Origin of the sequence: Actinopolymorpha rutila (assembly GCF_013407855.1) — a bacterium.
Classification (GTDB): domain Bacteria; phylum Actinomycetota; class Actinomycetes; order Propionibacteriales; family Actinopolymorphaceae; genus Actinopolymorpha; species Actinopolymorpha rutila.
Window position 1 is genome coordinate 4244807 of record NZ_JACBZH010000001.1, and the last position, 57671, is coordinate 4302477.

General features: G+C 66.6%; 50 protein-coding genes and 3 pseudogenes (2 of these 53 running past the window's edge). 18 read left to right on the forward strand and 35 right to left on the reverse strand.

The window, feature by feature from the left end; all coding sequences use genetic code 11:
* On the forward strand, positions 1 to 893 hold the end of the coding sequence (locus F4554_RS18935; RefSeq protein WP_202889359.1) for an MGDG synthase family glycosyltransferase. It extends 1009 nt beyond the left edge of the window; the window shows 893 of its 1902 coding nt (coding positions 1010-1902); the start codon falls outside the window, past its left edge; it ends in the stop codon at positions 891 to 893.
* 46 nt (positions 894 to 939) lie between these two features.
* Positions 940 to 1800 carry a DMT family transporter gene (locus F4554_RS18940; RefSeq protein ID WP_179788796.1) on the forward strand — a complete coding sequence of 287 codons (861 nt, stop codon included), beginning with the start codon at positions 940 to 942 and terminating at the stop codon, positions 1798 to 1800.
* Between the two features lie 125 nt (positions 1801 to 1925).
* On the opposite strand, the gene F4554_RS18945 is transcribed toward F4554_RS18940, so the two are convergent.
* The 8 genes and pseudogenes from F4554_RS18945 to F4554_RS18975 all read right to left on the reverse strand — a co-directional run bounded on the left by F4554_RS18945 (position 1926) and on the right by F4554_RS18975 (position 11180).
* Complete coding sequence (locus tag F4554_RS18945; RefSeq protein WP_179788797.1) at positions 1926 to 4418, reverse strand: excinuclease ABC subunit UvrA; 2493 nt, start codon at positions 4416 to 4418, stop codon at positions 1926 to 1928.
* 87 nt (positions 4419 to 4505) lie between these two features.
* The gene (locus F4554_RS18950; RefSeq protein ID WP_179788798.1) at positions 4506 to 5087 is read right to left on the reverse strand and encodes a TetR/AcrR family transcriptional regulator; all 582 of its coding nucleotides are present in this window, start codon (positions 5085 to 5087) and stop codon (positions 4506 to 4508) included.
* Complete coding sequence (locus F4554_RS18955; RefSeq protein ID WP_238341343.1) at positions 5087 to 6022, reverse strand: SDR family oxidoreductase; 936 nt, start codon at positions 6020 to 6022, stop codon at positions 5087 to 5089. Before F4554_RS18955 ends, F4554_RS18950 begins: the two co-directional genes overlap by 1 nt.
* 71 nt (positions 6023 to 6093) lie before the next feature.
* Positions 6094 to 6702, reverse strand: a complete 609-nt coding sequence (locus F4554_RS18960; protein ID WP_179788799.1) for a TetR/AcrR family transcriptional regulator C-terminal ligand-binding domain-containing protein — start codon at positions 6700 to 6702, stop codon at positions 6094 to 6096.
* Positions 6699 to 7181 carry an aromatic-ring hydroxylase C-terminal domain-containing protein gene (locus F4554_RS33685; RefSeq protein ID WP_337796305.1) on the reverse strand — a complete coding sequence of 161 codons (483 nt, stop codon included), beginning with the start codon at positions 7179 to 7181 and terminating at the stop codon, positions 6699 to 6701. Before F4554_RS33685 ends, F4554_RS18960 begins: the two co-directional genes overlap by 4 nt.
* Before the next feature lie 3 nt (positions 7182 to 7184).
* Positions 7185 to 8204: pseudogene (locus tag F4554_RS18965) on the reverse strand (FAD-dependent monooxygenase); the annotation flags it as partial.
* Positions 8205 to 8491: 287 nt separating this feature from the next.
* Positions 8492 to 10321 carry a glycoside hydrolase family 15 protein gene (locus tag F4554_RS18970; protein WP_179788800.1) on the reverse strand — a complete coding sequence of 610 codons (1830 nt, stop codon included), beginning with the start codon at positions 10319 to 10321 and terminating at the stop codon, positions 8492 to 8494.
* A gap of 472 nt (positions 10322 to 10793) precedes the next feature.
* Positions 10794 to 11180: a VOC family protein gene (locus tag F4554_RS18975; RefSeq protein WP_179788801.1), complete on the reverse strand. Its 387-nt coding sequence runs from the start codon at positions 11178 to 11180 to the stop codon at positions 10794 to 10796.
* A gap of 438 nt (positions 11181 to 11618) precedes the next feature.
* Between F4554_RS18975 and F4554_RS18980 the strand changes: the two genes are divergently transcribed.
* Both F4554_RS18980 and F4554_RS18985 read left to right on the forward strand, forming a co-directional pair.
* Positions 11619 to 12320 (forward strand): NADPH-dependent FMN reductase, encoded by a 702-nt coding sequence (locus F4554_RS18980; protein ID WP_202889362.1) that lies wholly within the window; start codon positions 11619 to 11621, stop codon positions 12318 to 12320.
* A 962-nt stretch (positions 12321 to 13282) separates the two neighbouring features.
* Positions 13283 to 14590 (forward strand): serine hydrolase domain-containing protein, encoded by a 1308-nt coding sequence (locus F4554_RS18985; protein WP_179788802.1) that lies wholly within the window; start codon positions 13283 to 13285, stop codon positions 14588 to 14590.
* 67 nt (positions 14591 to 14657) lie between these two features.
* Here the strand turns inward: F4554_RS18985 and F4554_RS34075 are convergent, their stop codons facing one another.
* Positions 14658 to 14951 carry an integrase core domain-containing protein gene (locus F4554_RS34075; RefSeq protein ID WP_420360756.1) on the reverse strand — a complete coding sequence of 98 codons (294 nt, stop codon included), beginning with the start codon at positions 14949 to 14951 and terminating at the stop codon, positions 14658 to 14660.
* Positions 14885 to 15481: pseudogene (locus F4554_RS18990) on the reverse strand (IS3 family transposase); the annotation flags it as partial. The pseudogene F4554_RS18990 and the gene F4554_RS34075, both read right to left, overlap by 67 nt.
* Positions 15482 to 15537: 56 nt before the next feature.
* Here F4554_RS18990 and F4554_RS18995 point away from each other — a divergent pair.
* Positions 15538 to 16413: an AAA family ATPase gene (locus F4554_RS18995; protein ID WP_179788804.1), complete on the forward strand. Its 876-nt coding sequence runs from the start codon at positions 15538 to 15540 to the stop codon at positions 16411 to 16413.
* Here F4554_RS18995 and F4554_RS34080 read toward each other — a convergent pair.
* Positions 16342 to 16590 carry a hypothetical protein gene (locus F4554_RS34080; RefSeq protein ID WP_420360728.1) on the reverse strand — a complete coding sequence of 83 codons (249 nt, stop codon included), beginning with the start codon at positions 16588 to 16590 and terminating at the stop codon, positions 16342 to 16344. The two genes, F4554_RS18995 and F4554_RS34080, sit on opposite strands and share 72 nt — an antisense overlap.
* A 152-nt stretch (positions 16591 to 16742) precedes the next feature.
* On the opposite strand from F4554_RS34080, the pseudogene F4554_RS34085 reads away from it, so the two are divergent.
* Both F4554_RS34085 and F4554_RS33145 read left to right on the forward strand, forming a co-directional pair.
* Positions 16743 to 16873: pseudogene (locus F4554_RS34085) on the forward strand (FAD binding domain-containing protein); the annotation flags it as partial.
* Entirely contained in the window at positions 16874 to 17002 is a 129-nt protein-coding gene (locus F4554_RS33145; protein ID WP_272955891.1) for a hypothetical protein, read from the forward strand. It abuts the pseudogene before it with no gap.
* Between the two features lie 224 nt (positions 17003 to 17226).
* On the opposite strand, the gene F4554_RS19000 is transcribed toward F4554_RS33145, so the two are convergent.
* From F4554_RS19000 to lanKC, 7 genes are all read right to left on the reverse strand, one after another.
* The gene (locus tag F4554_RS19000; RefSeq protein ID WP_179788805.1) at positions 17227 to 18057 is read right to left on the reverse strand and encodes a hypothetical protein; all 831 of its coding nucleotides are present in this window, start codon (positions 18055 to 18057) and stop codon (positions 17227 to 17229) included.
* Between the two features lie 267 nt (positions 18058 to 18324).
* On the reverse strand, positions 18325 to 18714 hold the full coding sequence (locus tag F4554_RS19005; protein ID WP_179788806.1) for a VOC family protein: 390 nt from the start codon (positions 18712 to 18714) through the stop codon (positions 18325 to 18327).
* Positions 18715 to 18856: 142 nt separating this feature from the next.
* Positions 18857 to 19012, reverse strand: coding sequence for a hypothetical protein (locus F4554_RS19010; protein WP_179788807.1), 156 nt, complete (start codon positions 19010 to 19012; stop codon positions 18857 to 18859).
* 268 nt (positions 19013 to 19280) lie between these two features.
* Positions 19281 to 21044 (reverse strand): ATP-binding cassette domain-containing protein, encoded by a 1764-nt coding sequence (locus F4554_RS19015; protein WP_179788808.1) that lies wholly within the window; start codon positions 21042 to 21044, stop codon positions 19281 to 19283.
* Complete coding sequence (locus tag F4554_RS19020; RefSeq protein WP_179788809.1) at positions 21041 to 22696, reverse strand: ABC transporter ATP-binding protein; 1656 nt, start codon at positions 22694 to 22696, stop codon at positions 21041 to 21043. The genes F4554_RS19015 and F4554_RS19020 overlap by 4 nt, the downstream gene beginning before the upstream one ends.
* Before the next feature lie 160 nt (positions 22697 to 22856).
* On the reverse strand, positions 22857 to 23009 hold the full coding sequence (locus F4554_RS19025) for a SapB/AmfS family lanthipeptide (RefSeq protein ID WP_179788810.1): 153 nt from the start codon (positions 23007 to 23009) through the stop codon (positions 22857 to 22859).
* A 24-nt stretch (positions 23010 to 23033) separates the two neighbouring features.
* Positions 23034 to 25640, reverse strand: coding sequence for a class III lanthionine synthetase LanKC (gene lanKC, locus F4554_RS19030; protein WP_179788811.1), 2607 nt, complete (start codon positions 25638 to 25640; stop codon positions 23034 to 23036).
* 687 nt (positions 25641 to 26327) lie between these two features.
* On the opposite strand from lanKC, the gene F4554_RS33690 reads away from it, so the two are divergent.
* Positions 26328 to 26936, forward strand: a complete 609-nt coding sequence (locus F4554_RS33690) for a LuxR C-terminal-related transcriptional regulator (protein ID WP_179788812.1) — start codon at positions 26328 to 26330, stop codon at positions 26934 to 26936.
* 22 nt (positions 26937 to 26958) lie between these two features.
* Positions 26959 to 28848 carry a S9 family peptidase gene (locus F4554_RS19040; protein ID WP_179788813.1) on the forward strand — a complete coding sequence of 630 codons (1890 nt, stop codon included), beginning with the start codon at positions 26959 to 26961 and terminating at the stop codon, positions 28846 to 28848.
* Between the two features lie 435 nt (positions 28849 to 29283).
* Here the strand turns inward: F4554_RS19040 and F4554_RS19045 are convergent, their stop codons facing one another.
* The 5 genes from F4554_RS19045 to F4554_RS19065 form a co-directional block, all read right to left on the reverse strand.
* Positions 29284 to 31305 carry an NHL repeat-containing protein gene (locus F4554_RS19045; RefSeq protein ID WP_179788814.1) on the reverse strand — a complete coding sequence of 674 codons (2022 nt, stop codon included), beginning with the start codon at positions 31303 to 31305 and terminating at the stop codon, positions 29284 to 29286.
* A gap of 252 nt (positions 31306 to 31557) precedes the next feature.
* Positions 31558 to 32982 (reverse strand): sulfatase, encoded by a 1425-nt coding sequence (locus F4554_RS19050; RefSeq protein ID WP_179788815.1) that lies wholly within the window; start codon positions 32980 to 32982, stop codon positions 31558 to 31560.
* Between the two features lie 4 nt (positions 32983 to 32986).
* Positions 32987 to 33778 (reverse strand): ABC transporter permease subunit, encoded by a 792-nt coding sequence (locus F4554_RS19055; RefSeq protein WP_202889363.1) that lies wholly within the window; start codon positions 33776 to 33778, stop codon positions 32987 to 32989.
* Positions 33779 to 33849: 71 nt separating this feature from the next.
* Complete coding sequence (locus F4554_RS19060) at positions 33850 to 34620, reverse strand: carbohydrate ABC transporter permease (protein ID WP_202889364.1); 771 nt, start codon at positions 34618 to 34620, stop codon at positions 33850 to 33852.
* A 145-nt stretch (positions 34621 to 34765) separates the two neighbouring features.
* On the reverse strand, positions 34766 to 36097 hold the full coding sequence (locus tag F4554_RS19065; RefSeq protein WP_179788818.1) for an ABC transporter substrate-binding protein: 1332 nt from the start codon (positions 36095 to 36097) through the stop codon (positions 34766 to 34768).
* A 125-nt stretch (positions 36098 to 36222) separates the two neighbouring features.
* Between F4554_RS19065 and F4554_RS19070 the strand changes: the two genes are divergently transcribed.
* Entirely contained in the window at positions 36223 to 37479 is a 1257-nt protein-coding gene (locus F4554_RS19070) for an ROK family transcriptional regulator (protein WP_179788819.1), read from the forward strand.
* Between the two features lie 27 nt (positions 37480 to 37506).
* On the opposite strand, the gene F4554_RS19075 is transcribed toward F4554_RS19070, so the two are convergent.
* The 3 genes from F4554_RS19075 to F4554_RS19085 form a co-directional block, all read right to left on the reverse strand.
* On the reverse strand, positions 37507 to 37851 hold the full coding sequence (locus F4554_RS19075) for an HIT family protein (protein ID WP_179788820.1): 345 nt from the start codon (positions 37849 to 37851) through the stop codon (positions 37507 to 37509).
* Positions 37852 to 37977: 126 nt separating this feature from the next.
* A complete protein-coding gene (locus F4554_RS19080; protein ID WP_179788821.1) occupies positions 37978 to 39201 on the reverse strand; it encodes a GNAT family N-acetyltransferase in 1224 nt (407 codons plus the stop codon).
* A 76-nt stretch (positions 39202 to 39277) separates the two neighbouring features.
* Positions 39278 to 39850 carry a DinB family protein gene (locus F4554_RS19085; RefSeq protein WP_179788822.1) on the reverse strand — a complete coding sequence of 191 codons (573 nt, stop codon included), beginning with the start codon at positions 39848 to 39850 and terminating at the stop codon, positions 39278 to 39280.
* A 195-nt stretch (positions 39851 to 40045) separates the two neighbouring features.
* Between F4554_RS19085 and F4554_RS19090 the strand changes: the two genes are divergently transcribed.
* A complete protein-coding gene (locus F4554_RS19090) occupies positions 40046 to 40681 on the forward strand; it encodes a maleylpyruvate isomerase N-terminal domain-containing protein (RefSeq protein ID WP_179788823.1) in 636 nt (211 codons plus the stop codon).
* Between the two features lie 257 nt (positions 40682 to 40938).
* Positions 40939 to 41619: a phosphotransferase family protein gene (locus F4554_RS19095; RefSeq protein ID WP_238341345.1), complete on the forward strand. Its 681-nt coding sequence runs from the start codon at positions 40939 to 40941 to the stop codon at positions 41617 to 41619.
* Positions 41620 to 41660: 41 nt separating this feature from the next.
* On the opposite strand, the gene F4554_RS19100 is transcribed toward F4554_RS19095, so the two are convergent.
* Both F4554_RS19100 and F4554_RS19105 read right to left on the reverse strand, forming a co-directional pair.
* Positions 41661 to 42791: a winged helix DNA-binding domain-containing protein gene (locus F4554_RS19100; RefSeq protein WP_337796102.1), complete on the reverse strand. Its 1131-nt coding sequence runs from the start codon at positions 42789 to 42791 to the stop codon at positions 41661 to 41663.
* Positions 42792 to 42932: 141 nt separating this feature from the next.
* A complete protein-coding gene (locus F4554_RS19105) occupies positions 42933 to 43469 on the reverse strand; it encodes a GNAT family N-acetyltransferase (protein WP_179788826.1) in 537 nt (178 codons plus the stop codon).
* Positions 43470 to 43663: 194 nt separating this feature from the next.
* Between F4554_RS19105 and F4554_RS19110 the strand changes: the two genes are divergently transcribed.
* Positions 43664 to 44374, forward strand: a complete 711-nt coding sequence (locus F4554_RS19110; RefSeq protein WP_179788827.1) for a VOC family protein — start codon at positions 43664 to 43666, stop codon at positions 44372 to 44374.
* Positions 44375 to 44625: 251 nt separating this feature from the next.
* Here the strand turns inward: F4554_RS19110 and F4554_RS19115 are convergent, their stop codons facing one another.
* The 3 genes from F4554_RS19115 to F4554_RS19125 all read right to left on the reverse strand — a co-directional run bounded on the left by F4554_RS19115 (position 44626) and on the right by F4554_RS19125 (position 48783).
* Positions 44626 to 45114, reverse strand: coding sequence for a GNAT family N-acetyltransferase (locus F4554_RS19115; RefSeq protein WP_179788828.1), 489 nt, complete (start codon positions 45112 to 45114; stop codon positions 44626 to 44628).
* Positions 45115 to 45253: 139 nt separating this feature from the next.
* The gene (locus F4554_RS19120; protein WP_179788829.1) at positions 45254 to 47005 is read right to left on the reverse strand and encodes an ABC transporter ATP-binding protein; all 1752 of its coding nucleotides are present in this window, start codon (positions 47003 to 47005) and stop codon (positions 45254 to 45256) included.
* A complete protein-coding gene (locus tag F4554_RS19125) occupies positions 47002 to 48783 on the reverse strand; it encodes an ABC transporter transmembrane domain-containing protein (RefSeq protein ID WP_179788830.1) in 1782 nt (593 codons plus the stop codon). The genes F4554_RS19120 and F4554_RS19125 overlap by 4 nt, the downstream gene beginning before the upstream one ends.
* 135 nt (positions 48784 to 48918) lie before the next feature.
* Between F4554_RS19125 and F4554_RS19130 the strand changes: the two genes are divergently transcribed.
* Positions 48919 to 49827 (forward strand): phosphotransferase family protein, encoded by a 909-nt coding sequence (locus F4554_RS19130; RefSeq protein ID WP_272956089.1) that lies wholly within the window; start codon positions 48919 to 48921, stop codon positions 49825 to 49827.
* 46 nt (positions 49828 to 49873) lie between these two features.
* Complete coding sequence (locus tag F4554_RS19135) at positions 49874 to 50455, forward strand: GNAT family N-acetyltransferase (RefSeq protein ID WP_179788832.1); 582 nt, start codon at positions 49874 to 49876, stop codon at positions 50453 to 50455.
* Between the two features lie 163 nt (positions 50456 to 50618).
* On the opposite strand, the gene F4554_RS19140 is transcribed toward F4554_RS19135, so the two are convergent.
* Entirely contained in the window at positions 50619 to 51038 is a 420-nt protein-coding gene (locus F4554_RS19140) for an NUDIX hydrolase (RefSeq protein WP_179788833.1), read from the reverse strand.
* 196 nt (positions 51039 to 51234) lie between these two features.
* Here F4554_RS19140 and F4554_RS19145 point away from each other — a divergent pair, with 196 nt between their 5' ends.
* Together F4554_RS19145 and F4554_RS19150 are read left to right on the forward strand one after the other, a co-directional pair.
* Positions 51235 to 52101, forward strand: coding sequence for a 23S rRNA (adenine(2030)-N(6))-methyltransferase RlmJ (locus F4554_RS19145; protein ID WP_179788834.1), 867 nt, complete (start codon positions 51235 to 51237; stop codon positions 52099 to 52101).
* Between the two features lie 302 nt (positions 52102 to 52403).
* On the forward strand, positions 52404 to 53081 hold the full coding sequence (locus F4554_RS19150; protein WP_238341348.1) for an AAC(3) family N-acetyltransferase: 678 nt from the start codon (positions 52404 to 52406) through the stop codon (positions 53079 to 53081).
* Positions 53082 to 53235: 154 nt separating this feature from the next.
* Here F4554_RS19150 and F4554_RS19155 read toward each other — a convergent pair whose 3' ends face one another.
* Positions 53236 to 53592: a hypothetical protein gene (locus F4554_RS19155; RefSeq protein ID WP_179788835.1), complete on the reverse strand. Its 357-nt coding sequence runs from the start codon at positions 53590 to 53592 to the stop codon at positions 53236 to 53238.
* A 484-nt stretch (positions 53593 to 54076) separates the two neighbouring features.
* Between F4554_RS19155 and F4554_RS19160 the strand changes: the two genes are divergently transcribed.
* Positions 54077 to 55144, forward strand: coding sequence for an MASE1 domain-containing protein (locus F4554_RS19160; RefSeq protein WP_179788836.1), 1068 nt, complete (start codon positions 54077 to 54079; stop codon positions 55142 to 55144).
* A gap of 21 nt (positions 55145 to 55165) precedes the next feature.
* Here the strand turns inward: F4554_RS19160 and F4554_RS19165 are convergent, their stop codons facing one another.
* Together F4554_RS19165 and F4554_RS19170 are read right to left on the reverse strand one after the other, a co-directional pair.
* Positions 55166 to 56290 carry a CapA family protein gene (locus F4554_RS19165; protein ID WP_179788837.1) on the reverse strand — a complete coding sequence of 375 codons (1125 nt, stop codon included), beginning with the start codon at positions 56288 to 56290 and terminating at the stop codon, positions 55166 to 55168.
* Positions 56291 to 56373: 83 nt separating this feature from the next.
* Positions 56374 to 57671 carry the 3' portion of a nicotinate phosphoribosyltransferase gene (locus F4554_RS19170; protein WP_179788838.1) on the reverse strand. The gene runs 37 nt beyond the window's last position, so only the last 1298 of its 1335 coding nucleotides appear in the window; the start codon falls outside the window, past its right edge; its stop codon occupies positions 56374 to 56376.

A 57671-nucleotide genomic window follows, 5' to 3' on the forward strand; every position in this document is an offset into this window, starting at 1 on the left:
GTGCAGAGACGTTCGAGGACCTGTGCGCGGCTCTGGACCGTCAGCTGAGCCCAGGCGCATCCACTCGACTGCGGGAAAGCCTGGCTGACTCAGGCGATGATGCGGCGTCGGTGGTCGTCACCGACCTACATGAGGGACGACTGCGAGCCGGCCGCATGCCCGCTACCGAGCCCTCGGCGGCGAGCGCCACACGCCGCCCCAAGGTGCCCCGGCGCTCGCGCCGATGGCGGGTAGCGGCCGTCGCACTCATGACCACCGCCATGGTCACCCTGGGAACGACCAGGGGTGTGGATGCGGCCACCCGCCACGGTTTCGCCGTGGCCACGCTGGCCCCGGGCAGCGTCGCGATAGCGGTGGAGGGTGTGGCGCCGCACAGGCTCACCTCCTTCACCTCCGCCCTGCGCAACGCTGCGGCAGCCGTCGTCGTCCCGACCAAAGGGTGGACACCGGCTGACGTCCGGGCGGCACGTGAGCTCACTGCCGCAGGCGTGACCCTGGTGACCGAGCCCTGCGACGAGGTCGCAATGCTCAGCCAACCCAGCAGCTGTGACGCCGGGCGCATCCGCCGCGAACTGTCGCACCGACACATCGCAGTGGCGCCACTGATGCTCTCGGTCGGCAGCATCGACCCGGACGACCTGGTGCTGGCCGCGGTGAACGCCACAAAACTGCTCCGCGTCACCCGCGTCGTACCTCTTCGCGCCGCCGCCGCAACGCCTACCAGCCCGGTTGGTTCGGCACACTCGGCCGCCGGGCCGGGGAGCGTCGTACTCATCGACGACCGCGCCGCTCCTCCGCACGCACTCCCGGCCGAGTTGGCCACGCTGCGTCGTGCCTGTACCGCTCGCGGACTACGTGTCGTGTCTGTCGCGACCGCTCGAGCCGAGCGGTGACCTTGCGCTCATCCGCTCTGCACCCGATGCCGCCAGGTAGGCGGCCGTGACTGGCCTGGCGATCGCCCTGGCCCTGGGCGCGTCGATACTGTTCGGCGTCGGGACCGCGCTCCAGTCCAGCGTCGCCAAAGCCGGCGGGAGCACGCTGCAGTGGGGACTGGTCCGGCGCCTCGCCACGAATCGCCGATGGCTGACCGGAACGGTCTGCGTCGACGTCGGCGTGTTCGCCCACATCGCCGCCCTGCGCTTCGGGCCTCTGGCCCTGGTTCAGCCACTCGCGTTGGCAGGGCTTCTTTTCGCCCTCCCACTTGAGGCGCTGATGGGTGAGCGCCGGCTTTCAGCGGCACAGCTGGTCGCAGCCGCCGAGGTGGTCGCCGGACTCGCCGTCATCGTCGTCGCCGACCATGCCTCGAGGTCACGTCCAGAAGCCCCGCCGTGGCTGACCATGGTGGTCGTCGCTCCAATAGTCACTGCCTGCGCCTGCGTGGGGATCTATCTCCGCGACGGTGGTGTCCATGACCCGCGCTGGCGCGCGCTCACACTGGGCATCACCGCCGGAACGTGTCTGGGTGTCAGTTCTGTCTTCGTCCGTCAGACTCTGCTCGAGGTCGATGCGACAGGTGCCACCGCCCTGTGGTCACCCAGCGCCGCCACCTTCGCCATCACTGGCCTGATGGGGGTCCTGCTGTCGCAGGCGGCACTGGCCAGCGGCCGACTTTCCTGGTCCCTCCCAGCCCAGGACCTGACCGCCCTGCTGTCCAGCATCACCCTCGGCGCCGTACTCCTCGGCGAGATGCCACATTTCGGTGCGGGGGTCGCTGCCGTTGACGCCCTGGCGCTGATCGCGCTTGGCCACGGTTTGGGCACCCTCGCCCAGCGGGCCGTGGATCCCGATTCGCACACCTGACAACGCCTCCACGGGCCCTGGGCAGAAGCTCCCCTCACCCAGCCGTGCGGGACCCGCGTCGCTCGGCTACGTGCGCGCCAGGTGGAAGGGCGCACGCAGGGACCTGGCGTTCCGGGCACACTCCCTCATCCGTCGCCGGGTTCGCCCAGCAGCGGCAGGCCCGCCGCGTACCGGCGGAAGAAGCCCGCGGTCGGGGTGTCGGCGCCGGCGACCTCCTCCGGTGTGCCCGCCGCGACCACTGCCCCGCCGTCCGGGCCCGCGCCCGGCCCCAGGTCGATCACCCAGTCCGCGGAGGCGGCGACGGGGATGTTGTGCTCGGCAACGACCACGGTGTTACCTGAGTCCAGCAGCAGGTCGAAGGCGTCCACCATCCGCTGGATGTCAGAGGGGTGCAGGCCGGAGACAGGCTCGTCGAGAACGACCAGTCCGGCCTTTCGGCCAGCCGCACCACGCTGGATAGCCGAGGCCAGCTTCAGCCGCTGCGCTTCGCCGCCGGACAGTTCAGTGGCGTTCTGGCCGAGTTGCAGATAGCCGAGGCCGACCCGGTCCAGGGCCTCCAGCGCTCCCGCCAACTGTCCTTGTTCCGTGAGACGTTCCACGGCTTCGGCGACCGTCAGTTCCAACACCCCGTCGATGGTCATCCCTTCGTAGGTGATCTCCAGGGCCTCCTCCATGTAGCGACGGCCCTCACAGGCGTCACAGACCACCCACACATCCGGCAGGAAGTGCATGTTCACCAGCTTGCGGCCGTAGCCGGTGCAGGGCTCGCAGCGTCCGCCGTTCGCCGTGTTGAAGGAGAACCAGGAGGCGTTGATGCCACGTTTGCGTGCCTCGTCGGTCTCCGCGAACAGCTTGCGTACGACGTCGAACGCCTTGCTGTACGTGGCAGGGGTGGACCGGGGGGTCCGGCCGATCGGCTCCTGATCGACCACTGCGACCCAGCTGAAGCCCTCGCCTCCGGTGACCCGGCGGACGGTGTCGGCCGTCGTTCCGTGCAAGGACGCCTCCATCCCGGCACCGATCGCGCCGAGCAGGCTGCTCTTGCCGCTGCCGCTGATCCCGGTCAGGCAGGTCAGCCGACCGATGGGGAAGCGGACCAGGCCCGCACTCACGTTGTGCGCGGACAACCCGTACAGCTCCACCCATTCGGTGCGGTCCCCGACCTGTCGGCGGGCACGGCGTAGTCGCGGCCCCTTCCCCGCCAGGAAGTGTCCGGTCAGCGACCGCGGATGCGCGGCGACGTCGGAAGGTCTGCCGGAGACGAGCACTTCGCCGCCGAGCCGCCCGGCATCCGGTCCCATGTCGATCACCCAGTCGGCGCGGCCGATCAGTTCCGGGTCATGCTCGACCAGTAGCACAGTGTTTCCGGCTGCCCGTAGTTCCAGCGCAATGTCGAGCAGGTGCGCCTTGTCCGCCGGATGCAGGCCGGTGCCCGGCTCGTCCAGGACGAAGGTGATGTCGCTGAGCTCGGTGCTGAGCTGGGCCGCGAGCCGGGTTCGCTGGAGTTCACCTCCGGACAGGGTGGCCGCGCTGCGGGACAACTGGACGTGGTTCAGGCCCAACCGGTCGAGCACTCTCAGCCTGCGTACCAGGTCCTGGAGCAGTGGCTCGCCCACTGCGCGCTGTCCGGTGCCAAGGTCGGCGGTGACCCGGTTCCCCCAGCCGCGAACCTCGCGGACATCGACTTCCAGCAGTTCGGGGTAAGTGAGCCCGCCGAGCCGCACCGACCGGGCCACGTCGTCGTAGCCGCTGCCGCCGCAGGTGGCGCAGGGCATCTTGCGCATGTACGGCAGATAGCGCTGCTTGGCGCTGGGCGTCGCAGCGTTTGCGAAGACCCTTTCCACCTCAGCGAGCGCTCCGCGCAACGGGTGGCTGGAGGTGTACGTCCAGCTCGACGCCTCGTTCTTGTTCGGCATGTCGACGGTGGCCTCGAGCTTCTCCTCCCCCGTGCCGTAGAGCACGTTGTGCCGGAATGCCTCGGGTAGCGACTGCCAGGGCCGCGCGAGGTCCACGCCGCGCTTGTCGGCCAGAGCGGGAATGAAGGCGTGTTCCCCGGAACGCCACTTCGCGTACCAAGGGGAGGCTCCCTCGAAGAGGGGCAGCTCCGGATGGGTGATGATCAGCTCTTCCCGTGCCCGCCACCGACCACCGACGCCGTGGCAGACACAGCAGCCCCCCTCCGGAGTGTGCCGGTCGAAGTGGGCCGTGGTGAGGTGGCCGTCGCCTGGCACCGCGTCCGGGCCTGTGCCTGGCAGCCGGGAGTAGAGCAGTCCGAGGTGGCCGTCGATGCCCGTGATGGTGGCAACGGTGGACCGGGGGTTGCGGTTGAGCCGGCGCTGATCGACGGCGAGGGTCGCGCCGAGGCCGACGACGCGGTCCACCTTCGGGCGGTTCTGCTGAGCGATGTACTGCCGGACGAACGGCGAGAGGCCTTCCAGGTAACGGAGTTGCGCCTCGCTGTGAATGGTGTCGATCGCCAACGAGGTCTTGCCGCTGCCGCTGACCCCGGTAAAAGCGACCACCTGCCTCTTGGGGATACTTACGGTCACATCGCGGAGGTTGTTGGTACGCGCCCCCACCACCTCGATGGTCTCGATGTCGTGCGCGAACGCTCTCATTCGTTCGGTCCTCTCCCGACGACGGCAGGAAGGAACTCCGCAGTTCGTCGTGCAGCAGTCCCCATCTATGTCGCTTCTGGTCATCGGTCAGACGCGGTAAGGCTGTAGGAGTTGGGCGAATCTCGCTCTCAACGAGGTGACCAGTCGGCCGTCGCGGTGAATGGCCCAGCTGATCATCGCCCCGTGATAGGTGATCTCGACCAACTCGGCCAAGGCATCGATGTCGGTCCCGGGCCGAAGTTCCTTGTTCGTTGTGGCCTCACGCAACCGTTCGACGATCTTGGCGCGCAGTCGGACAGCCCCGTCCCTGGTGGATGCATGGAACTCGCTGTCGGCAAGAGCGATCTGGAGCAGGGAAACCGAGTTGGCCATCTCCTCTGCCCTCGTCTCCGGCTCCACCGTATGCACCAGGCCGGCGATCAGCCGGTCGAGCGCCGGTCCGCCGGACGGAACTTCGTCCATGCCGCCCACCCAGCGCTCGAGCGCCCATCGGTCGGCGGCCAGCAAGAGTGCCCGCTTGGATCCGAATCGCTGTACCAGAGTCGAGGCCGACAACCCGACCTCGGCCCCTGCCGCGGCGAGGGTGAAACCTTCCGGGCCAATGCGCTGCACCAACCGGAGGACCCCGGCCAACACGGCCTCATCGCTCAGGTTCTTGACCCGAGGCATCAGGCACCCACGTCCGGGAAGCCGTCGTCGACGATCGACCGGCGGGCCTCGGCGTCGACGCTTCCCCAGTCCGGTGATCTCCCGTCGAGGTCCACCACCCCGTACTCGCGCATCAGGTCCCAGGAGCCGAGGCTGTCGCCCGCGAATCGGGAACGACCCGGATCCGCGGCCAGTGCCGCCAGTCCCCGCCCCAGCAGGTGCGGCGTCTCCGAATGCACAAAGAACCCGCCGCCGAAGTCCGCGGCGTCGTGCCAGTTCTGTTCCGTGACCCCGATGCGTTCGAGCATCGCCTCGGACCTGAGGAACCCCGGTGTCACGCTGAGCGCCATCGCGCCGCTGGGCGACAACTCGGCGTTGAGGGACCCGGCCAGCCTCACGACGGTGGACTTCACGATGTCGTAGGCGATGTTGCCGCGGTAGGGCACCTCACCCTTTCCGTCACCGACCTCGACAACCAGACCCCCATCGCTCTTCAACACCAGCGGGAGCAGGTGGTGGGAGGTGATGACATGGGTTTCCACCCCATTGCGGATCACGGCGAGGGTGTCATCGAGAGGATGCTCCCAGAGCTTCTTCTCCCAGTCGACCAGATGGTCCCCTCCCCAGACGTCGTTGACCAGAATGTCGACCCGGCCGTACTCGGCGCCAATCCGATCCGCAAGGGCGGCGACCTCTCCCGGCATACTGTGATCGCAGCGGACCGCTATGCCGGTCCCGCCGGCCGCGGTGACCCTCTCGGCGGTGCCCTCGATCGTCTCCGGCCGGTCCATGACGGATCGGCCTTCTCTCGTGCTCCGACCCGTGCCATACACCGTTGCACCCAGCGCGCCAAGCTCGATGGCGATCGCGCGCCCGGCCCCTCTTGTCGCCCCAGCCACCACAGCGATGCGATCGGACAAGTCATGTGTGATCATAACGGGATAATAAACGAACATCCATTTATATTCAACTCGACGGCCTGCCGACCAGGCCGATGCGATCGGGCCGCATGACCTGTGTTCGGCAGTCAGTTGTCGGGGAGCAGGCCGATCTGACGGTATAGCTGCCGGAGGTAGCGTCGCATCTCCGCACGATCGGGTGGGTCCGGCTGGAGTACCCGGTAGATGACGGCGCCGGCCATCATGTCGATCAGCACGTCCAGGTCGGTATCCGGTGGCAGCCTGCCCGCCTGTCTCGCCTGGTCGAGCATCGCGGTCGCGGCTTCCCGACGGGGCAGGATGTAGTGCTTCCAGTACGTCGCCATCAGCGCGGGGTGGCTCACACTCGATCCGAGGATGCGCGCGACCAAGGCACGGAACTCATGGCTCGCGGCAAGTTCGGCCGACTCGTCCAGCGTGTTCTCCAGGAGATGCTCGGGCTCCGACCGTTCCACTTCGGCGTTTGAGGGCCAGTCGCGACGGCTTTCGACCATCCACTCGATGGCGTGGGCGGCGAGCTCCTCCTTCGACGCCCACCGCCGGTACACGGTCACCTTGCCGACCCCGGCTAGCTTGGCGACCTGTTCGATGCTCATCCCCTCCATACCTCGTTCGATGAACAACTCCAACGCGGCCTGCAGGATCGCGCGGTCGACCTCCGGATCGCGTGGGCGGCCGCGACCACGCTGCTGCGTCACCGGGAGACCTGCCCGCGCTCCAGCGCGCCGTCCAGCCACCGCTCCAGTCCGGCGGTATCACTGCCGCGCCAGGCCAGGTGGGCATCCGGGCGTACGAGCATCGTCTGCTCGTCCTGGTGTCGAAGTATCCCGAGACGGTCGCCGAGTCGTTGTCGGGCGACGGTTTCGAGTTCGTTCGCACCGGCATGCGGTGCCAGAAGTGCCCAGTGCCCGCCGAGCTCGGCATGCAGACGTGTGGTGCCGCCGTCGGCACGTACGACCGTGCGGTCGGACAGGCGATCGCCCGGGCGGGGCTTGGCGCCGCGGCCACCCAGCGGTCCCTTGCGGTAGCTCACCCACAGCTGCGAGGTGGTGTAGGTCGTCCAGCGTTGAATACCCGCCAGGTTGAAGAGCCGCACGAGCACGCGGTCGCGTATGAACCGCCCGATCGGACTGCTGGCGATGTTGACCTTCGTGACGTTCGCGGTGCCGCGCAGCACCTCGGTCGCGAGTGGGCGGCGTTCGGCCTCGTAGGTGTCGAGCAGGGCCTCATTCGCCTTGCCCTGAACGACGAGCGCGAGCTTCCAGCCAAGGTTCTCCGCGTCGCCGACGCCGGTGAGCATACCCTGGCCACCGAACGGTGCGTGGGCATGCGCAGCGTCGCCGGCGAGGACGATGCGGCCGTTTCGGTAGCGGTCGGCCAGCCGACGATGGATGGTGAACTGCGAGACCCATTCGGCTTCGCCGATGCGTACCTGCCTACCGCTGCGCTCCGGCAGGATCTGCCGGAGCCGGTCCAGGATCTCCTGCTCTCCGGGTTTGTCGTCGCTGTGCCCCGGGTCGTACGCGATCAGCCGCCACAAGTTGTCGCCACCGCTCACGGGGTCGGGCATCGGCATCGCACCGAGCATGCCGGTCGGGTGAATCCAGCCGCTGGTTCCGCTGCGATCGAGGTCCCAGTCCAGGCGCAGGTCGGCCAACAGGAAACGCTCGCTGAGCTTGACGCCCGGGAAGCCGACTCCGGCCAGTTTGCGGGTCGTGCTTCCGGTGCCGTCACAGCCGATCACCCAGCCGGCGCGCATCACCTGTCCGTCGCCCAACGAGACGGTAACGCCGCCGGCGTCCTAGTTAATGTCGACGAGCGCGGTGTTCCACTCAGGTGCGCCACCGAGCTCGGCCAGACGGTCCCGCAGGGCGGCTTCGACCTTCGCCTGGGACACCACCATCGGCGGTGCTGCCGTCTTGCCACCAGGGTCACCGAACCTCAGCCTCATCACCGGACGATCACCCAGATATGTGGTGATCCGCATTGCCCGCAAGGACTCCTCGGGCAAGGTGCCAAGTGCGCCCAACCGGTGCAGTACCTCCGAGCCGCGAGCATGCAGGAAGTTCGCCCGGGAGGTGGTGGCGGGTCCGGGTGCCCGGTCGACAACGCGGACAGCGACTCCGTGCAGCCGTAGCCCGCATGCCAGCGTCAGTCCGGTCGGCCCAGCACCAACTACCAGAACCTCGGTGGTGTCCATCGCTGCTCATTTCATTTACGAAACCGTATCGATATTTAAAGATACTTCCTCAGTTTGGTTGTCATCCAGCGGGCGCCACCGCGGTGAGAGATGCACAACGTCAAGCCGGTCAAGCCGGTCAGGCGGCGACGGTCGCCCCAGTCCCCGCGCTGAGACACCCCGCCCCGAGCTGCTTCTGAATGGGCCGAGCACACCACCCTCGTCCGAGATGCTATGAGCTCTTCCACACATGCGGACCAACACGCAGGGCCTTGCTCTCCGCGCAGAGGGGTCAGCTATCCGAAGAACTATCTGAGGGCGCGGTCGAGGTTGTACGCGGCGCTGATCAGCGCAAGGTGGGTGAAGGCTTGTGGGAAGTTGCCGAGCTGTTCGCCGGTGGCGCCGATCTGTTCGGAATACAGCCCGAGATGGTTGGCGTAGGTGAGCATCTTGTCGAACGCCAGGCGGGCGTCTTCGACTCTCCCGGCTCGGGCGAGCGCCTCGACGTACCAGAAGCTACACAGCGACATGGTTCCTTCACAGCCGCGCAGACCATCCGGGCTGGCGCCGGGATCGTAGCGGTACACGAGCGAGTCCGAGACCAGATCGCTGGAGATGGCATCCAGCGTGGCCAGCCAGCGAGAGTCTGTGGGGGCGACGAACTTGACCAGCGGCATGATGAGCAGCGACGCGTCGAGCACATCGTCCTCGTAGTGTTGAACGAATGCCCGCCGTCGCGTTGACCAACCATTGGACAGAACCTGCCGGTAGATCGCGTCGCGCTGCCTCGCCCACTTGACCTCGTTGGCCGGAAGGCCGCGCTGCCGGGCGATTCTGATCGCGCGTTCGATCGCCACCCATGACAGCACGCGGGTGTACGTAAAATGCTTGGGTCCACCGCGGGTCTCCCAGATCCCTTCGTCGGCTTGGTCCCAGTGCTCGCACAGCCAGTCGACGGTTCTGGTGAGATCGTCCCAGAGGTCGATCCCGATGGGCTCACCGTACTTGTTATAAAGGTAGACCGAATCGATGAGTTCACCGTAGATGTCAAGCTGTCGCTGTGCGGCGGCACCGTTCCCGATGCGGACCGGTGCTGACCCGCGGTAACCCTCCAAATGAGTTAGTTCTGACTCCGGTAGATCTGCGCGCCCGTCGATGCCGTACATGATCTGCAGCGGCTCGGCCCCCGGACCACGCTGGTCTCGGAGCCGGTCGCCAAGCCAGCCCATAAATGCCTGTGCTTCCTGGGTGAACCCGAGGCGGAGCAATGCGTAGACCGAGAAGGCGGCGTCTCTGAGCCAGGTATGGCGGTAGTCCCAGTTGCGTTCGCCTCCGAGCCTTTCCGGAAGACTCGTCGTCGCCGCCGCGACGATAGCTCCCGAGGGGGCGTAGGTCAGCAGTTTCAGTACCAGCGCGGAGCGGTGTACGACCTCCCGCCAGCGCCCGGTGTAGCGTGATTGGGCGAGCCAACTCCGCCAGAACTGCACGGTCTGACGAAACAGCGTCTCGGCCTCCCGCGTGGGGCAGACGCGCGGCACGATGCTGCTGGTCAGCCTGTCAAGGACGAATGCTGCGGTCTCGCCCTCGCCCAACACGAATCGTCCAGTGACATCCTGATCGGATTGGTCCAGCTGGACCGTGGCCGACAGCGCCAGAGCCAGCGACGCCCCCTCGAAGATGGCGTGCCCGCCTTCGAAACGAAGCTTGTGCTGCTCGCGCCCGTAGTCGAAGCGGGGCGCAACCTCGATCGCGAAGGGCACGCTCCCCCGTGTGCACACGACACGACGGACCAGCCGGTGTCGCTCCACCTCCCTGACATCCCCCATGATGGGCATGAAATCCTGAATCTCGGCCACACCACCCGCCGTGAAGAAGCGCGTGATCAGAATATTGGTGTCCGGAAAATACAGCTGCTTGGACGTGATCGGCTCTTCTGGGCGCAACGCGAACCTTCCGCCGCGACGCGCATCGAGAATCGCGGCGAATACACTGGGAGCATCAAAGCGGGGACAGCAATACCAGTCGATCGTCCCGTCCGTGCCAACCAGTGCACACGTGCGTAGATCGCCGATCACGCCGTGGTCGGCAATCGGAAGATAGTCGTCGGTGACACGGGAATTACTACTGAAGGTTGCCATCGCTCTCGTCCTTTTTGGAAACTCCGACTGTCGCGGCAGGCAGCGATCAGGTTGGCCGTCGCCCCTCCCGTCCTGCAAGCCGCAGGCGACGCTGAGCACCTCTATCCCTAAGGCTGTCGGGCGCGCAAGGCCAGCTTCGCGCGAGCTCCCCTCAGTCGACGCTAGCGCGAAAGCCATGAAGCCATGGGCTGCCGGGTTTACCCGCATTAATGCCTACCCCTGCCAGCAGGTCCAGACCCGGTTCCAGCCTTGCCCGAGGCGGACAGCCACAGCTGTTAATAGATGACATGTCGTGCCACGACCGACAGCCCAAGCGAACCTGGTGCCAGCAGCAACACCGGGCCGGACGGCTTGCAGCGACGCGGATACATCGACCCCGGTGACCTGCCGCCGATCGTGTCGGCGGACAGTAAGCGTCGAACGTCGGTTCACAACGCCATCAGCCGGGACTGTCCGAGTCCCTTGGCGTTCCTCAGGTCGGCCAACCGCCGTAGGGAACCGTGAGGATCTCCAGGCCGTGCCCATCCGGGTCATCCCAGTACAGTCCGCGACCACCGTCGTTGGTGTTGGTCTCCCCCTCGACCTGGTGTGCAGGGTCGGCCCACCAGGTGAGACCGCGCTCCCGGATTCGGGCATGGATGGCGTCGAAGTCCTGCTCGGAGACCAGGAAGGCGTAGTGCTGCGGATGAGGCTCTCCGTGGTCGTCGGCGAAGTCGAGCGACACATCGTTGTCGACCTGCACGACGACGAACGGCCCAAAGACCGTTGGCTTCGGGAGACCGAGGATGTCGACGTAGAAGCCGGCAGAGGTGTGCTTGTCAGAACAGCGGACGATCGTGTGGTTGAGCTGGACGGTCATAACGGACTCCCTTCTCGCCTACAGTGTCCCGCTCCATTCGGGCGTCACGCCAGCGAAAGGAAGTCGCCCACCTCGACAGCGCTCCGAGGCCACGGACAAGGCCAACGAGGGCCCGAGCGGCAGGGCTCCCTCTCCGCTGTGACGAGACTGGAAAGGGGCACGACGCATGAGACGGTGTAGCTGGACATGCCACGGACGTCCAGGTGCGTGCACCTCATACCCACCGTGTCCTCCGCTTGGAAGCAGGACCGGCACTTCATGGTGTTGAACGCCCTGGGTGGACAGGGAGACTGGGGGTTAAGTTCAGCTCGTCACGGTATGGATCCCGTGCGGCCAAGTTTCTGGTGTCGCGCCGGATCCGTGGAGTCGTCGCCACGCCAACCCCGATCTAGCTTGGAACAGAGGTCCTTTACCGGCACCGGTTCCAACGAGAGGTCGATGATGAGAGATACCGAGCGTGCAGGCCCGGTGGGGTCTCTGCGGTTCCTGGTGTTCTCGGCCTCACTGCGATCAGGCTCGCTCAACACCACCCTGGCGAACCTGGCCGCCGAGATCATCAAGTCACAAGGCGGCGACGTCGATCTGGGCTCGATGTCAGACTTCGACACACCGTCCTACAACGCAGACGTGGAGCAGGCCGACGGCTTCCCTCCCGGCGCGGAGGAATTGCGCCAGCGGCTGGAGTTGTGCGACGCGTTCGTCATCGCATCACCGGAGCACAACGGCTCTGTACCCGGACTCCTCAAGAACCTGATCGACTGGGTGTCGCGCTACCGACCCCAGCCGTTCAACGAGCGCCACTGCCTGCTGCTCTCGGCTTCCCCGTCGATGGTCGGCGGCAACCGCGGGCTGTGGGCACTGCGGGTCCCCCTCGAGCACCTCGGCGCCCGGGTCTACCCGGACATGTTCTCCCTCGCCCAGGCGCACAACGCCTTCGACGACCACGGACACCTCACCAATGAGCAACTGCACGTCAGGTTCGAGTCCACAATCGTCAACTTCATGGACCTCGTCGAGGCGTCAACCCACTATCCGTGCATCAAGCGAGCCTGGGTGGAGTTCCTCGGCGAGCACCCCGACCCTGCAATCGACCGGGTGGACGACCATGACCCCCGCCAGTTGCGGGTGCCACACGGCTGACCCGGGACACGATGCTGATCAGACCCCGCACAGTTCCTGTCGCCGCATCTCCCCAGCGCAGGACGCGTTACCGCCTGGCGAAGAGAACGCACAACACCATCTACGCCGAACAAGCGCGGCGCCTCCCAGGCTTTGAGGCCTTGCCGAGTACGCACGCCAAACTGCTGAAGTTCGCACCATGGTCGGGGAGAGATCATGCCAAAGGCAGTCAGGTACGACGAGTTCGGCGGGATCGACGTGTTGCAGCTCGAAGAGGTAGAACGCCCGGTGCCGGGGACGGGCAGGTCCTCGTACGGGTGAAGGCGGCCGGCACCAACCCCAGCGAGGCGGTCATACGCACAGGGGCGGTGGCAGACCCGTTCCCGTCGACGTCCCGTCCGGGCAGGACAGCGACCTCGCCGGGGTCATCGAAGAGGTCGGCGCCGGGGTCGGCGGATTCTCTCCCGGCGACGAGGTGATCGGGTTCTCGAACAGGCGGGCCTCCCAGGCCGAGCTGGTCCTGGTCGAGGCCAGCGACCCCACGCGCAAGCCGAAGGAGGTCTCATGGGAAGCAGCCGGCGGCCTGTACGTCGCCGGCGCGACCGCGTGGGCAGCGGTCCACGCCGTCCAGCTCAACGCAACCCTTGAAGGCGACCCCAGCGGAGGATCAATGGGACGCGCAGGCCCCGTCGTACATCCAGCCCTTCCCCTCGGCCAGCGGAGCGTTGCACGCGGGCGAGCCCGCACAACTGGACAGTCCGCCGTTGTCGGACGTGAAGATCACAAGTTTGTTGTCGGTTTTGCCCGGCGCGGTCGAGGGCGGTGTCCAGGAGGGGTCCGATGTTGCAGTCGAGGTTCTCGAACATCGCCGTAGGCGGGGTCGGACTGTACGACTTGCCGCTGGACATACTTGGTGGCGCTGATGCCACGGCAGCATCGACTCACGATCGACCGCCGCGGTGGCCGATCGTTAGGTTGTGATCATGACGCCCCTGACCTCGCAACGCTGGCAGGAGACGCTCGATAGGCTGTGCCGCGTCCACTCGGTGCCCGGCGCGTCGCTGGCGGTGCTTGCCGACGGCGAGGTGCACACGGTCGCGGCGGGGGTCGTCAACACCGGCACGGGCGTGGAAACCACCGCCGACGCGGTGTTCCAGCTCGGCTCGCTCAGCAAGCTCTACACGACGACGCTCGTCGCCGGACTGGTCCAGGATGGCCGGCTGACAGCCCACACCCGGATCCGCGACATCCTGCCGGAGTTCCGCCTCGCGACCCAAGGAGCCGCCGACGCGATCACCGTACGGCAGATCCTCTCCCACACCAGCGGCCTCGACGGCGACTTCTACCGCGACACCGGTCGCGGCGACGACTGCCTGGCGCGGTACGTCGAGGAATGCGCGGAGCTGGACCTGGTACACCCTCCCGGTACGGCGATGTCGTACAGCAACGCCGGCTACAGCCTCCTCGGCCGAGTCGCCGAACGTGTCACCGGTCTCACCTGGGACACCGCCCTCAGTCGACGGGTGCTCGACCCTCTGCGCGTCACGCACACCGGCACTCTGCCCGAAGGCATGCTGCGCCACCGCGCAGCAGTCGGCCACGAGGACTCACCTCGAACACCCGTCGATCGACTGGTCCTGCCGCGTTCCACCGGCCCGGCCGGCGGGGTGTGGGCCAGCGCGGCCGACATGCTGGGACTCGTCCGGCTGCACCTGCGTGACCCGTCTCTCGCCTGGCTGCGTGAGCCGCACGCCGAGGTGCCCGACGAAGGCCGACCCATCCGAAGGGCCCTCGGGTGGATTCAGTACGACTGGGACGGCCGCGAGGTGTTCGGCCACGACGGCGAGGCGATCGGCCAGTACGCCTTCCTGCGGGTCGTGCCGGACCGGCAGGTAGCTGTGGCGCTGCTGACCAATGCCTACTCCGTTCCCCTGTACCTGGAGCTCTTCACCACCCTCCTCGCCGAACTCGCCGACCTGGCCGTGCCGCGGTTCACCGTCCCGGTCCCATCCCCAGAGATCGACATCACGCCCTGGGTCGGCACGTACCGCAACCTCACCCGCGAAGCCACCATCGAATCCCGCGGCGGTCAGCCCTGGGTCACGATGCGGTTCGCCAACGAATTGGTCACTGCCGGTTTCACCCAGCAGATCCGGCTGACACCAGTCAGCAAAACGCTGTTCGCGGACCGAACAGACGGGTATCCGCGCTCGTGGACCTTCCGGCACCTCCCCGACGGCAGGCCATACCTGCACCTCGGCGGACGCCTACTCCCCCGCGTCAGCGATTGACCCAAGCCCAAACCACGACGCATAGGCTGGAGTTGCCCCGCTTTGACGGACAGGGTTGATGGCTTGGTCAGGCTATCTGCGTGGTGACCTGCTCGGCGTTGGCGTGTTCGTACTCGGTGGGTGTCAGGTAGCCGAGCGCGGAGTGAAGCCGGGTGCCGTTGTACCAGGCGATGTAGTCGACGATTGCGTGGCGGGCGTGGGCTCGGGTGGGCCAGGGCTGGGTGTCGAGGCATTCGCCTTTGAGTGAGGCGAAGAACGATTCGGCCAGGGCGTTGTCCCAGCACTGCCGGTCCGGCCGACCGACAGCCTGACGTCGTAGTCGATGGCGAGGTCTGCGAAGGCGGCCGAGGTGTATTGACAGCCTCTGTCGGAGTGAAAGATCACCCCGGCGTGCGGGTCGCGGGCCGCGACGGCGTTGGTCAGGGCGTCGGCGACCAGGTTGGTGCGCAGGTGGTCGGCCATCGCGTGGCCGACGACCTTGCGGGAGGAGATGTCGATGACCGTGGCCAGGTACAGCCAGCCCTGCCACGTCGGCACGTAGGTGATGTCACCACACCAGCGGGCGTTGATCCTGGCGGCGTCGACGGTGAAGTCGCGGCGGATCAGGTCCGCCCGGGCCGCCGCATCCGGGTCAGGGATCGTGGTCTTCGTCCACCGCTTCGGCGTCCGCCCGGCCAGGTCAGCCTCGCGCATCAGCCGGGCCACCCGCTTCCTGCCGTGCCGCCTGCCGCACCGGGCCAGTTCGGCGTGGATCCGCGGGGCGCCGTATCGGCCCTTGGAGGTGGCGTGCAGCTGGCTGATCTGCTCGGTCAGTGCGACGTCTTCACGCGCTCGAGCGGAGGGCCGGCCGGTGCGGTGGGTGTAGTAGGCGGCACGGGAGACCTCCAGCAACTCACACGCCCGTTTGACGTTGTGGTCGCCGACTCCTGGCCGGGGTGGAGGAGCTGATGCGGGAACGCAACGTGTTCCGCGGCAAGGTGGTCTCGATCAGCCCGAACAGATCATTCGAGGAAGGGGCCGGCCCGATCTCGTTCCACCGACGGCCGAGTATGGGCCGGGACGCGATCGTGTTGCCGGACGGGCTGTTGGAACGTGTCGAGCGTCAGGTCCTCGGGGTGGCTCGGCACGGGGATCGGCTGCGTGCCGCCGGCCAGCAACTGCGGCGGGGCGTTCTGCTCTACGGCCCGCCCGGCACCGGCAAGACCCACACGCTCAGGTACCTGCTGTCCCGGCTGCCCGACTTCACGGTGGTGCTGCTCACCGGCACCAGTCTGGGGTTCATCGGCCCGGCGTGTGCCCTGGCCCGGATGTTGCAACCCGCGCTGGTGGTCCTGGAGGACTGCGATCTGGTCGCCGAGGCCCGGGACTTCGCCCCCGGGATGGAGAATCCGCTGCTCTTTGAGATGTTGAACGAGATGGACGGCATCGAGGACGACGTGGACGTGGCGTTCCTGCTCACCACCAACCGGGCCGACCTGCTCGAACCCGCACTCGCGCAACGCCCCGGCCGGGTCGACCTCGCGGTCGAGATCCCGCTACCCGACGCCGCCGGGCGGGCCCGGCTGCTCCAGCTGTACGGCCCCGATCTCAAGCTGCCGCCCGAGGTACTGGCCGAACTCGTGGCACGCACCGACGGGACCACCGCCTCCTTCGCGAAGGAACTCGTTCGCCGGGCGATCCTGCTGTCCGCCGAACGCGGCGCCGACGAGGCCGCAGCGGAGGACCTGCGTGCCGCCGCGGACGAACTACTGTCAGACCGCGACGCCCTCACCCGCCGGCTCCTGGGCGCCGCGGACGCCCCCGATCCGGAGCCCACCTACTGACCGTCTCGACCGGCCTCCGCCACCTGGAACCTGACCAAAGAACCGCCGTGACACCGCCCACCGATGGGCGGAGGGCTCAAGGAGATTCCGGCCGTCGAAGATCAGGGGGTTGCGCATCGTGTTCCGTACCGTTGCCCAGTCGACGTCCTTCAGCTGCGGCCACTCGGTGATCACCATCGCCGCGCCGGCTTACCGCACGCTGCTGACCGCGTTCGGCGCCGACCGTGCATTCCACCGGGCGTGCCATCCTGGCCCCGGGCACCGTACCGCGCTACGTCGGCTGGCGCGGGCTGATCCCGGAGAACGATCTGCCACCGCAACTGTGGTCGGTGTTCGACGACACCATCAGCTACTGCGTGATGCGCTCGAGGCGCTGCCACATCGTCATCTACCCGGTGCCCGGCGCCGACGGTGAGGCGCGCCGGGCACCCGGCGGATCAACTTCGTCTGGTACTGGAACGTGCCCGAGGGTCCCGAGCTGGTCGACCTGTTCACCGACTCCGACGGGATGTACGGCCAGGCACGGCACCGGCCGGGCACGTCGCGCAGCGCCACATCAACCGGATGCGGGCCGACGCACAGTCGCTGATGGCGCCGCAGGTCGCGGACCTGGTCTGCGCGGCCCGACGACGACCTGCGCGGCATCTATGATCTTGACCACGATCGCGTCAATGAAGATGGGCGTCTGGGCCGGCACCCTGCATCCCTGCTCTCGTTGGCAGGCGATGGCGGGGGAAGGCCCCGTTGTTGGACCCTCCCCCACCCAGGTGCCATCAGGTCACCTCGTGCCTGCGTGCACCTGGCCGAGCTTGGTTACCACTTGCACTGTCCTTTAAGCTTCGCGGCGGTGTTGGGTGTGCCGACGAAGGGACTCTGGTTGCCGAAGCAGGACAGTTTCCCGCCGGCAACGTTGTTCTGCACGGTCTTGGAGCCTTTACCGGCGTTGTCGATGATCTGAATGTTCCCGCCGACAAGGTTGTTGAGGACGTTGAACAGGTCCCTCTTTTTGGTGTGGTTGTCGGTCGCCGTGAGGTTCCCCCCGACGACGTTCCCCCCACACTCGAGACCGGGGTCTCCGACCGCGATGAAGCCGGTGTTGCGCTGCAACGAGGTGCTGCCTCCGATTCGGTTGTTACACAGGAGGTCCTCGACAAAAGCGTCTGGTGCGGGGCGGCCTTTCTGCATCAGCACACTGCCCCCGATCTGGTTGTCCTCGGCTTGCAGCACGGCGTGGGCGTAACCGACCAGGTTCCCCCCGATCCTGCTGTTGCTGGCACCCAGAATCGCGTCCTTCTTGACGGTGACGTTTCCGGCCACTGCCGAGTTGACCAGGATGCAGATCTTGCCTCGCGGCACCGTGACGCTCTGAACGTCCACACCGTCCAACACCTGGTTCTTGCACTTCACATGGCCGTAGTTGCCCGAGCCGTTCAGCTGCAATCGCAACTCCTGCCCGTGGGTTCGTTGCTGGATCATCGTCCGCAGCTGGCCGAGCTGTCCGTCCACGCTGTGCGAGTGGTCGCGAGCCTGGTCGGTGCTGTCTCCGGCGTAGCCCGGCGACACCGGCAGCGCGACTGCGATCAGAGAGCTCGCGGCCAGCGCGAGCGCCCTGGTCGTGCGCGTTCTGCGTTTGGTTTTCCGCATGAGTGTTGCCCCCTCTCAACACCAGCGGGCCCCAATGAGGAATCCTGCCCGCCGTGTGGAGCGCATTGCCCCCATGAGCATCCCGCCCAGCGACACCCACGGAACACGGTTGACCGAAACGCCGACATCACGGCGGACCGAGTACCACCTACTGACACACCACCGTCAAGCGCCTACCTGGGCAGCGCACAAATCGCGGAAGTCATCGACGACGTGCAGGAAGTTTGTACAGCAGAACGACATGCTGGTACCAACCGTCCAGGTGCGTCAGAGGTCGTACGCCGTCGGATGGCTCGGTTGGTAAACCATGATGTCGTCGGCCCCAGGCACCTGCATCATCGTGGCGAGGCCGAAGCCGCGGTCCTCGATGCCGCCGCTGAACCTCGCCCCCTTCGACTCCAGCTCCGCCCTCGTGCGCTCCACGTCGTCGCAGACGAGCGAGACCAAGTGGTGACGTGGGGAGGACCAGGACTCTCCGTCCGACCGCTTGCCGGCGGTGGGATGTACTCCCAGTTCGCTCGGACCGGTCTTGAAGATCAGCCACTCCCGTCCGGACTCTTCGTGCACGACGCTCGACCAGCCAAGCACGTCACGAAAGAACGACCGAGTGGCCGAAGCGTCGTCGGAGTAGATGAGCGCGTGAACACCAGTGATCATGCCGCCAGCGTATGCATCTCGTTGTCAGAGTGAATGGCGGAAAGAGACCCTATCGCGAATCTGACCCAAGGTCGCACATCAGCTCGCTGCGTGTGATTCTTCCAATGCGTCGAGGACGGCATGGCTTTCCACCGCGCGGCCGCTACCAGCGCCGGCCATCATCCAGCGGCCATCGCCAGACGCAGGCCAAGCCCGACGAACGACACAGCGAACCCCGGCGAACCGACACGGTGAACACCACGCCGGTGCCCGGAGTCAGGATGACCATGAGCGCAGTCAGGCAGAATTCGATGCTCATACCTCGACGGTGATGCCAGGATGGTCCCGTGCCGAGGGCCAAAACGCGCACGATGATTCGCGCCATCGTCGAGCGGTTACCCGGTGCGACCGTGCACGGCACTACCGCCGGCCTGCACGTGACCATGACTTTCGCCAACCTGAGTGTGTCGGACGTCGAGATCGCGAGGGCCTGCCTCGCCGCGCGCGGCCGGGGATCGCCGCGATCGCCGCAGTCGTCCACAGGTACACGACCAAGCCGGTACGTCGACGACAGGACACGACCTGACTCACCAACCAGAGTGGTGTCTGCCCCCGACACCAGCTGGACCGGTCCCCCCGCCGGCCCGTTCCTGCGGCGGCGACAGCCCTCGGGCCACTGTGAGTCCCAGGAGTTCGGCGAACAGCGGCGACGTTGCGGCGACCTGCTCGTGGTCGCCGACAGTTGCGGTCACACCGTCCAGCACGAGCAGTCGCCGGGCGCGCAGGGCCGAACTGATCCGGTGGGCGATCACGATCAGGGTGCCACCGCGGCGGGCGAACGCCACCTCGGCGCGACGCTCGGCGACCGGATCGAGGTGACAGGTCGCCTCGTCCAGTACGACGATGGGCGCGGGTGAGAGATAGGCCCGCACGAGTGCGATGAGCTGCCGTTCACCGGCGGACAGGTCTACGGCCACCAAGGTTGCCGCGTAGCCACCCAACCTCGCGATGAGGGCATCCGCGCCCACCGCACGAGCAGCAAAGTCCAACTCTTCGGTCGTGGCCGAAGGCCTCAGGTAGTCAAGGTTCGCCCGCACTGTCCCGCTGAAGACGTACGCCTCCTGGGGAATGAGCACACGACAGGCGGGGAGCAGGTCGGGCACGATGTCGCCCACTGGCGCGCCACCGACCAGGATGTCACCGGACGAAGGCCGATGCAGGCCGGACAGCAGGTTCGCCAACGTGGACTTGCCGATACCGCTCGGCCCGATGATCGCCAGGTGATCGCCTTCCGGAATGACGAGTGAAAGGTCACGAAGCACCGGTTCCGAATGTGGACCGTACGCGAACGTGACGTTCTGCAGGCAGAGGTCGTACCCCCTGGGAGGCACGTCGGCGTGCGGAAGCGGCCTCGGTGGCATCGACACGTCGAGGATGCGGGCGAGTGTGACGACGAACCGCAGTCCGCTGTCGCCGAGACCGGCCATCGCCGTGCGCAGCGCCGTCTGCAAACCGAAAAGGACGTACGTCAGGCCACCGATGATCTCGCCTACGGTGAGGCCTCGATCGGCGAGCCTCGGCGCCGCGACCAGCACTACAACGAGTGGAAGCCAACCGCCGACGGCAAAGCAGAGGGTCCGCAGCGCGGAGACCCAGGCGAGTGCCTGTTCGGCCGCCGCTTGTTCGGCGATCGGCCGCGCGGCCGTCGAAGCCGCATGGTCTTCGGCACCGCATGCGACGAGGTCGCGGACTCCCGCGAGCACCGCTCCGGCAGCGGCCGCGACTCGCTCGTCGGCAAGGATGGCCTGGCGGTGGCGGCTCGCCGACAGCCCGAGCGTGGCCAAGAACAAGGCGAATCCGAGCAGGAACGGCGGGACGACGAGGAGGGTGATGATCGGCGCCAGGGTCTGCAATCCGGCAACGACACCGAGTGCTGTGAAGACGAAGCCACGTAGCACCATGATCAGACCCGCGTAGGCGTCTCGGACGATCTCGACCTGGCGGGACAGCCGTGCGACCGCTCCGTCATCGGTTGCTCCTGCCACGCCGCGCCGAAGCGCATCGTCGACGACCCTTCGCACGAGCCGGTCGCGGAACGGCTCCACCAGCGCGCCGAGGTGGTGGAAGACCTGACGCGAGCCGATCGCACCGACGACCGACGCGGCCATGAACCCAGCCAGCCACGCCACTCCCACCAGCGGATTCCCGGCCCGGAAGCCGGTGTCGACAGATCTTGCAATCGCAAGGCCGGACACGGCCGTCGGCAGGGCCTCGGGAAGTGACCAGGCGGCCAGAGCGAGCATTGGACCACGCGGCAGCCCTTTCAGGGCGAAGCTCAGCTCGCGTTTCATGCGAAGACCTCCCGGTAGGCCGGCTGTTCCCACAGCCTGCGGTGCGGTCCGAAGCCCCGTATCCGACCGTCCTCCAACCAGAGCACGAGATCCGAGCGTGCCGCTGTGTCCACCCGGTGTGTGACGATCAGTCGTGTCGGACGGTTCGCCGTCGATGCGGTAAGCGTCTGGGTGATCTGCAGCTCCGTCACCACGTCGAGGCTGGAGGTGGCGTCGTCCAGCACGAGCAGGCGTTTTGCGTGCCACGCTCGGGCGAGGCCGATCCGCTGCCGCTCACCACCCGACATCGGCGCGTCGACCAGCGCGGTGTCGTACCCCTCCGGGAGTCTGCTCACGAACGTGTGCGCGTTCGTGGCCCGAGCGGCGGCGATCGTCTGCTCGCGCGGACGTCCGAGCCCGATCGCGTCGCCGACGGTTTCGCCCACCAGGACGGGCCGTTCGAACGCACAGGCCACTGCTGTACGCAGGACGTCACGGCGGATGTCCGACAGACGTACGCCGTCGAGCCGAACCTCGCCCTCTGTCGGATCGGTCAACCGGGCGGCGACTGCCGCCAGTATGGACTTACCAGATCCAGAGCGACCAACGACCGCAGTCGTCACACCGCCGGGAAGTACCACGTCGATGCCGTCCAGCAGGACGCGATCCCGGCTGCGTACGCCGACCTGCCGGAACTCCAGTTGTCCTAGTCCGTCGGGCAGCCTCCGGTTTCCGTAGCGCACGGCGTCGACCGTGAGGACCTCGGCGAGCCGCCGTATGCCCGCACGTGCCCGAGCGAGTTCGCCGAACACCGAGGTCAGGCTGCCGAGCCCGGCGCCGATCATTGCGTACTGGCTCGCGGCGAAGTAGGCGCCCGGCGTGATCCGGTGGGCAGCGAGTGCCAGTCCACCGGCCACGAGCACCGCGACGAGGGCGAGAGGCCCGACGACCGCGGCCTGCGCGGCCGAACGCGCCAGGACCCGCCAGGTGTTGATGCCGTGTGCGTTCAGTTCGGGCAGTGGTTCGAGCACCCGCTGTCTCTCGCGCGCGAGCGTCCCCGCGGCCGCGATCGTCCTTGCCCCGGCGAGCGACTCTGTGAGCCGAGCCGCGATCTGGCCCTGTGTCTGCTGATAGGAGGTGAAGACCACGGCCGTCCCACGAGTGAACGCCCGCAACACCAACACGACCAAGCAGATCCCACCGACAAACGCCGCGGCGACCCACACGTCGATCAGAGCCAGAAGGACAAGGCTGCCCAGCGGAGGCACGACGGCCGCACCGATCGTGATGGCGCTCGGTCCGGCGTGCGCCGCATCCACGGCGTTGCTGGATACCCGGCTGACCAGATCGCCGACGTCGAAGTGGCGGTCCTTCGTGGCGGAGGGGCCGATACCAAGTAGGTGGCGGATCAGACGCTCCCGTAGCCACGCCGTCGTGCTCGCGACGCAGGCCTTGCCGGCGAACGCATCGATCAGGTCGCAGATCACGCCGAACGCAACCAGACCGCCGGCGAGGAGAAGCCAGCGGTTAGTTGCTGAGTCGGCGACAACACCGTCGACTGCCCGGCCGAGCACGGTAGGGAGCGCGAGAGTCGCCAGCGCCCCGACCAGCGAGGAGATGCCGATCAGCGGGAGCCATCCGCCGCCGCGGCGAGCGATAGAACCGAACGTCATCGTGACTGCTCCCTCCAGGCCTGCCAGTCGCACTTGAGTGGTGTGGCTACGTCACCGGTTTCAGCGAGCGCTGCTGTAGCGAGCGACGCGCAGACGCATGGGCAGCGGCCCCGAGCAAGGTGCGATGCCCGGGACCGCTGCCTCAGTTCTCAGGTGACCGTCACTTGTGGCAGATCAGCACGCTGAGGCCGCTGGTACCACCGCAGAGGGTGACGCTCAGGTTGCTTGGGCAGCTGTGGCCGGAGTAGCTGCTGCCGCCGAAGTTCATTTCCGGGGCGGGAGACGTCATGCCCTGGAGGTCGAGAAGTGCCATGGGACTCCTTTGGGTTGAGGTTTTCTACAACCCCGCACCGGCTGGTGCGGGAACTCGTGGGGTGGTGGCCGGTCGAGCGGCGGTCGTGATGAGCGGCAACGTCACCGGTCGATCGTGGAGAGCGGCGCCGAGCGCAAGCAGAACGCCGGCCGTACCGGTCGCGAGATCCATCGAGAGGCGAAGCAACGCCGTGCCGGGAAAGGCGATGCCGCCGCCATACGGGACGGCCGGGAGCGCAAGACCACTGACCTGCTTGGACACCAACGGATCCGCGGCAGGTGACGGCGACTGGCTGGCGAGGTAGAGCAAGATGCCTGCTCGTCCGGAGAAGAGACCTGGGAGGACGTAAAACTCGGCCTGTGCCGCCCGGGATATCCGGCTGCTGGCTTCGGCGAACTGGCTGTCGTGTCGGCGGGCGAGATACTCGTCGAGGACCAGCCCGATGCCGACGCTTCCGGAGTCGAGGTAGGGCATCGTTCGCCAGCCCTCGTTGACTTCCAGCACTCCGTTGTCTCGTACGACGCACCGCAGCAGATCCTGGCGCAACGCCACCGCAGCCTGGTCGAGGTAGCCGATGTCGCCAGTCTCGTCGTACACGCGGATGAGGAGCAACGCCGATCCTGCCTTGCCGCGCAGCAGCCCCGCAGGGGGGTTCCCTCCCCCACTGATCGGCGGTTCGTCACCTGGCGCCGGCTCGCCGACATCCGACCCGATCCGGTCGACCGTCAACTCGGCGGCGCGCAGCGCTGCCGTTCGAAGCGTCGGATCCCCTGTCCGCGCGGCGAAATGCATCAGGTTGAGGCCGACGCCGGCCAAGCCACTCGCGAGGTCTGGGCCGAGCGACTCCCAGTCGCCGGTGAGACAGCGGTCGACGGCATCGAGTGCCTCTTGCTCGTACCCGAGATGGTCGAGCACGAACGCGGCGCCGTGCAGGCCGTCGTAAAGTCCGGGCAGGGTGCTGCTCGGCACGTTCCGGACCTGGCGAACGAACCAGTCCTCGTACTGCGGGAACCGGCCCGCGCCGGACGCCGAGAGGGCATACAGCACGCCGGCCGCACCATAGGCGAGGCCCAACCCTCCGAGCACGAACTGCTCGATGTCGCCAGGGAACAACCGATCGTCGCGTCCTGGTGTCGCACTGGCGAGGATGGCGCGCACCAGAGCATTCCGAAGTTCGGGCCAGTGGCGCTCGTCCGGCTCGATGGCCAGGAGCGGTGCCGGCTCAGGTGCGATCAGTTGGAGAGCCTTCTGTACATAGGCCTCAGGTACGGGGAAGTGCGTGCGGATGGCCTCCGCGAAGTGCTGAGCCTTGCCTCGGTGCAACCAGATCAGGCTGGTCATCGGGATGAAGAGCGCCAGCCGCAGACACGACAGGGCGTAACGGTCGACGTCGAACCCCGTGGTTCCTGGTGGAGCTGTGAAGCCCTGGTTGCCCAGGCCGGGCGGTGTCGGGTCGTCCACCGAGGCGGAGACCTCGTAGTCCAGCAATGCGATTGTCTGGTCGTCTCGCACCATGATGTTGAACAGGTGCAGGTCCCCGTAGACCACGCCGCGCTCGTGCACCGCGTCGATGGTGGTCTCGATCTGGTGGTAGATGTCGAGCGCCCAGTCGGTGTAGTCCTTGTACTCCCGGGGACCGGCTGCCGGGTCGATCAACGGGTACTGCTGGACGATCGCCTTGTTCAGCGGGACCGCGTCGACGTACTCCATTGCCAGGAAGCGATGTTCCCCCAACCAGAACAGGTCGCGCACCTTGGGAATCCCGGGTATCCCGGCGAGCCTTCGGAGCATGTCGTACTCGTGCTCGATCCGCGTTGTCGCATCGTGCCCGCGGCCGTCGAGGCCCGAGTGCGGACGGCCTTCCTTCAGGACGACCTGCTCGCCAGTGCGAGTGCACCTGCCGACATAGATTCCGCCACCGTTGGAGAAGTGCACGACGCGTTCGATCGTGTACGGGACGTCGGCCAGTGTGACCGCGTTGCGCGCTGCCAGGTGCGGCGCCAGGAACTCGGGCAGCCTTACCCAGTGCGGTACACGGAAGATGGGGTCACGGCTGTCGGGCACCAGCGCGCCGGTGTCGTCCTCGATTGCCGAGACCAGTTGGCCGTCGGCGGAGAAGTAACGCCGGTTGGCGAACGCGCCGTACCGAACGTAGAGCGGACCCCTGCCCCAGCGCAGATCGGTCAGGATGTAGGGGCTGGGCTCACCCTCGAGTAACTCGCCAAGCTCGACGAGGATCTTCTCACAGGCGGCGTCGTCGACGGGATAGATGGTGACGAGTTTCCCGCTGAAGCCGCGGGGGGCGTATTTCGACACCCTGGCCACGAGGGCGGCAGGCGAGCGTAGAAACTTGAACCGGATTCCACGGGGTACGCAGTAGTCCCAAACTGCATCGAGGATGCGCGGCGCGTTGTCCACGCATGCTGAGGCGTGGATCTTCCACCCCTGTGGCGGCAGAGCCGGGGCACCGTGCGAGCTGAACGTGAACCAGTCGTCCTGCTCATGACGCTGCCATTCCGCTGGGAGCTCCCGGTCAGCAGTCGAGAAGGACTCCCCCGCTGTCTCGCTGGAATGCATTGCGTCGTAGAACAAGGGGTCGGCGAAGCAGAACGTCTCGTACCCTTGATCCATGAAGTCCTCCGACGTGTCGCACTCAGAACCTTCGACTTCACACACATAGTGCGGATCGGTACGCGGCGCTTCCAGTGATCAATGTCATCCGACGAGGTGAGGAATCCACTGCGGATCATGAATTTCTCACTCACCTGCCGATGGGCCCCGACGGCTGCGCCTTCCACAGGGCGAGATGAAGCTCACTGGGCCATCAGCGAGCTCCTGGAGTACAGACCCATCTCGCGATGGATCTGACTCATCTTGCGCGAGCCTGAGAGCGGGATCTTGACGGCAGCGTGTGCTGCCTGTAGTTCTCATGGCAGTTCCGCAATCTGCGGCGAGTCAGGACCAGATTAGCCATTGCTCCAGGTGCTGCGGCTCAAGAAGCTGTTGTCGGTGGCTGGGGTGTGAGGGATTGTCTTCCACGCCGGCGTCCCGTCGACTCCTGTCGGCCGGCTGCGCCTCATTACCCGCTGTCAGTCCCGCCCGATCGCCCACGTGGCCGCGAGACCGGGGTGTCAGGCCACTGCCGGTCGAAGTAGGGAATCTGGCCAGAGTGGACCGTAACCGATTCCGAGGCGGATCGTTACTGGTCCAGGTCATACGAACGCAGAGGGTTGGATCAGGGGTGGGGCCCAGCGATCGCTGGGCGATGTGTGCGCTTGGGCATGCTGGTGATTCTGGACGTGCGTGGGGGGCGGCACAGTGATTCGTGTGCTAATTGTTGGAGGCATCACGCTGGTAAGGGGCGCACTCGTCGCGCTTCTGGCTCACGAGGGGGACATCGAGGTCGTCGCGGAGTTGCCGCGAGGTGAAGACGTTTTACCGACGGCGCGAAGGGTCAAGCCCGACGTTGCGGTGATCGACATCGATCCGCCGAATATGGACGGCCTCGCCGCCGCGCGCAAACTGCGTGAGTTCCTGCCGACGTGCGAGACGTTGATCCTCACCGGCATAGGCACGCCACGCGCACTTCGGCAGGCGCTGGATGCCAAGGCTCGTGGCTTCGTGGTGATGGATGAAACGCTGGCAGAACATTTCGCGGACTGCATCCGGCAGGTGTCCAGCGGCGAGTTCGTCGTCGACACCAAGCTCGCGGTCAACGCCCTGTACACCGCAGGCGACCTGCTCACGTCTCGTGAACATGACGTCCTGAACCTGGCCGCGGAAGGCTCCTCCGTCTGCGAGATCGCCCGCCGGCTCCACCTCGCTCCCGGCACAGTGCGCAACTACCTTTCCGTGATCATAAACAAGCTCCACGCCCGCAACCGCCTCGACGCCGTCCGCATCGCCCGAGGAAAGGGCTGGATCTGAGAAGGGCTTGGTCTGATCTGCCATGACTGATCCTCAAACCCACCGACGGCTTGGACGTACGGACGGACCCGGCCTCCCGGTTCCCCTCATCCCGCGTGCTGTCCTCTATGGAAGCCCCTACCGCAGCACGCCGGAGCTTTCCCCGGACGGAACCAGAATCGGCTACCTGGCACCGGTCGAAGGCGTCCTCAATGTCTGGATCGGACCGCTCGACGAGTCGAGCCCGGCCCGGCCGGTCACGACCGACCGCGGCAAGGGCATTCAGATGTTCGGCTTCTGCCACGATGACAGGACACTCATCTATCTGCAGGATCACGACGGCGACGAGAACTGGCGGCTGTACGCCCTCGACCTCGAAACCGGTGAGACGCGCTGTGTCACGCCTGCCGCCACGCAGGCCAGGCTGCTTGCCCACACACATCGGCATCCGACGACGCTGCTGATCGCACTCAACAAGGACAACCCCAAACTGCACGATGTGTGGGGGTACGACCTGCGGACCGGACAGCTGTCGCTCGTCGAACACAACCCGGGCTTCGCGTCGTGGCTCGTCGACTCCGACCTCAGCGTGCGCGGCGGGACCACAATGAGCGAGGACGGCGGCATAGTCATCCACCTCCGCACGGACGGCACCGGTGGGTTCCGACCGTGGCGTGAGCTTCCCACCGCGGAGGGTGCGGCCGGTGGTGACGTCCTCGGCTTCACCAGGGACGGGCGGTTGCTACTACTCACGTCGTACGACTCGAATGCCGCCAAGCTGATCTCCGTCGACACCGACACCGGCGCGGAGCAGGTGCTCGCGGCGGACGCCGAGGTCGACATCACCCGGGTCGTGCTGCATCCGGAGACGCTTGAGCCGCAGGCGGTGGTGGTCACCAGGGATCGTGAGGAGTGGACGTTCCTGGACCCGGATTTCGAGGCTGCGTTCGCACGGATGCGTGCGACGATCGACGTCGACGGAGAGTTGGGCATCGGCCGGTCGGTAGGTGACGACGGCACCTGGCTCGTGTCGGTGACACCTTCGGACGGACCGCTGCGCTACTACGTCCACGATCGCACGACCGCCCGCACGAGATTGCTCTTTACCGTCCAACCCGACTTGGAGCACTTCCGGTTGGCACGGGTCGAGCCGTACGACATCGTCAGCCGGGACGGCCTTCGGGTGCACGGGTACGTAACCTTCCCGCCAGGAGTGCCCCGACATGATCAGCCCGCGGTTCTCTACGTGCACGGTGGACCGTGGTCGCGGGACTTCTGGACGTACAACCCGGACGTGCAGTGGCTTGCCAACCGCGGCTATGTCTGCGTACAGGTCAACTTCCGGGGCTCGAAGGGCTACGGAAAGGCATTCTGCAGTGCCGGCGACAAGGAATGGGCCGGCCGGATGCACGACGACCTGGTCGACGCGCTGGACTACTGCGTTTCCGAGGGCTGGGTCGATCCGGAGCGGGTCGCCATCATGGGCAGTTCCTACGGTGGCTATGCCGCGCTGGTGGGCGCCGCGTTCACACCTGACCTGTTCTGCTGTGCGATCGACCTCTGCGGTCCCTCGAACCTGCTGACCTTGGTGGAGTCGATACCGCCGTACTGGAGACCCATGGTCGCGTTCATGCACGCCAAGATCGGTGACCCGGTGGTGGAGCGCGACCTACTCTGGTCGCGGTCGCCGCTCTGCCGGATCAACGCGATCCGCATCCCGGTGCTCATCGGGCACGGCGCCAACGACCCCAGAGTGAAGCAGCGCGAGGCGGAACAGATCGTCGAGGCGTTGCGGGCGAGGGGTGTGCCGCATGAGTACCTTCTCTTTCCTGATGAGGGACACGGCCTGGTCGACCCGATGAACCGCGAACGGTTCTACGCCGCTGCCGAACGCTTCCTCGCCGAACACCTCGGCGGCCGCGCCGAAGGCTGAGTGGAAGCGCGAAGGTGCCGGTGCTCAGCCCCCGCGCCGCACCGTCGTCACAGCCTGTCAGGCTCACCGTGTGCTGCACGGCCAAAGGCGGGCTGGGGACCGTGGCCGACGATGCAGTAGCGGTCGGCGATTACCCGAGGCTAGTGTCGTGCGGGCGAGATTCCGGAGGTGCGTGCCATGAGCACTCGCGATCGCATCGCTCCGGGCCTGACTGCGGCGGGAAGGTCGAGTTGAGAGTCCTCGGAGCCGCCGAGCACAACCTGCGCAACGTCGACGTGACCTTCGGGCCCGGGTTGACTGCCGTCGTCGGCGTGTCGGGGAAGTCTTCGCTGGCGTTCGATGTCGTCTACAAGGAGGCGCGGCGGCGGTTCGTCCAGACCCTCGCGTTCGGGCGGGGGCCGCTACTAGCCGCGCGGCGGCCAAGGAAGACAGACCCTAGAGGTCGAGGTCGAAGCGCGGCTTGCTCTTCTGGGTAGCGGCTGTCACGCCACATGCAGGGTCGATGCGAATCCGGGCCAGGTTGCGGCCCTGGGCTCCCCAGGCGAACCAGCCGGTCTCCGGCGCCAGGTGCGGATCGGTCAGCCACTGGTTGCCGAGCCCGGTGGCCACCTGCTTCGGCTGGGCGAGGCCAGGCCCCAGATTGAAGACGTTGCCGGTGAAGACGCTGGTGAGGACCTGGCCCTGGTGCAACAGCGTTTCGCCGTAGCTGCCGACATTGCCCTGCTGGACGACCCTGCGGGTAGTGAGCTTCATCCGGAACCACACCCCCGGGTCCCGCTTGTCCACTGCGTACGCGTCGCCGTTCGCGATGGTCAGGTCCTGGATGGTGCGCTGACCCGCCATCGGCCGGGCCTGCCACAGTACCCGGCGGGTCGTGAGGTCGAAGGCGAGGACGGAGGCGCTGTACCACACCGGCGTCACACCCCCGCCGCCGAGCACGTCGCCGCCGAGATAGGCGATTCCGTTCTCCGCGTCGACGGACACAACCGACTCGCCGTTCATGATGCCCCGATAGACGTCGAGCTTGCCGCTTGTCGGACTGTAGAGCGCGAGGGCGCCGTTGAGGTAACCGGTTCCCGGCGCAGTCACCACCGCGATGAGCCCGGTCTGTGGGTCGTAGTCCATGTCCCACGGGCGTTGCTGGCCGGACTCGATCGTGCCGAGCGTGCGCACAGACTTGGTGGCCGGGTCGAAGACGATCAACTGCGTACCTGGATACAACGCGGCATAGACCAGATGGTTGAGAACCAACATTGCCTTGACCTCGCCGGGCACGCGCACACGGGTTCGCGCCCCGGTTGCCGGGTTGTACGTCTCGATCGCCCAGTGGCCGCCGACGAACACCTGCCGACCTTGGTCGTAGGCGATCGACTGCGGCCGGTCGGGCCCGGGTGTCAGGCCGGCACTGATCAGATCGATGAACGCGAACTTGCGCGTCGACGGCGTGACCCACCAGACACCGCCGCTGCCCGCCGCGCCGAACAGTCGACCGTCGGACAGTACGGACAGCCCGCGGGTTTCGTCGTTGGGAGAGGGCGTGGCGACGACGGTGAGTCCGGCCTCGCCGGTGCGGTAGCGGTACACCGATCCGGAGCGGCGTGCCGTTGCGTAGATGGTTCGGTCCGCGGACACGGCTATCGCATCGATGAGCGCCTCGTTTGGCGGCAGCGCGACCGTCCGGAAGTTCGAGCCAGTCTTGCTCATGGTGACCAGTTGCCGATCGAACGTCGTGACCAGGCGGTCACGGTCGACGACGACTGGTCCGAAGGTCTGGTCGGCGAACGGGCTGAGGTTGCGGACGGCGCCGGTGGTTCGGTTCACGGAGACGAGTCGGCCCGGGCTGTACACCGAGGCGTACACGTTGGTGGCATCGGCTGCGATGTAACGCGCGTACTGTGCCCCAGAAACCGGACGCGCTATACGCCGGACTGTGCCGGACGAGGGCTTGATCTCCCAGATTCCGCCGTCCGGATACGTTGCTGCGTAGACGGTGCCGTCGGGTGCGGTGGTCAGCGCCCAGATGTATCCACTGGCGCCACCCAGCCGGCCGATCCTGGTCACGCTGCCGGTGCTGGGGTCGTACCTGTAGAGATCCGGTACGGGATACATGCCGATATACACGCGACCGCCCGAGACCGTCGTCGCCCATCCGCCTTCGCCAGTCGGCAGTGTGGCCGTGTTGGTGACCTTGCGGCTGGACATGTTGATCTTGGCAACCCGAGCAGGCACCACACCGCGGGTGACGACGTACGCGTTGCCGCCAAGGACAGTCGCACCTACGATCGCGGCCGACGTCGACGCAGGGCCGAATGTCTGCACGGCCGGGCCCGTACAGTCGCCATCTCGAGTTGGAAGCGTTGTCGCCTGAGCGTCCCCCGGCAGTACAAATGTGACCGACACAATTGCGACCAGAGAACATGCCAGCCGGCGTACCTGAAACCGGATCTGCCCCCGCACGATGCCGCCCTCCCCGCCGCGTCGACAACGCCAGTCCCCTCGAAACCGTCGATTCCGTCGATTCCGTCGGTCAAGCTAGACCCCGACGGCGTGCGTTCTGTTCGAAAACCATGGATTTCCCGGCAGGAAGGAAAACTGCCGACGGTATGGTGAAGGCGAGCGGATGCGTCCAGCGTTGTCGCCGGCGGTGAGGACGCTGTGGAGACCCCGCTCCCAACGTGAGGCCGGCTGCGGGTGTGACCTCCCCGGACGTCAGCCGGGGAGGTCGTCGTAGGCGCTGACGGGATTTGGTGCGGGGATCCTCGCCTCGACCTCTCGGAGCCAGTGCTCGAGCGTGGCATCCAGTCTTGCTGCCGTGGCGGGGTTGGTGCCTGCCAGGTCGCGGGTCTCGGAGATGTCCTCGGCGAGGTTGTAGAGCTCGACGTGGTTGTCCTCGAAGAACCTGACCAGCTTCCAGTCACCCTCGCGAACCGCGGCGCCGGGGGTGCCTCCCTGGTTGCCGTAGTGCGGGTAGTGCCAGAAGATCGGCCTGCTCTGGGACTGACCGGACATCAGTAATGGCAGGAAGGTGTGGCCGTCCGCTTCCCCGGCCCGCGAGTACGGAGCCTGCGGGATCGGGAGTACGGCGGCCGCCTCCAGCAGGGTCGGGTAGAAGTCCGGACTCGTGACCACGTCGGGCAGGGTCGTGTTCGGATCGACCACGCCGGGCCAACGGATGAGCAACGGGACCCGCAGGCCGCCGTCGTACATCCAGCCCTTCCCTTCGGCCAGCGGAGCGTTGCAGGTGGGCGAGCCCGCACAACTGGACAGTCCGCCGTTGTCGGACGTGAAGATCACAATGGTGTTGTCGGCTTTGCCGGTACGGTCGAGGGCGTCCAGCAGCCGTCCGATGTTGGTGTCCAGATTCTCGATCATCGCGGCGTAGCCGGGGTCGGACTGCACCACTCGCCGCTGGACGTACTCGTGGCGCTGGTGCCAGGTAGGCATCGGCTCGCCGGTCTTGATGGCATCTACCTGGTCGAGTCCGAGTGCCCTCGCCTTCTCCTCGTACTTCCTCACCAACTGCTCGGGAGCCTGGATGGGAGTGTGGACGGCGTAGTGCCACAGGTTGAGGAAGAACGGCTGGTCGCCTGCGTTCTCGACGAGCGCGACCGCCTCGTCGGTGAGCCGGTCGGTGAGGTACTCACCGGGCGGTCCGTCCTCGATGGCCGGTATGCCGTACGGGCTCATGTAGCTCGGTGGGTGTCCGAGTTGGCAACCTGCCACGTTGACATCGAATCCGTGCCGGTCGGGCCAGGTGCGTCGCTCACCGAGATGCCACTTGCCCACATGCCAGGTCTGGTAGCTGCCACCATCGCGGAGCGCTCGGGCGAGTGAGTACTCGTCGAGGGGTAGCTCGTGGAAGTACGGGACGTCGCGCAGACGCCCGACGGCGTGCCCGCCGATCCACTGGGTCACACCCACCCGGGCGGGATACTTGCCGGTCATGATGCTGGCACGGGTTGGTGAGCACACCGGTGCCGCGGCGTAGGCGTTGGTGAACCGCGCACCGGCCGCCGCCAGGCGGTCCAGGTGGGGTGTCTCGTAGAACGTCGACCCGTAGCAGCCGAGGTCTGCCCAGCCAAGGTCGTCGATCAGGACGAACACGATGTTCGGCCGCGGGCACGCTTCGGTCATCTCGTCACTCCTTCACCGCGCCCGTGGCGACGCCCTCTTGGAAGGTGCGTTGCCCGAGCAGGAACATGACCACAACAGGGACGCTGATCAGGATCACCGCCGCCATGAGGAGCGACCACTGGGTCGTGTTCTCCTGGAAGAACACCGTCAGTCCCAGCTGGACGGTCTGCACGTCGGGACTCTTGGTCATCACCAGGGGCCACAGGAAGTCGTTCCAGGCGCCCTGGAAGGCGAAGATGGCGACGGTCACGACCGCCGGCCACGCAAGTGGGGTGAAGATTCGCCACAACACCGTCCACTCGGTGGCCCCGTCGATACGTGCGGCGTCGGCGAGTTCCTCCGGCATCCCGATGTAGAACTGTCGCATCAAAAAGATCGACAGCGCGCTGACCAGGTGCGGGAACATCAGGCCCGGCAGGGTGTTCAGCAGCCCGATCCCACCCTGGCCCAGGATGTCGTTGCCTCCCTCGAGGGGGAGGTGTTTGACGAGGACGAACAACGGCACGAGCGTCACTTCGGGCGGGATGACCAGGACAGCGATGAGCAGCAGGAAGAACCCCTCCCGGCCGCGAAAGGCGATACGCGCAAGTGCGTATCCGGCCATGCAGGCGAGCACCACCTGGACTGCTGTCGAGCCGAGCGTCACGATGGCGCTGTTGACGAACATCGTGCCGAAGGCTGCACTGTGCAAGGCGTCGCTGAAGTTGGCCGGTTTGAAGCCGCTCGGGGTGATGGTGCCCAGCGCCTGGCCGGACGGCGCCAGAGCCGTGGTGACCACGAACAGCAACGGCAGCACGTACGCGGCCGCGACGCAGAGCGCGGCTGCCTGGAGGAGCGACTGCCGCACTCGTCCGGGGACGGGCCTGCTCATGTCCGTGCTCCCCACCGGCGCCCGAGCAACCGTGTGGCGAGGGTGAGGACGGCCACGACCACGAACAGCATCACCGCGATCGCCGACGCGCGTCCCACCCGCAGGTACAGGAAGGCCTCCTGATAGATGCGGAAGACGACCGTGGTCGTCGCCTCGACAGGGCCACCGCCGGTCATGACGTACGCCTGGGTGAACATCTGGAGGGCGCCGAGAAACCAGGTGACGAGCACGAAGGACGTGACGTTACGCAGCAGTGGGAGGGTGACGTGGCGGAAGGTCCGGACCGCGTTCGCCCCGTCGATCGCGGCCGCCTCACGAAGCTCCCGAGGGATGCCCTGGAGCGCCGCGAGGTAGATCACCATGAAGTAGCCGAGATTGCGCCAGATGCTCATGATCACCAGCGAGGGCATGGCGAGTTGCGCGTCGGTGAGCCAGTGGACGGTCGGCCAACCCACATCGCGGATCACCAGGTTGACGGGGCCGACCACCGGATCGTACAGGTAGCTCCATACCAGTGCCACAACGACATAGGAAGCCGCCTGGGGCAGGTAGATAATGGTGCGGTACACGTCCCGCCCGGCGATGCCCTGGTTCAACAGAACCGCCACCGCGAGTGCGACGACTGTGCCGAGCGGCACCTGCTCGAGGGCGAAGACGAGGGTGTGCCTGACCGCCGACCAGAAGGCCGGGTCGGTGAGGATGGCGGTGTAGTTGTGCAGGCCGACGAACCGCGGCGGTCTGAGCAGGTCGTAGTCGCACAGACTCAACCAGATAGCGATACCAAGTGGCACGACGGAGGTCAGGAGTACCGCGAGGGCGGCCGGCGACAGAAGGAGCTGACCTGCAAGGGCTCGACGTTGCAGCGGAGTACGGCCCGGGTGCGCCACGCTTCGCCGCAGCGTGAAGGTTCCTTCAGCCATTGGTCAGCCCGTCGATCTCCTTGTCCATCTGCTCCAGTACGGCCGCCGGCTTGGCCTGGAGCCGGATCGCCCGCTGTAGCTGGGTGTTGATCACCTGCGCGATCTGCAGCATGGCTGGATTACCCGGCTGTGGTACGACATACCGCGAGGCGTCGACGAAGTTGCGCGGCACGTCCTGCAGGTAGGTGGCATTGGCCAGGTCCTTGCGGGGTGGGAGAAGACCGTACTGCGTGTCCAGCTTCTCCAGATTTGGCTTGGTGCTGATGTAGGCGAGCCACTTCCATGCCGCGTCAGGATTCTTGCTGGTGGAGGAGATCGCGAACTTGTTGATCCACGCCGACGTGATGGGCCTTCCCGACGTTGCCTCGGCGAGCGGTTTGCCGGCTCGAATGTGCGGCAGGACCTTCGCGTTGTTGGTGCGTGCGTTCTCCAGGACCCCCATGGTGGCGAACGACATCGCCGACGAACCCGCCACCAACGGCAGCGGCGCGGTCGGCTTCGCGACAATGTTGACCGAGGAGAGACCTTCCTTGTAGAAGGAGACCAGGTATTCCAGAGCCCGCAGGCCTTCGGCGGAGGAGAAGTTGGCCTTACCGTCACCGGTGTAGTAGTGACCGCCGGCCTGGAGCATCAGTTGCGCGAAGCTCTGCTGGAGACCGATCGAGGTGTCCAGGCCCCAGTCGGCACCCTGGGTCAGGGTCTCCGAGCCTTTCCTGCGTACCAGTCGTGCGGCGTAGGACTTGTACTCGTCCCACGTGGCCGGCGGCTTGCCGGGATCGAGCCCCGCGCGCTCGAACAGGTCGGCGCGGTACGCGACGGTTGGAATCCCCGCATAGATGGGAACGCCGTAGATCCTGCCGTGGTATGAGCTGTCCTGCAGCATAGACGGGTAGTACTCGGCGCGAGGCGACCACTCGCCCATGTACTCGTCGAGAGGTCGAAGCGCGTCCTTCGCGGCCAGTGGGGCGGTCCAGATGCCACCAACCGTCAGCACGTCCGGAAGGGTCTTGCTCGCCGCCGCCGTCACGACCTTCTGGAACCCCGACCCCCAGTCCGAGGTCTGCAACACGACCTTGACACCTTCTTGCTTTGCGAAGCCAGGAATCAGCGTCTCGTTGAACAGCTTCAGCAGGGCGGGTGTAGGCCCCAGAAGCAGGAACTGCAGTTCGCGGGAACCACCGCCGCCGCCACCGGCACCGCCGCGCGTGTTCGTACGATCCGCCCCTCGTCGCCCATCGACGCAGCCGGCAAGGCCGGCGGCGATCGCGGCTCCCCCGGCTGCGGTCAGAACACGGCGGCGAGAGATCAGAGCAGGAGCAGGCATACCGAACCACCTCGGCAGGGATCGCGACCTTGGCGCGGGTCACGAAGGAAGAATTTGTTAACTGCGTACTCGAAATGGCAGTGTGCACTGTAGTGTCTTCGACGTCAAGGATTCAGAGAGGCGAGATGACCAAGAGCCGTCGCGTGCGCGAGCACCACCCCGCAGCACACAACCGCACAGCGTCGGTGTCACAGGCAGGGATGCGCGCCCACAACCTGAGCCTCGTGATGCGCCACATCCGCGACAACCCCGGATCCTCACGCAGCGACGTCGCGGTGGCGACCGGGCTGACCAAGCCTGGTGTCACGAAGGTCGTCGCCGAACTCATGCGCCGCGAACTCGTCGGGGAGGCAACCGCACCCACCGCAGGAGGCCGGGGCCGGCCACCGACTCAGCTCGTCCTGACCGGCCACCACGTCACAGCGGTCGGCGTCGAGATACGCATCGACCACGTCGGTGCCATCGTCCAGGACCTGTCCGGCACACCTCTCGGCGAGGCACGTGTCCTCCTTGACCTGAAGCCACAACCTCACACGGTCGTGGCACTCGTCCATGACACGATCGCCGAGGCGATGCGGCGGGCTGGACGCACCACTGCACTGGGTGTGGGAATCGCAGTGGGCGCGACCATGGACTCCGAGCGCGGAGTCGTGGTCGACTCCTCGTGGCTCGGATGGCGAGACGTAGCGCTCGGCGAACTCCTTGCCGCTGAACTGGCGCCAGAGCTAGGGCGGGTCCTCATGGAACCCGTCGCCGGACTGTCCGCCCTCGCGACCAGCCGGGCGACCGGCTTCGGGATCACCGGGGACCTACTGCATGTCGAGATCGGCGGAGGAGTCGGTTGCGGGGTCATCGCCGACGGGCGACTGTCCATCGGTGCCCGCGGCTTCGCAGGGAACCTCGGGCACATCCCGTTCGTGGTGGACGGCCACCGCTGCGCGTGCGGCAACCGCGGCTGCCTCGACACCGTCGTCGGTTTCGAGGCCTTCCGCCGAGCCACCGGCGGCGCTCCCTCGCGGACGCCGGTCAACTACCACGAGTACGCCCAACGGGTCCACGCGAAGGCGTACGCCGGAAACACCCGTGCCCGGACCGCAACGCGTGACGTCGCCGACGGCGTCGCCAGAGCCATCGCCACCCTCACCGCCGTACTCGACCCTGATGCGGTGACACTCGGCGGCTACGTGCTCGACCTCGCCGAACCGTTCCTCGACGACCTGCATGCCGCCCTACGCCGATACAACTCTCCGCGAGGAACCGAACCCGTCAACGTCATCCCCACGCCGCTGGGAGAGCGAAGCCCACTCCTCGGCGCCGCCATGCTCTCCGTGGAAAGCATCTTCCAGGATCCCACCACGGCCACGACGACGCACGTCGCGTAACGCACACCACCAACCGTGTTCACGGCCTCAGAGTGGGCTTGACCGAAGCTTCGCCGCCACCTGCGCCAGCTCGGTTGTCGTCGGGTGGTGCGGGCGCTCGGCATAGATCCGTAGCAGCCCGTCACCGTGCTTCCTCGCGAGTACCTGCATGTGAACGTGAGGCACTTCCTGAAACGCCGCCGGCCCGTTCGACGACCAGACGCTGAGCCCCTCCGGCGCACAGAGACTCTTCACCGAACGCGCCACACCAACGACCGCGTTCATCAGCGCGCCCGCATCGTCTGGCTCCAGCTGGTCAACCTGCTCCACATGCCGTCTGGGCACGACCAGCACATGTATCCCCTCCGGCCAGGTCGGCTGGCGAAGGTCCATGAACGCGAGGTACGGTCGTCCTCCCCCACCAGGGCCGCATCCACGTCGTGGTTGATGATCCCGCAGAACAAGCACCCGTCCATGACAGCGCTACCCTTCACCTCAGCTCGGGCGGACCGGTAGAGCCTAGAAGTCGGTGCCACACCACGGCGCGCTGCTGACCGCGAACAACCGGTCAGCCACCGGCAGCGCGTTCGGGTTCGGCGCCGCGAGCCGACCGGCCTGCGCAAGCGCCGTCGGTGTCACATCGCCCAGATACAGCTCACCCAGCGCATCCACGTCGAGCACCAGATCGGCCGGTTCGCTCACCCGTTCAGTCTGCTCGGCGCCGATCCGGTAGCTGCCGGCGTTCTCCGGCAGGATCGAGTCCCTGACCTCCAGCACCACCGACTCCTCCGTGTCAGCGCCGAGCAGGCCGAATCGTCGGGCGGCCAGCGCGGCCGGCACATCCACGATCCGCAGCCAGGTCTCGTCGTTGATCCGCTCGGTGCTCAGCGCCCGCCGATCGGTGAACAGCTGCTCGAGTGGTTCGTCCATCGGCCGGCCCCCAGCCACCACCTCGGTCACCAGATCAACGCTCAGCAAGTACCTCCACAGGCCGGCCCACCCCTCGGTCGACAGGGTCACGAGGTCAGCCAGGTGCAGCACCGTCTTCGCATCCGGATCGGCGAAGTCCCCTCGTCTGACCGTGTAGACGGCGTATCCGTCGTCGCAGTCCTCGCCGGCGTGCACCGCGACCATGACCGGGCTGGGGTACGAATCCATGCGCAGTCGGACGCCCGCCCACCAGTGTGCCGGCCGCTGGACCCAACCTGGCCGCCCCGACGATGCCAGGCGGTTGTAGATCGTAGGCAGCAATTCCTGCGCTTGGTCGAAGGACACCAGCCGAACCCCGCGCCCGGTGGGTACTTCCGGGCGGAATCTCGCACGCGCCCGCCTGATCCGAACCTGGCGGTATCGAGACGCCACGCCGTACCCGAACCGGCCGTAGATGGCGCCCTCACTGGCCCGCAGCGTCGCCAAAGGCTCGGTCAACGCATCCAACTGGGCACGCATCAGGCCAGACAACACTCCACGCCGGGTGTGATCGGCACGTACGCCGACCCGGCTGACCAGCGCCGTCGGCACTACCTCACCGCCAGGCACCACCAACGCCGAAGACCATGACTGTGCCGAACCGACCATCTCCTCATCCCGGAACGCGCCCCACGTGCGGCCCAGCTCGTAACTCGGCTCGCGCTCCGACCAGTCCCCATCCGTACTGGGCCTGACGTGCAGGGTGCCCCGGAACACCGTGTGCGCGGCGCGGTGCTCCTCCGGCTGGACAACACGAATGACGTAGTCGGTCACGGCCGCCATCCAACAGCAGCCACTCATGCACCGGCAATCCCGCGGCTGGTGCCGCCGAAGTGGCCGAGGTCATCCGCTACTCGCCCTCCCAGGGGACACCACGGGTCACCAGGAACGTGCGGATCTGGGCTACATGCAGCTGGAGGTGGACCAGGCCCACCACAAGCATCTCCCCCACCGGCGTCCCCCGGTGGCGGTGCGAGTCGGCGACGGGCTCTTCCGCTCGCTCGTCGGTCAGGACGGCGAACACCTCGTCAACCTTGCGCAGGCAATGGTCAACGTAGTCCAGCAGCTGCTCGCGAGAGTACGTCGGCGGAACGACGTTCCAGTCCTCATCATGCGGCGACAAGGGTGGTCGCGGCAACCAGTCCTGCTCCATCGCCGACAGGTCGGCGTCGGTGAAGAACAACGTGTGCGACGCGGTCCGCCACACCGCGCCCTGGGCCCGCCGCTTGCGCTCGACGACCGCCTCGTCCGCGAACTGCTGCCCGTCCGGATCGATCGGAGTCCACGCTTCCGGCTCGGACAGATCGACCGGGTACAAGCTCTCCTCCCACAGCTCGTCCGGACAGGTGCGGACAGCGATGGCCAGGTCTTCGAGAATCCCCCGATACCGCGCCGCGATCGAGGTGAGCCAGATCGATGCCATCGTCGAACCGTACAAGCGGGCCGACACCTCAGCAGCAGTCGGGGATGCGGCCTCGAGTGAGCTTGCCGGGCAGCCACCAAGCCCTGGGGGAACCGGACCCGCCTCTGACGCTCCAAACCGCCACCAGGGGCCGCGCTGCTGGGCTGGCGATGCTTCCGGGCGCACTCGTCTGTACCTGCCGCTACCGTGCCGAGCATGACGATTCGACCCGAGCTGATCACCGCTGTGGTTCAGCAGATACACAGCGCGCTCACGCCACTCGGCGACGCGGGTTGGTCTGTACCAGCTCGCGACCTGGAATGGACCTGCCGGGAAACCGCTGTGCACATCGCCGACAGCTACTTCGCCCAGGCTGCTCAAATCGCCGCGCAACCAAACGACCGGTTCGTACCCGCCTTTGTCCGCGCGAACGACGAGGCCGGCCCCGAAGACCTGCTCCAGGTTGTCGGTGCCTGCGCCGGACTGCTTCGGGCCACCGCCACCTGTGCCGATCCAGACGTTCGTGCATGGCACCCGCTGGGCACCTCCGACCCGGCTGGCTGGCTCGCGATGGGGGTTGTCGACGGGCTGGTGCACACCTGGGACATCACCTCTGCGCTGGGCAGCGGTTGGCGCCCACCCCCCGAACTGTGCGTTCCGGCGATCGCGCGGCTGTTCCCCGACGCCCCGGACGGCGATCCGACTGACGTCCTGCTCTGGTGCACTGGGCGGATCGCGCTAGCGGGACGCCAACGTCAAGGCCCGGACTGGCGCTGGCATTCGGCCGTACGCTGCCGCCCACGAGAAGGCGGAAACCAACGAGAGACGTACCTGGGTCTGATCGATCCGTAGGCTTCGACCGACCGGGCGGACCGCACCGTCGGCTGAAGGGCCACAGGTGGACCTCGAAGCCGCTCGGGCACCCGGCGGATCCTCCACACCGCTGTTCACCAGCCGCATCTCGTCGCCGGCAGCGTGACAGTGCGATCATCGGAGCATGGCGGCCGACATCGAGGAGGGCGAGGAGGCCCTGCGCGGAGGGATCAACCCGATCGTACGGATCGGCAACACGATCCGGCGTCCAGTCGGCCCGTGGTCGCCTGCGGTGCATGAGCTTCTTCAGCACCTGGAGTCCGTGGGGTTCGCTGGAGCGCCCCCGGTACCTTGGAATCGACGAGCAAGGACGAGAAGTCTTGTCGCTTGTACGCGGAGAAACTCCTTGGCCACCTCGTCCGACGCTGTTCCATCCGGAGCTGCTGGAGAGCTCTGCATCTCTTCTGCGGGCCTACCACGATGCCATTGCCGGGTGGGCTCCCACCGTCCCAGAGTGGCAACTGCCGCCCGTCGCCACTGGGCGACCGGAGGTCATCTGTCACAACGACGCCGCGCCCTGGAACCTGATCAGCCAGGGTCACACAGCGGTGGCGCTCGTCGACTGGGACACCGCCGCACCGGGGCCGCGCATGTGGGACCTTGCCTACCTCGCGTACACCCTCGTCCCACTTGCCGCACCCGAAAACGTCACCCTGATGGGCTGGCCGGCATCGACGTCGGTCTCACAACGGCTCGCCTCTGTCCGTAAGGCCTACCGCTGCACACCGTCCCAATGGGATGAGCTACTCACCACGGTGCCCTCCAGGGTCCAGGCCGCATACGAGACGATGCGTACGTGGGCGGCCGAGGACCGACCTGGGTGGAAGGCACAGTGGGAACAGCCCGACCCCTGGAAGCACGGCAGTGGATACCTACGAGATCTCGACTTCATCCGCAGCTCCGTGAACTCCTGGTAGCGGCCGACGCAGGACCGTTCCCGGTTCTGCATTATCTCCTCTCAACCGGACGTGAGCGTGAGTTCCAGTACGCCGCCCAGGAACGCGGCCAGCCTCATCGCCTCTGCCTCGATCGACTCGCGGGTCTTGCGAGATAGCCGACGGAATGTTTCGACGTCGACGAGCAGCCGGCGCCCCTTCCGCTCGTGCCTCCACACGCCCTCGACCCGGCCGTCGACGAGGAGTACGGGAGACACCCATCCCTGCAGCCGGTAGATCCTGGTTCGGTGGCGTGGGTCGAGCGCCGGTGCGCCCGGCCCGGGTCGGGATCGAGGTCCCACCCGTCGGGACGCGCAGACCGTCCACTGATCGAACCCCGGAAGAAGCCGTACGACCTCCGACGGCTCAGTCGCCGCAAGTTCGCCCACCTGGTCGGTGAGCATCCAGTACGGCTCACCTTCGACGTCTACCTCGGTGACCTGATCGTCGACCAGCGCGAGCATCCTTTTCGCCTCACGCCGGGTCGCACCCCACCAGCCTCCAAGATCAACAGGTGTGGCCGGTCCGTACGCCCCGAGGAACCTCCGCACGATCTCGGCTATCGCCGCGTCCTCGTCCGGGCGGACTGGAGCCGCGCCGATCCAGGTGTCCGGGTGGGTGAACCGGACCCGCTGCCCGTCACTCGGCGCGAAGCACAACTTGCCCAGGAACGAAGCCGGCTTCAGCGAGCCTCCCCAGCCACCCTGCAGCGACTCCCCCGTGGCGATCGACCCGCTGAGTCGGCCCACCTCGGCGGCCAACTCCGCCCGCGTCAGCAACGTGCCACGAAGCGCGTGACCCACCGTCTCGGCGAGTTCGTGCATGAGCGGATCATGCATCGAGTACATCGACCAACCGTCACGGTAGGTGCCGAGCCCCGCGAGCCACACTCCGAGGTCGCGTGCAGGCAGCACATGCAGGGTGCCGCGCATCGCCCACAGCTTCACCAATGTGCGCTGACGCCACAGCGCCTCTCGGACATCCTCGGCCGTCAGCCCGTCGACCCTCGCCCACAACGAGAGTTCGACACACGACATCACCTGGGCGTGGAGCCCACCAATCCTGGCCACGACGTCGACAAGCGCTGATGGCGTCGCGCGCTCGAGGAGGTACTGGCGCCGCATCCTCCACGCCAGCACCTGCTCCCACGTCACCGCTGTAGGCAAGAGAACGCCACACCTCCCCTACGGAGAGACACTGGTCGCCGGGGCGGACCTCTCCCGTGTTCCTACAACAGGAGGGTTCATTTACCAGGGTTGTCGCTTCACCCGGGCTCGGAGCCGGAAGTCGATTCCTCAGCGAAAGCTCTCAACTGGACGACGGCCAAGGTCTGCATGGCGTTCCAGTGCTCGAACTGCTCCTCCTCGACGAAGCCGAGCCGCTTCATGAGTGCAAGCGAGCGAGCGTTCCGAGGACTGGGTGATTACGAGCACTGACTCATCGCCGCCGTGTTCGGACGCGGTCCTGGTCAGTAGCGCTCTGGTCGCTTCTTCCGCGTAACCCTTGCCCCAGAAGGCAGGCAGGAAGACGTAGGACAGCTCAAGCTCCTTGCCCTCAGGACGGATGTGGCCAGGCGCCGCAGGATCCCGCCGGATGAGGCTCACCGTGCCCATGAACGAATCCGTTGCCCGATCGGCGACCACGTACGACGCCTCAGGAGACGTCAGGCTCTTGAGCAGTCCTGGTCGCAGGGATGCCTCGGCGTCGGCCCGAGACCTGGCCCCTCCCAGATGAGCTCTTGCGAGGGGGTCACAGAGCATGTCGATGAACCCGACGCGGTCGCCGTCGTGGGCATCACGGAGGAGTAGCCGAGCTGTCGTGATGGAAGCCATCTCGGGATCATCCCAACGACGCCGCCCTGCTGTACACATCGCCGACGTCGGAGCCGCCGTCCGACGGTCATACGATCGCGCGCACGTAGCCGGCGAAGAAGGGTTGCTGGCTGTCTGGGACACAAGGAGTCCCAGACAGTCTGGGATGCTGCACTCATGACTGCGCATCCCAGACAGTCTGGGATGCTGCACTCATGACTGCGCGGATCAGAAACGTCGTGATCGAAAGTCCGGACGCCGAGGGCCTGGCCGAGTTCTACGTGCAACTCCTCGGTATGCAGATCCTCCGCAGGCCACCCGACTGGATGGTCATAGGACACGAGGGCACGACACCGCGACTGGCGTTCGATCCAGTTGGCGACCGTTGGCAGCCGCCTCGCTGGCCCGACCCCGACTACCCGCAGCAGATCCACCTGGACATCACCGTGCCGAACCAGGCAGCCGTAGAGGCCTGGCTACCCGAAGCCGGCGCGACCCTGCTCCACCACCCCGAGCATCATGTCTGGGCCGATCCAGCAGGACATCCCTTCTGCCTCTTCGAAGTTCCCGGGCCCGCCAAGGTCGGCTCGATCGTCATCGACTCCGAGAACCACCAAACGCTCGCGGCGTTCTACAACGCACTATTGGAGATTCCGAAGGACAACGACTGGGGCGACTGGATCACTCTCGATGACGGCTCGCGCCCCCGGCTTGCCTTCACCAAGATCGACCGTCACCGGCGGCCGCGCTGGCCCGATCCTTCGTACCCGCAACAAATGCACCTCGACATCAGCGTCGACAACCCGTCGATCCTCCAGACCGCGGAGCGGCTCGGCGCAGTCCCGCTGCCCGCCATGGGCGGCTCATGCCCCGTCTATGCCGACCCCGCCGGCCACCCCGTGTGCCTCTGCTTACCCGGACAATGATCTGGAGCGCCCGTCCAGTCGCAGAGCTGCGCTATCTACCTCTGTCTTGCGAAGGACCGTCGGGGGGGTCAGACTGCCGTAAGCGTAAATCGTCGCGGCGTCCCGACCCTGCCGATCCGGCCGGGCACCCCTTCTGCTTCTAGCCAACTCCGCTGGCCCCGATTCGCTCGGCCCGCTCGAGGACGGCGCCCCCATTCACTAAGCCAAGGATCCGCGCACCATTGGGGTGGGAGCCGGGCCCTGGCAGAAAACTAGGCGAGTTCCTTGTGCATGACCGTGATCATCGTTTCGTAGCGAGTGACCGTACCGTCTGGCGCTTCCTCGTCCCAGGCTCCAGGTTCGCGGCCCGTGATGACGTAGCCGAGACGTTCATAGAGTGTGCGTGGCCGTGACTTCTTCTCGTCGAAGCCCAGCTCGGCCAAGGCGAGACCGCGATCGCGGATCCGCTGCTCCAACGCTTGGATGAGGACCGTGCCGATGCCACAGCCACACAGCGGCGCATCAACCGAAAGCTGCCACAGGAGTGCGATACCCGAGGGCTTGGCATAGTCGACCCCGCCGGTCGCCACCGGAATGCCAGACGGCGGACAGACTGCGAGGAAGTCGACCTCGCCGCGCTTCGCCCGGTCGAGTGCCGTGAAGGTGCCCTCAAGATAGGTCTTCGACCACCCGCCGAAGCCCGGATACAGGTCCTCGGCAGTCAGATCTCTAACCGTCAGCGGTAGCACGACTTCAGACATACGCGTCACCTTGCCACCCATGAGCCACGTACCGCCACACCATTCTGCTCCGCGCCGCTGGCCCGCAAGCGAACTCCAACCCATGAATGAGCAGGTCGCGCTCGCCGCTCACCCGGGAGCCTCTCCTCCTACGTAGACATCAGGGATCGAGATGCCATGAACGCCAGAGCCTGGCGTAGGGGCCTTGGCGGCCGAGCAGCTCATCGTGCGTTCCTGCTTCGACCACCACACCGTCGTCCATCATGATGATGGAGCGCGCATCCTCGGCGGTCGAGAGCCGGTGAGCGATGGCGATCACCGTTCGACCGGCCAGCAGGGCCCCGAGGGCGCGCTCGACTTGTCGTGCCGAGGTCGGATCGAGCAGCGATGTGGCCTCGTCGAGCACCACGGCGGCCGGGTCCGCGAGCGCGACGCGGGCGAGCGCCAACTGCTGGGCGTGCGCGCCGGACATGCCGTGCGCAGACCCGACCACCGTGTCCAGCCCCTCGGGGAGGTCGTCGACCCAGTCCGCGCCGACGACCTTGAGCGCACGACGAATCTCGCCGTCGTCCGCCGAGCGGCGCGCGACGAGCACATTGGTCCGGATCGTGTCGTTGAAGATGTACTGCTCCTGCGTCACCAGAGCGATCAGGGAGCGGGCCGTCTCCGAAGGCAGGGCGAAGGTGCTGGCTCCCCCGACCGTGACGGAGCCGGCGTCCGGACGCTCAAGTCCGGCGATCAGTCGCGCCAGGGTCGTCTTGCCGGCTCCGGAACCGCCCACGATAGCCACGCTGGCGCCCGGTTCGATGTCGAGGGTGACGCCGCGGATCACCTCCGGCCCTCCGTCGTACGCGAATCGCACGGCATCGATCCGGATCGCCGTACCGCGCGGCTCCTGCGTGGCAGGCTCTGACGTCGGGACCTCGTTGCCGAGACCTTCGACGCGTGCGAAGGACGCGATGCCGCTCTGCAGGGACTCGAGGGAGAGCAGCACCGTGTCGAAGGGGCCGGACACCTGGCGGACATAGAGCAGAGCGGCCACGAGCGTGCCCAACTCGACGACCCCGCCGAGATAAAGGCCGGCGCCGACGAGCAGCACTAGCACGAGAGCAACGACATAGGAGGAGTCGACCACCGGGAAGAGGACCGAACGGAGCCACAGTGTCCGCAGGGTTGCTCCACGGGCGTGGCTCCTGAGCCGATCGCCCTCGGCACGGCGGACCAACTGCAGCTCATACATCTCTGCGGTGCGAGCTCCGGCGATCGTCGACTGGAGTGATTCCGCGAGCTTCGCGTAGGCGCCTGCCTGCGCCAGGTACGCAGGGGTCGCCCGGCGCAGATACCAGCGCGTCACCACCGCGATGCCGAGCATCCCGACGACCGCGACGCCAGCCAGGATCGGACTGAGCAGCACGAGGAAGACGAAGGTCAGCACCACCTGCACGGTCGCCACCAGGATCTCCGGGATGGCATTGCCGAGTACGCCGGTGACCCTCCCGACGTCGGTGGTCGCGCGCACCATCAGGTCCCCGCCGTCGCCGTGGTTGACCACGCGCGACGGGAGGCCGAGGATGCGCTGGATCATCTGGGCCCGCAGACGATGCGCGGCCTTCTGCCCGAATCGCGCCGTCACGAAGTACGACAGGCCCGCGAGGACGCCCTGCACCAGCGCGAGGCCGACGAGCGCGGCACCGAGGACGTCGACCGACGCGGTGTCCGTGCTCGCACCGAGCGAGTTCACGATCACCCCGACCAACCACGGCGGGACCAGTCCCAGTGCCGCCGCCGCGACACCGGCGATGACCGTGGCCGCGAACCCGCGCCGGTCGGAGCCGATGAGTGCGGCGGTCGCGCCGCGAACCTGCCGCAGCGACGCGACGGGGTATCCGCGCTGGACGTCTCCGCCCGTCATGCCCCCACCTCATACGCCGCCGCATCGGAGGGATCGTCTCCGGAATCGCGGGACACCAGCCGCCGGTAGCGCGGCTCCTGCCTCATGAGATCGGCGTGCGATCCGGAAGCCACGAGGCGAGACCCCTCGACGCGGGATCCCTCGAAGAAGTGCACGAGGTCCGCCAGACCGAGCACGGCGATCGAAGTGGTCGCCACAACGGTCGTCGAATCACGCCGAGATTCGCGGACTCGCTGCGCCACCTGAGCCTCGGTGATCGCATCCACTGCGGACAACGGATCCAGGGCGATGAGCACCTCCGGCTCCAGAGCAAGGGCCTGCGCGAGACGCAGACGCTGACGCTGGCCGCCGGACAGGTTGGCTCCCCGCGGAAGGATCTCGGCATCCCAGCCTCCGGTGAGGCCGCGGAGGACCTCGTCGAAGCCGCTGGCCGACGCAACCGCGTCCAGCTGCGCACGATCGACCGTGCGGCCGCTCGACACCACGTCGCGGGCGCTGCCCTGAAACACGAAGGCATCATCGTCCAAGACGACGACACGGCTGCGCAACGCATGCCGGTCGAGTTCCGTCAGCTGCCGCCCGTTCCAGGTCGCCTCCGACGCGACGACCCCACCCAGTCGATCGATCGCCGCGGAGATCGCTCCCCGGTCAGCGCCCGCGACCACGGCGAACTCGCCGGACTTCACTCGAAGGCCCGACGCCGGGTCCTCGAGTACGAACGATGTATCCGCCGGCGTCACCTGTCCTCGCTGGTCGGGCGAGTGTCCGAGGAAGTCCACGACCCTGCCGGCGGCCACCAACGCCTGGTTCAGGTCCTTCGCACTCTCGATGAAAGACGAGATCGGCATCACCGCGACGATGAGATAGCCGTAGACGGCGACGAGATCCCCGACGGTCAGGACCCCCTCGGCACTCAGGTGCGCGGCAACCCACACGACGCAGGCCAGGAAGAGCGCGGGTAGCCCGACCGCGATTGCCTGCACCAGGCTCTCGCTGCGAGCCAGCCGTGTCCCCGTGCGCTCGACGGTGAGCGACTCCCCCACGAAGCGCTCGCCGAACAGGCGCTTCCCGCCGAGGCTGTCGAGCACCCGCAGCCCGGAGACGATGTCGACCATCCGGGTCGAGAGGAGTTCCTGAGCGTCGCGGTAGTCCGACACCCGGATCCGTACCCTTCCCAGCAGCGGACCTATCGCCAGGAGCAGGATCGGCAGACCGACGACGATGATGAGCGCCAGCACCACTGAGATCTTCATCAGCAAGACGGCGATGACGGCGTAGCCAAGTACGGCACCAACCCCCGGACCGGTAATCGTCAAGCTCATAGCGATTGTCCATGCGTCGCCGACGCCGACGGCGACGACCTCGCCCGCCGTTGTCCGCTTGGTCAGGCTCGCGCCCAGTCGCACGCTCTGCGCGATTGCCGCTTCGATGGTCTGCAGGGCGGCCTCGGTACGGATTCGGGTCATCGTGCGATGCCTCAGGATCGCGACCACAGCGATCGCGATGCCGGTGACGAGGATGAGGACCGCCCAGAGCACGACGCGCCCCATCGATCCGCGGCGCAATCCGTCATCGACCGCGAAGGCGAGCATGAGCGGTGGGACAGGAAGCGTCACCATCCACACGGTGCCGAGCACCGTCCCCCTCGCGACGCGTCCCGCCTGGCTTCGCGTGAGCCACCACAGGTAGCGCCACGGGGTACTGGGATAGTCGACCAATTCACTCACGGGACGAATCTGCTCCATCGGATCGGCGCCATCTGGCTCGTTCGGGTCCAAGGAACATCGTTGCGAACGGCACGCCTCTTGGCCAACACTCTCTGCCGCCAGTGCCCGATCCGGTCGATCTATTACGCGTCGACTGGCGATCCTGGAGAGACGAAGCAATGAGTGAGCTTACGCCAACGCAGCTACATGCGGCCCCGTGTCCTTGCCCAGGTGTGCGGTGAGCCTGCCGAGGTGTGGCCACACGAGACGTACCGCCCCCAGTCAGTTGTGGTCGGGGCACGACTCGCGGACGGCCAGGAGGTCGTCCTGAAGGCGAGCGGACACCAGTCGGGCGGAGCGGAGGCCAACACACTCCGGATGGCTACCGTCGCCGGCGTCCCGGTGCCGCCGGTGCTGGATGAAGGCGAAGACCCTCGGCTCCCCGGTGGCCGTTGGATGCTCATCCGCAAGGCTCGCGGGAAGCCATGGGCGCCCCCCGCCCCCAACGTGCGCGCATCTGCTCGAACCCAGCACGACCTCGGCTGTGTCTTTGCGCTCCTGCACGCACGTGAGCTCCCCGGCTATGGTCCGCTCAACGACAAGGGCGAGGGCACCTACGCGCGCTGGTCGGACTGGCTTCGCGAGGCCTTGACTGAGCCATTGCGGTTCCTGCACACAGGTGGACACTTCGATCGCGAGCTGGTCACCCGCGTCGAGAACCTCTTCTCCAGCCAAGCCCCGATGCTGGACCGCAGGCCCGGGGTCCTCGTCCACGGCGACCTGGGCAACATGGAGATCTTCGTCGATCGCCGAAACCGAGTCGTCGATATCGTCGACTTCGGAGATTCCGTCGCCGGTGACCCGCTCTACGACTTCGCTCACTTCGTCCGCGGCGGCCCTGCCGACGACCCGCGTTCTGCTGCGATCCTCCCGGGAATACGCAGGTCCTACGCGGCACACGGCGGCGCGGAGCCGGAGAACTGGGACCAGCTGTTCAGGATCTACGACGTCTTCAACGCCGTCCGCAACGCCGAGTTCTGCGCCCAGGTGGACCTCCCCTGGCTCCCAGGCCTCCGGAACAAGGTCGACCAACTGCTCAACCAACTAGGGGCGTGAACCCGACGACAGCGATTCCGGCTAACGCCACTCCCGACCCTGTCACTTGCCACCGGCGGGGCGCGACGGCAACCTTCTCGATGTGAGCCGAGTCGATCCTGCGCACAATCCCAGACGACCGTTGACCGATGGCGCCGTCGTGTTGCGGGAATGGGCGGAGGAGGACTCGGAGTGGTACGCGGCGTCGATTCACGATCCGGAGATCCAGCGCTTCACCTCAGAACCGGAGAAGCTGACGGCCTCGGAGGTTCGGACGGCGATCATCGCACAGCGCAACCGCCCCGATGCAGCGGGCTTCGTCATCTGTGACGCCGCGACCGGAGACCGGCTTGGAAACATCGGGATCACTCGAGACGGGTCCGTGGGCGAGGCGGCGTACTGGCTCGCGAGCGCTGCACGAGGCCGGGGAGTAGCGACTCGGGCGTTGAAGCTGATCTCGGCATGGGCTCTCCGGGACTTCGGCATCGCCGAGATCCGCCTGTGGACCCACGCGGAGAACGCGCGGTCTCGCCAGGTTGCCGAGCGTGCCGGCTATCGACGAACTCCCCAGCACGACAACCACAGGACGGTGAACGGTGACGTGTGGCCCATCTCCACGTATGTGTTGGTTGTCGACAGCTCCGGTTGAACATACGAGCAGCGCGGAGGAATGGTCCACCGCAGGCCTGCCCCAGGACACCACCCTCCGACGCGCCTACGTCACACACCGCCGGGCAGGACGCCACTGGCACACACGAACCGGCTGGCAGCCCTTCTAGGTCCGCGTTGGAGTGCCTGTACCTGGCGTGGACCTACCTCACCCATGCGCCGTCAGCCGGCCGCCGGTGGAACAGATCGAGACCGGCACGTAGCTCATCCGTGTGTGGCAAGGCCTCTACGGCGTCGACCGGCACCCAAGCAGCCTCCTCCGTCGACCCGCCCACCTCGTGCCGCAGCTCTCCGCCAACGACGTGTACCTCGTACAGGACGGACACCATGTGAGTGGACGTGCTGCTCCACACGTTGGAGCGCACACCGAGCAAGCTGCCGACCCGTACGGCATACCCGGTCTCCTCCTCGACCTCACGGACCACACCGTCGACCGGATGTTCACCAAAGTCGACCCCGCCGCCGGGCAGGGACCACTGCGGGTCGCCACCTGCGAACCGGATCAGCAGCATCCGGCCCTCATCCATGCACACTCCATACGCACCGACCCGCACGCTCCGCATGGCGTCATCCTGCCAGGCTCCGAGCAGTAGCCGTCCTGTTGATCGAGGCCGATCCCGTCGGAAGCCGTCGCTTACGGCGCCGTCGGCTCCGGATCCGAGCGGCCGGTGGGAGCCGTCGCGGAGGGATCGATCAAAGGGGCGCCGGCTCGCACGGTCCCTCACAACGGGCCAGCCCCCAGCCTGACAGGATCGAGGTATGGCCAACCATCACTTCGGGAAGTTCGCCGACGTCTGGAAACATCTCGCCCTGGTCGAGGTTCTGGCGCTTGAACGTCCTTCGCGCTACGCCGAAACACACTCCGGGTCGGGAGCGAACGCCATGCTCGACGATCCAGAGCGCCGTTTCGGCGTGCTCCGATTCCTCGATGTCGCGGACGCTACAGCGAGCCTCGGGCAATCTCGCTACCGCGCGCTGTTGAACCAGTTCGGGGATGCCCACAGCTTCTATCCGGGCTCGGCCCTGCTGGCAATGGCGCAGCTCGGCTGTAGCGCCAGCTACCTTCTCTGCGACCTTGACCCCGTCAGCGCCGGCGACCTTCGCGCCTGGTCCGCGCGGTTGGGCATCACGAGGTGCGAGGTGGCACAAGCAGACGGCATGATGACAGTTCTGAGCTGGCTGGATGACAGCACTGGCCCAGCGACAGACAGCCAGGTCATCGTCCATGTCGACCCGTTCGATCCGCATTCCCGTCTGGCCGACGGCCTGTCCGCTCTCGACGTTGCCGCCCGGCTGGCCGACCAGGGCTACGGCCTTGTCTACTGGTACGGCTACGACTCACCGGACGAGGCATCCTGGGCGTACCACACGCTCAGCGAGAAGACTCAAGGTTCCTTGTGGTGTGGGGATGTGATGCTCGTCGACGAGACCGGCGCGGCCGGGCCCGGCGACCTTGGACGAGCAACCACGCCCGGCACCGGTTGTGGGATCATCCTGGCCAATGTCTGCGAGGACACCCGGGCAACCTGCCAGGCACTGGGCGAAGCTCTTGCCACCGCCTACGCGGGGTCAACGCTTCCACATGGCACGCGGGGACGTGTGAGGTTTTCTGTCCACGAGCGGTGATAGAGCCCGGTCCTCCGATGAACATGCCTGCTCGTGGATGGCACGGCCAGGGGCCAGCCTGGCCGTTGCTCAGGCGTGGCGCGTCGAATTCCAGTGGACAACCGTGCAGCGGCTTTGATCGAATCGAGCGCGATGGCCGAAGGCGCCGTTGTCACCGAGGATGAGATCGCTGCGGGCTTGCGACGTCTGGGACTGAACGAGTCGTCCTCGGTCATCGTGCACGCCTCGCTGCGGTCGTTCGGTCACGTCGATGGCGGCGCTCCCGCCGTGTGCCGGCACTCGTCCGGACCTGCGGAACGGTGATGATGCTCGCCGGTAGCGGGGACCTCACCCGGGTACCTGCCCCGCCAGGTCTGGTCCGGCCGCACAACGCCTGCTACACCGCGGAGAGCTGGGACTGCTTCGATGAGGTCCTGGCCAGCGCCGTCCCATTCAGCTCGGACCTGCCCGTCGACCGCTGGCTCGGACGTATTGCCGAGTCCCTGCGCCAGGGCTTCCCGCACGAGCGGGGCGCTCACCCGTTCCTCTCATTCCTGTCTGTCGGCACCCATGCGCGGCGCCTGACCGCCGCTCAGCGGCTGGATTGGCCGCTTGGACCGATCCAGGAGCTTGCTGACCTCGACGGCCATGTGCTGCTCCTCGGCGTGAGTCACACGTCGAACACCACGATCCACGTAGCCGAGCAGCAGCTGGGCCGGTCGCTGTTCTACCGGTACGAGAAGGCGGCGCCGGGTGTATGGATGGAGCTACCAAACATCCCAGGTGACAGCGACTCCTTCGATGGCATCGAAGCGGAGTTGGCGCCTGTCACGGCTGAGACCCTCATCGGCCGGTGCCGCGGTCGACTCGTCGCCGTCCGGGACGTCCTCGCATCCGCGACCCGGCTCATCCAGTCCGACCCGGCAGCACTGCTGTGCGAGAAGGAAGACTGCCGCTGCAGTGCCGCGCTCCAACAACGGTTGATCAGTCTGCAACGCTGACCAGTTCTCGATCCGCCCGGACGGCCGAGAGGAGCCCCGGCCGGCCGTTGGCCGATGCAACACCTGCCTTCCAAAAGGCCGCCGGCCGACCGCAATATCGATCGGCGGCCACCGCGGTTGCCCGCGACGGCCGCCGATCTCAGTCGTCACCGTGTCAGGCGAGCGTGCCGGTGCGACGTCGCCTCACGAGGAACATGCCGCCGAAGGCAGCCGCCGCCAGCGCACCCGCGCCGCCGACAGCGAGTCCAGAGTTGGTGCCCGACGAACCCCCATCACCACCGTCGACCCAACCGCGCGGTGTCACGCAGTGGTCACCCTTGGACCACTGGTCCTTCTTGCCGTGGTCACCCTTGGTCCACTGGTCCTTCTTGCCGTGGTCACCCTTGGTCCACTGGTCCTTCTTGCCGTGGTCGCCCTTGATCCACTGGTCCTTCTTGCCGTGGTCGCCCTTGATCCACTGGTCCTTCTTGCCGTGGTCGTCCATCTTGCAGGTGCCGACCCAGGTCGTCACGTTGCCAGTGGGTGCAACGCTCGCGGACGCCATTCCGGGAGCAGCTACCAGCAGTGTCGCGCTCGCGAACGCTGCGCCGACGGCGAGCCTACCGAGATACCTTTTCGACATGCCTTGCATCACTCCTTTGTGAGTGGTTTTTCTCAGCATCCGCTGACGCCTGAAAGCTGCCCCGGCGATGCACAGACAATCGAAAATCCAAGTGGCGGCGAACCGTGGAAATCAAGCACTCGGAAATCCTAGGCTGTGCCGTAATTTCGCCGTACAACCCGAAGCCCTCTCGCTAACCGGAGTGGCGCAACTGCGCTGAAGATGGGCTTCCGGTACAGGGAAGAAATGTCGCCCGTACTTCGCCGTTGCGGGCGGAAGTTTCGTGGGTCCCTGAGGAAGCTTGCTGCGCGGTTCACCGTATGGTGGTTTGATGCTCCCCGCATTACTGAGAAGGGTCCCCTTTCCGGAGAATCGTGCAGACATACTCCTGGCGGTGGGGCTTGGGATCAGCTTCTTTATTTTCGGCTATGTCGGAAACCTGCTGAGTCCGATTCAGGGGTCCGTTGGACTGTTGTGGCCCCCGACCGGCCTCGCATTGGGCGTATTACTCCTGTTCAGCTCAAATCTGTGGCCGGGTATTCTTCTCGGCGGATTCTTTGTAAATCTGCTCATCTGGGGTAGGCCGCCTCTGGTAAGCCTGGCGGTGGTCACGGGAGCGACGGTAGGGGTGCTGTGTGGCTATGTGCTTCTGCGTCGCGTGGGGTTCCGCATTCAGTTGGACCGTATGCGCGACCTGATCGCGCTGGTCGCGCTGGGTGCTGTGGCCGGAATGACGATCACCTCCACCGTCAGAGTCGGCACGCTCACACTCGCAGGCCTGGTGCCGGCCGACAGGTTCTGGACCGCGTGGTGGCTGGACGAGCTCAGCTCGATCATGGGCGTGATCATCGTGACACCAGTCGTCCTCCTGGCCTCGAGAATCCGACGACTACGTCCTCCGCGCCCACGCCGGGTTGTGGAGGCTGCGGCCGTGCTGGGCGCAGCGTTCGTGGTCATGTCCATTGCCACCCATGCCAGGTCAGAGTTGCTCTTCTTGATCTTCCCGGTTCTGATCTGGGCTGCATTGCGTTTCCAGGTCAAGCTGGCCGCGCCATGTGTGCTGCTGGTGTCACTGTTGACGGTGTACGGCGCGGCGGTCGGCTCTGGTCCCTTCGAGGGTCAGGGACTGTCCTCGAAGGTGGACACCGTCCTGGCGTTCGAGCTGGCCACGGCACTGACGTCACTGGTGCTGGCCGTGACCACCGTCGAACGTATCCGCGCACACGGCGAGGTCGAGCGGACAGCGGACGAGCTCGCCTCAGTGGTCGCTCAGCTCAGTCGGAGCCTTGGCCGACGACTCGTCCCGCCAGTCATCGAGGAGGCAACTGACAGGATCAGCGGGGAACGGCGCGTGGTCCGCGAGCGGATTCGGACTCCGCGCGATTCCCGGGTCGATCCGGACACGTCCGACCTTGCACATCCACTTCACGGGGACACGCCTGTAACCCCCGAGGACGACTAGCCCGGTGCGGTACGACAACTGCTACGCGGAGGGTCTCGTTCGCCGTTGAACGAGCATGCCGTCCGGGTCGAGGTCGATTCGCGAACCGAAGCGGCCACTGGCCCGATCCAGCATGGACGCCAGCCACCGGGAGTCTTCACCCGACGCGTGCCGGAGGCGCATCTGCCGGGCTTGCAGCGGCGCCATCCTCAAATCGGCCAACTCCCCAGTCTTTGGGTCCAAGGACACGAGGAACAGCAGTCGCAGGTCATCGCGGAACTCCTCGTAACCGGTGACGCCTTCGTAGTCGTCGATGAAGTCTCCGCAGCCGTAGAGGATCAGCTTGCCCTCATACACGTCGACGGAACGAGGGTGGTGGGACGAATGCCCGTGCACCACATCGACACCTCCGTCGATCAGTGCATGTGCGAAGCTGACCTGATCGTCAGGTATGTCGTAGCCCCAGTTTGATCCCCAGTGGATCGAGACGACCGCGACGTCGCCAGCGCACTTCACCACATGAACTCGGTCGACAACGTCGGCTGCGGCCGTCGGCGACGGCTCGGCCAGAAAATCGACGCCGGGCTGCTGTTCAGATGCAGCCCAGGCCTCCGGAATTCCGCTGGATGCCATACCGATCGAGAAGACCACTGCTCGCCCTCCGCCACTGAGCGGAACGATCGCGGGGCGGCGGGCCTCGTGCACATTCTTGCCTGCCCCCACTGCCCGTAGCCCCGCGCCGGCCAGCGCCCGAAGAGTGTCCTCAAGCCCTGGGTATCCGAAGTCCAGCACGTGGTTGTTCGCCAATATGCAGACGTCGGGTCTCGCTGCGCTCAAGCAAGGAACGTTTCGCGGGTTGACCCGATAATGCACCGCCTTGCGCGGAGCGAACGCGTCGCTTTGCGTGATGCTCGTCTCTACGTTCATCACTCTCACGCTGGGCTCGAACCCGTCAAGCAGGTGCAGCGCGTCTCCCCACGGCCAGCAGAAGTCAACTGGGCAAGCAATAGGGCCGTTCACCGCTTCTGCCAATTCGACGTATGCCAGGGCATCTCGCACATAGGTCTCCCGCAGCGCCGCGTCGCCAGGGTGCGGAAGGATTTGATCAACGCCGCGACCGAGCATCACGTCACCGCACAGGGACAATCGCACACTCGGTGCACTCATATCTCCACGCTAGCCGGACTCGTCCGATCGGCTCCGGGGCGGCAGAACTCCAGCGGAGCTCTGCCGGGCGCAGGGCACCGCGCTCACCGTGTGAGGTCCTGCGTCTCGGCGGCGGACCGCGCGGTCTGCGTCGTCAGTGCGGCAAGCTCATCGGAGACGCGTATCCGGGGCGACGAAGGACCACGGATGCGACGGGCGTCGGGCGGCAAGGCGGTCACGTCTCGCGCACAACGTTCCCGCGCCGCGGCGATCGTGTCCCTGCCCCCGAGACGTCGACCGTTCCGCATGACCTCGACGAGCAGCGGTTCATGGCCGTCGGGTCCAGCCTCCTCGCGAAGGGCAAGGACGTCCTGCTGGATCGGAAAGTGCCGCCACACCTGCTTCGCGCCCGGGAGGGTGGCCTTGCCGGGCGAGAGCTTGCAGACGGGGCGATCGCCGAACGCGACCAACTTGTACGCGCTGTCCAGAGAGGGCGCGTCGGCCGACACGCCCATGCGGGTGCCGACACCCGCAGCGTCGATCGGCGCTCGTTCCAGGACGAACCGCTCCAGGTCGTACTCGTCCAGCCCGCCGCTGACGAACACCCGGACCTTGCGCAGACCCGCCTCGTCCAGGATCTGCCGTGCCTCGCGGGCGAGCGTGACGAGGTCACCGCTGTCCAGTCGTACCGCGAGCGGCCTGTCCAGCCTCATGTCCTGGATCACCCGCACCGCCGCGCGCACCCCGGTCGGTGTGTCGTAGGTGTCGACCAGGAACGTGACCGGCCCGGGCAGGTCCTCGGTGAACGCCCGGAACGCGTCGATCTCACGTGGGAATGCCTCGACGTAGGAGTGCGCCATCGTCCCGGCCGCCTGCAGCCCGTAGCGCCGTGCCGCCTCGACGTTGCTGGTGGCAGCGAAACCCGCGATCGACGACAGGCGGGCGACGGCCATGCCGGCCTCGATCCCGTGAGTACGCCGGAACGCGAAGTCGACGAGCTCCATGTCGCCCGCCGCGATACGACATCTGGCCGCCTTCGTGGCGATCGCTGTCTGGTAGGTCATGTGGTTGAGCAGCACGGTCTCGACGAGTTGCGCCTCCGCCGCCGGCGCTGTCACCTCCAGAAGGGGCTCGTCGGCGAGAACCACACGGCCCTCGGGAACAGCGCGGACGTCCCCGGTGAAGCGCAGCCCGGCGAAGGACCGAACGGTGGCGTCGTCGAAGCCGGCATCGCGCAACCAGTCGAGGTCCTCCGCCTCGAAAGCGAATGACTCCAGAGCGGTCAGGCAGTCCTCCAGACCGGCGGCGACGAGGAAGCCGCGGTCGGGTGGCAGGGCGCGGACGAAGAGGCTGAACGTGGCAGGTCCGGACATGCCACGCCGAAGGTAGCCTGCGGCCATGT

Coding starts and splice junctions, on each gene's coding strand:
- F4554_RS18945 (WP_179788797.1), bottom strand. CDS start 4,418: ATGAGAGCGTTCGCGCACGACATCGAGACCATCGAGGTGGTGGGGGCG.
- F4554_RS18950 (WP_179788798.1), bottom strand. CDS start 5,087: ATGCCTCGGGTCAAGAACCTGAGCGATGAGGCCGTGTTGGCCGGGGTC.
- F4554_RS18955 (WP_238341343.1), bottom strand. CDS start 6,022: ATGTTCGTTTATTATCCCGTTATGATCACACATGACTTGTCCGATCGC.
- F4554_RS18970 (WP_179788800.1), bottom strand. CDS start 10,321: ATGGCAACCTTCAGTAGTAATTCCCGTGTCACCGACGACTATCTTCCG.
- F4554_RS18975 (WP_179788801.1), bottom strand. CDS start 11,180: ATGACCGTCCAGCTCAACCACACGATCGTCCGCTGTTCTGACAAGCAC.
- F4554_RS18980 (WP_202889362.1), top strand. CDS start 11,619: ATGATGAGAGATACCGAGCGTGCAGGCCCGGTGGGGTCTCTGCGGTTC.
- F4554_RS18985 (WP_179788802.1), top strand. CDS start 13,283: ATGACGCCCCTGACCTCGCAACGCTGGCAGGAGACGCTCGATAGGCTG.
- F4554_RS18995 (WP_179788804.1), top strand. CDS start 15,538: ATGCGGGAACGCAACGTGTTCCGCGGCAAGGTGGTCTCGATCAGCCCG.
- F4554_RS34080 (WP_420360728.1), bottom strand. CDS start 16,590: ATGGTGATCACCGAGTGGCCGCAGCTGAAGGACGTCGACTGGGCAACG.
- F4554_RS19000 (WP_179788805.1), bottom strand. CDS start 18,057: ATGCGGAAAACCAAACGCAGAACGCGCACGACCAGGGCGCTCGCGCTG.
- F4554_RS19005 (WP_179788806.1), bottom strand. CDS start 18,714: ATGATCACTGGTGTTCACGCGCTCATCTACTCCGACGACGCTTCGGCC.
- F4554_RS19010 (WP_179788807.1), bottom strand. CDS start 19,012: ATGAGCATCGAATTCTGCCTGACTGCGCTCATGGTCATCCTGACTCCG.
- F4554_RS19015 (WP_179788808.1), bottom strand. CDS start 21,044: ATGAAACGCGAGCTGAGCTTCGCCCTGAAAGGGCTGCCGCGTGGTCCA.
- F4554_RS19020 (WP_179788809.1), bottom strand. CDS start 22,696: ATGACGTTCGGTTCTATCGCTCGCCGCGGCGGCGGATGGCTCCCGCTG.
- F4554_RS19025 (WP_179788810.1), bottom strand. CDS start 23,009: ATGGCACTTCTCGACCTCCAGGGCATGACGTCTCCCGCCCCGGAAATG.
- lanKC (WP_179788811.1), bottom strand. CDS start 25,640: ATGGATCAAGGGTACGAGACGTTCTGCTTCGCCGACCCCTTGTTCTAC.
- F4554_RS19040 (WP_179788813.1), top strand. CDS start 26,959: ATGACTGATCCTCAAACCCACCGACGGCTTGGACGTACGGACGGACCC.
- F4554_RS19050 (WP_179788815.1), bottom strand. CDS start 32,982: ATGACCGAAGCGTGCCCGCGGCCGAACATCGTGTTCGTCCTGATCGAC.
- F4554_RS19065 (WP_179788818.1), bottom strand. CDS start 36,097: ATGCCTGCTCCTGCTCTGATCTCTCGCCGCCGTGTTCTGACCGCAGCC.
- F4554_RS19070 (WP_179788819.1), top strand. CDS start 36,223: ATGACCAAGAGCCGTCGCGTGCGCGAGCACCACCCCGCAGCACACAAC.
- F4554_RS19075 (WP_179788820.1), bottom strand. CDS start 37,851: ATGGACCTTCGCCAGCCGACCTGGCCGGAGGGGATACATGTGCTGGTC.
- F4554_RS19085 (WP_179788822.1), bottom strand. CDS start 39,850: ATGGCATCGATCTGGCTCACCTCGATCGCGGCGCGGTATCGGGGGATT.
- F4554_RS19090 (WP_179788823.1), top strand. CDS start 40,046: ATGACGATTCGACCCGAGCTGATCACCGCTGTGGTTCAGCAGATACAC.
- F4554_RS19095 (WP_238341345.1), top strand. CDS start 40,939: ATGAGCTTCTTCAGCACCTGGAGTCCGTGGGGTTCGCTGGAGCGCCCC.
- F4554_RS19105 (WP_179788826.1), bottom strand. CDS start 43,469: ATGGCTTCCATCACGACAGCTCGGCTACTCCTCCGTGATGCCCACGAC.
- F4554_RS19110 (WP_179788827.1), top strand. CDS start 43,664: ATGACTGCGCGGATCAGAAACGTCGTGATCGAAAGTCCGGACGCCGAG.
- F4554_RS19115 (WP_179788828.1), bottom strand. CDS start 45,114: ATGTCTGAAGTCGTGCTACCGCTGACGGTTAGAGATCTGACTGCCGAG.
- F4554_RS19120 (WP_179788829.1), bottom strand. CDS start 47,005: ATGACGGGCGGAGACGTCCAGCGCGGATACCCCGTCGCGTCGCTGCGG.
- F4554_RS19130 (WP_272956089.1), top strand. CDS start 48,919: ATGCGGCCCCGTGTCCTTGCCCAGGTGTGCGGTGAGCCTGCCGAGGTG.
- F4554_RS19140 (WP_179788833.1), bottom strand. CDS start 51,038: ATGCGGAGCGTGCGGGTCGGTGCGTATGGAGTGTGCATGGATGAGGGC.
- F4554_RS19145 (WP_179788834.1), top strand. CDS start 51,235: ATGGCCAACCATCACTTCGGGAAGTTCGCCGACGTCTGGAAACATCTC.
- F4554_RS19150 (WP_238341348.1), top strand. CDS start 52,404: ATGATGCTCGCCGGTAGCGGGGACCTCACCCGGGTACCTGCCCCGCCA.
- F4554_RS19165 (WP_179788837.1), bottom strand. CDS start 56,290: ATGAGTGCACCGAGTGTGCGATTGTCCCTGTGCGGTGACGTGATGCTC.